Here is a 56,590-nt window from a genome sequence, read left to right as displayed (position 1 = left end):
TGATCTCGCTGTCTAGCAGATCGATCAGCTCACTATTTGTCGTTTTTTCCAGCGTCATATCGTCACAAAATTCGTTGAAGTCAAAAGCAAGATCGCGAAGCCGTTTTGCCCCATACCCGCGCTTGATTCGGGCATATGCAAGGACCAAAAGATACATCATGCCGCAGGTTTCCGCCTGCACTTTCGGCAACTCTTTTCTCTTCCAATCCTCATACGCTTCTTTGCCAAATCGCTCTGCATTTTGATCCAGCTTTTCTATTGCATCCGCGACATCGCCGGACTTCGCTAGCCGTCGCTCCATCGCTCTACGCTGCTGTCTTGACATACTCATGATTTACCCCCATTCTCCAAAATCTTTTTCCTGATCTTTCAACCCATCAGTGCAATCTTTTTTGCTTGTATCACTATTGGAATTAAGTAACCCCACTACGATTTTTGTCGCAACTTTAGCTTTTAAAGCTTCCGCATCTTTACCGTTTTCTTTCGCAAAGTCATCAAGGACCGTACCAATACAAAATCCAATTTCATACGAGTTCAGGCCATGCGCTTCAACTTTTATATGATTTTTATCTGTAGTATCAATATAAAGCTTCATAATCAAATTCCTCATATTCTTTTTCATGGCAATCTTCCACAATGTACGCTTTCCGGCAAGCTTCAAAATACTGGATCGCCGCTCGATACGCTTTATAGTGCGCCGGATTTGGTTCTTTCCCGTCCGGCCCGTATATGCCCTCAATTCGCTTTTTAAAGCTATCAAGATGATTGCCGGCATCATCGTCCCAGCATCCGCATATGATGCAGTCGTTGATGGCGTCATAGTAGGTATTCCGTCTCATACTTCCTATACCACCAGCCACGTAAATACCTGATGGCAGGTCTGCTCCATAAAAATTTGCATGAAAAAAATTTGCTCCTTGAATCTTTGCACTGCTAAGAGTAGCATTACGAAGATTTGCGTAACGAAAGTTTGCTCCGCGAAGGTTAGTGCATTCAAGATACGCATCGCTAAGATTTGCATAATAAAAATCTGCTCTACGAAGGTCTGCTCTGTAAAGGTCAGTGTATTCAAGGTTTGCATCGCTAAGATTTGCGTAACGAAGGTTTGCCCAGCGAAGGTCTGCGCAACGAAGGTTTGCCCCGCGAAGGTTTGCTCTGTGAAGGTCTGCCCCGTAAAGGTTTGCGCACATCCCTTTTTTACCATCAGTTTCTAGCCACTCTTTATGATCGTGAAGAATTTTATTTAATTTTTCCTGTTCCATGATTTGTCCCTTCCCGCTTGTACTTTATCTCCTACTTTCATCGACAACCACCGCCCTACCTGTGAGTAAATCCTCTAAAATAAAACAACTAAAATCCATATACGGAGTGTCATATGCGCCACGCACCCTAAATCCGCACGTAGAGAACTCGCACTCAAATCTATCGTGATCGCGTTCTACAGTAAATCGTTCGCCCAGCTTTTTGCCGAACAACGCAGCGACAACCTCCATTTTATTCGGCTTATCTTCATAATGACGCTGGATAATTCCAAACGCACCTTCCAGAACTTGTTTCTTCCGAAATTCTACAAGTTCACCGTTTTTACCAAATAATTCATCACATTTATTTTCTGCCATCTGAATCACGCTCCCTATGCAACGCCAACGTTGACAGCTATCACATCTTCCCATGGAATCAATTTCGCTTTTTCTGCCAGTTCTTCGTCTGGCCATTTTTCAGCATCATGGCCATAGTAGCTATAGCAATCTTCAAAATCATCGTTTTCTTTGCTAACCCAAATTTCTCTAGCTTCTGAGTAAGCAATTGTCTCTATGCATGGTTTGCTGTGAAAATTACCTGCCCAACTACCATAATCGTCACTTATATTTTCTGAATCAATCCATACTACTACACGCATTTTGGGGTTATTTAAAATTAAATTTGATAATTCGATTGCGTATTCGCGGTTTAATTCGCTTTCTAATTTCATTGCTTTCACGTTCCAATCACTCCCAATTAGTCATTGTCAGCTCTCCACTTTCCATATTTTGCTAATTCAATCACTAAACTCAACGCGCATTTATTAGCTTTTTTGATATAAGCGGGACACTTGTTGCACTCACTACACTTTGCTATTTCCTCGCATAAGTGCTTTCTATACTTCATCAATTCGCCAGATAATATTATTCTGTCCGAATACTCATAACTCATTGCTATTCTCCTCTTCCCACTTATCCATCATGTATCGCTCTCTTTCAGCCTAAGCCCGAACAGGCTTATCTCATCCGAGTTGTCCTCCTTCTTCTTTCGGTTGATCCACCAATCGAATACATCTTCGCCGGTTTCCCATGCGTCGCAGGGCAAGCCGTCGGCTTTCCGCTTATCAATCATCCGCTGGAAAGTCTTTTTATATAGCTCAACGTACTTCGGCCACCGCTTCATATCGGCTACTTTCTGAGCTTTCGATGTATACGGACATAGGATGCACCCAATTCGCTTGTGTCCTTCATCGTACAGCTTGCAGTATGGGACATGATACGTGCGGATATACTCCCAAACGTCCGATTCGCTCCATTCGATGATCGGATGGATGAACCTTTTCCCACTGTGTCCTGTACACGTCTCCGTTAGCTTTCTTTTTGCTCGCTTTGCGCTCTCTTGGTGCCGGACGCCTGTCACGACGAACCGGCCTTCCCCGCCGTGCTCTTTGAAGTATTGGCAGCAATATCTCACTAGCCGAGTTGGTGGCATGCGCTTTTTGGGGATCAGCTCCCACATCGACATTTCCGGACGTAACCGATTCGCCCACGCCTCTGGATAGTTCTCACGGATAAAGTACACAAGTTCCGGCGGGTCCACCGTCGTTACCGAATAATGTACGTCATACTTGACGCCCGCGCGCTTACACAGATCAAGCACGACGCAGCTATCTTTTCCACCGCTGAAAGCTACATAGTAGCCCTCTGGCGGCTCGTGCAGTTTGAGCCGATTGATTGCAACCTTTACTTTGTCAATCTCTCCGTAAAGAGTCATTTCTTTGAGCATGTAAAATCAATCCCGCCTTCCATCTCGTACTTCTTTTTTTTCACCGCCAAGCTTCTCAATCTGCCACCCGGCACAACTCATTGACTCTGCATCGGATATATGCCCCTGTGTCCTCCGACACCGCATTCCATCCCGATCATACTTTAGGCATGTATCACAGCATCGTATCAGATCGGCCATCATCGGCCGGCACAAGCGGCAAAGTCTCAGCTTCATCCTGCCGACGCGGTATCTTTTGGCTCCATCGGCGGAGCACACATCGCAGTATGCCATTCCTTATCCTTCCTTCATTGGAATAATGATATTCCTTCATTAAGCTGAAAATTCAGCATATTTTCTTTTGCAAGCTGGTAAAAATGTCCGCCTGCCTAGAAAAGCGAAATTTCTACACCAGCAATCTGTAAGCGCTGGCCCTCCTGCTCGAAACGCTTGTACCGCACTTTGAAAAACCTCCCGGCCGGAATCATCAAGCCGCTTGAAACCTCTGGCGGGACGTACTCGCCGGACGTATTCTCGCCGAGATCACGCAAGTCGCTCAAAGCGGCAATGATATGGTTCCGGATGAGGTTGAGGTTACAGCCATCCGGCCATGCCGGGTCGCTACATCCATGCTCGAAAATGTCTCGCCAGCGCTCCAGCTCCCGCCGTGCGTATTCGCGTCTTGCCGCCACTGCATCCTTATCGCCGAGTGGCTTGAGCTGGAGGTACTTCTGTACGATCATGTCCAGTTTTTTCTTTTCCATTGCCGCGCATCTTCAGCACTCTTCCAGCAGTACGAGGTGGATGCCGCCCTTGCTCTTGAGCTTCGGATTTGCCAGTGTACCAATACCTATCGGGATCCCGTTGACAAAAGCGGCGTAAAGCCGGAGCTTTTCGCTCATCTGAATCGCTTCCCGCCGTCACGCTTTGCATTGGAATCATTGACCTCCTGATACATCCTTTCCCGGTCATCCGCTTTAAAGCCCAGCTTTTCAAGTGTGGATATGCACGCGGTAATGGTATCGACAAGCTCCCGGCCTAAGTGCAGATAAGAGTCATTATCACGATTCAGATTATACAGACGGAAAGCTTCGACCACTTCTTTGACTTCTTCTTTAATTTTCATGACGTAATCAATGACATCCCAATCTGCATACAGCGGGCCATTACAAGGCCGCGGAAGGATGGATTCTTTTTTATCTTTATGTGTCATTTTTATTCCCCTTTACATATGTCCGGCGTAGTCAGCCCCCAAAAATATCAGCATCGCGAGAATCAGCCATAAGATTTCTTTCAGCTTTTTAATATTCATTACTTATCCTTCCTTCTTTTCCGGCTGATAGCTCGCCGGATCAATGTCTCGCGGCGTGCGCCATCCATTAAATGCGATGCGATTGATGAGCTTTTTTGCTGATTCAAATTGCCACATCCCCACATGCTGGAATCCTCGAGACTCCAAGAATCGAATCTGCTTTGGCGTCGAAAGCCCCTCATACGCGCGCTTGTGGAGACGCCCCAGAATCTGCGATGCTTTGCCCGCGCTCTGAATCTCATCCGGGAATATGCCGTATTTTTCAAGGTCTTTCTTCTGCTTATCCGATGGCGGCTCAAGCTCCCAGCCGAAAGACGGCACATAGCTGCTCAAATCTTCGGCCTGAATGGACATCTCAAATTGTAGCGGGTCTACCAATTTACGCTTTCGCTTCTTCATGAGTGCCAGCTTTTCGGCCAGTGCTTCTTCGCGCTCGCGAATGACATCTTCACTTGCTTTCTTTTCGACTTCTTCCAGGTCGAGCGGCACGACAGCATCTTCGATCCGGCGCGTCATCGCGGCGGCAAGCTCATCGCCCTTTGCCAAGAGATGCGCCGGGCGGCAAAGCTCATGGCGCCCAGTCAGCCACAAAAAGTCGAGCAATAGCAGCTCTTTTTTGCCCGGAAATAGTCGCGTACCGCGCCCCACCATCTGACTATACAAACCGCGTGATTTTGTCGGTCTGAGAATGACAATGCAATCCACTGACGGGCAATCCCATCCCTCTGTCAGCAACATCGAATTGCAAAGCACATCATATTTCCCACTGTCAAAATCAGCGAGTATCTGAGCGCGATCTTTACTCTCGCCATTGACCTCAGCCGCCCGGAATCCATGCGACTGTAAAAGCTCTGTGAATTTCTTCGATGTGGATACGAGCGGCAGAAATATGACGGTCTTTCGCCCTTTACAATATCCCTTCATCTCAGCCGCGATCTGCTCTAGATACGGGTCTAGGGCCGTGTCGATGTCGCTTGCCTTGAAATCGCCCGCTGATATCGTGACCTTGCTGATGTCCAGCTTGAGCGGGATTGTCTGAGCCTTGATCGGCGTCAGATAGCCGTCACGGATGGCAGACGGCAGGCTGTATTCATATGCGATGCTGTCGAAAAACTCTCCCAGGTCTTTCATATCTGAGCGGTCAGGCGTCGCCGTCACGCCCAGCACTTGCGCCTTGTCGAAGTATTGCAGGATATTCTGATAGCTCGTCGAAATCGCGTGATGTGCTTCGTCGATGATTATTGTCTGGAAGTAGTCGCGTGGGAATTTGTCAAGACGATTCTGCCGCATGAGTGTCTGTACACTGCCGACCGTCACCATGTACCAGCTATCAAGACAGCTGCTCCCAGCTTTTTCTAAGCTTGACGCAAGTCCTGTGGCCTTTTGCAGCTTATCAGCGGCCTGCTCTAAAAGCTCGCCGCGATGTGCCAGTATCAGCACATGACGCCCAGCCATGACGGCATCCTTTGTAATCGCTGAAAATACGATAGTCTTTCCCGTGCCGGTAGGAAGAACGAGCAGGGTTTTCGCCCTGCCATCTTTCCATTCTTCTTCTACGCGGCGACGGGCTTTTTCCTGATACGGTCTAAGCTCTATCGCCATTTCTTATCCCTTCTTTATGTAGTGAGAAACGTTATTATAGGTTTTGTCGTTGTATTTGCGATTCGTGATTTTCGCGCGGCCAGCCATGCCGACAAGGTTATCGCTCCACCAAGCCATCTTTACTTTACTGCCCTCTGTGGCCAGACCTACGGACTGGAAAAATCCGCTCATTTTCTTTGTATTTATGGGGTTGGGGTTGATGAAAAATGAATCATTGATGACGACATCGCCTTTGTCAGTCTTGATGCCGATCTGAATTTTTGCGACAGGGCATGGCGGGATAGTGTGGCCATCTTTTGCAGTACCGCCGTCATAATGTGACCGCTGAAAAGATCGGACCACATACCCATATTCTCCCGGCGGTAAGATGACAAATTCGTCCGGATCGTCGAAATCGAATTCTGAATCCCATCCAAAATCATTGGCTGGTGCTGCCGTCTGCTGTGACTCTGCATTGAAATTGAAATCATTGCTCATTGGTATTCTTCCTTTCTTTCTTTAAAATGGTACGACAAGTGAATCCTCAAGATGGATTCCCTTATCGGACATAAAGCTTTTTACCTTTGGCCACTGTCCAAGAATGACCTGATCAATGAATGCTTTGGGCATTTTATTGACCGGTACATATCCGGGCATACAATTGGATTCTTTTGCGAATCTGGAAAGCTCATCCAGCGTATACCCTTCTTGGTCGATAATTTTGAGTACACGCTCATCCACACCATCGCGTGATTGCTTTGTATCGTCTTTCTGATCGTCCTGATTCGTCGCCTGAGCGGATTTTTCTTCGGTATCAGTGGTTTCCTCGCGTTTCTGCTTTTGCGGCTCTTGTGGCGCGTCTGATGGCGTTACAGACGCATTGTCAGGGATGTATTTTTCAATCTGCTGATAGTCAAATGGCATTTCGTCCGGCAGACCGTATCTATTTTTCGCGTCCCATGTCGGTGCATGTGATGCGTACATAACGCGCCGTCCGCCCTGGACTTTATTCTTGCCATTGACCTTAGTGACAATCTCTTTGTAATTCGCAAAAAGCACCATGTCCGCCCATTCTTTGACGAGCGCGACAGTCTGATTACCAGCTTTGCCACCTAATTTAAGCTCGTAGCGGTCAAATGCGCCCGTTTCATTAGGCAGCTCGAATTTGCGGATCAAGCAATGTGCTGTGATGACGATATTCACGCCGCGCTGATTTATTTCAGTCAGCGTGTCGAGTACTTTGCCGAATTCCTCTTTGACGTAGACGTAGCCTTTGCCATAGCTGAAATCCTCTATCCCGTCCTTTGCATACTTCTTACAGACGTAGGACTCGCAAAGCCGCTCCATCCAATCTGCCGTGTCGATGACGAGCGTCTTTATGGTAGGTGGATCATTCGCGGCGTCATGCTTGACGGCTTCGACTTCTGCAAGAAGCATCTCCCATGACGTCGGCTTCTCGAATCGTGCGACGTCCATCAAATCGGTGCTTCCCTCTGTGTCAATAAAAATTGGCGAAGGGAATTGAGCGGCGAATGTGCTCTTGCCAATACCTTCCGGGCCGTAGATGACGACACGGGCAGGCTTACTCTTGAGCGGGCCGCGCGAAATCTTGATACTCATTCCTCATCATCCTCGCTTTCATCGTCATTGCACATGTCGCGGATGGTCTTGATCATTGACGCTTCGATGTCGTGCAAGCACATGATAGCGTCAAAAGGATCCATGCCGGACTCTTTCAGCAGAGTGATAATTTTGATGCTTACGAGCGTATCCGTATTGATTTTCATAGTCATCACCTCATTTGATGCGCAAGGAAATGCCGCTTTCCAGATGGCAGTACGGCACGTCCTCGCCCTTCTTCAATGCGTCCTTGATGGCGGCCTTATCAAGCTCGTAATGTTCAGGAATGACATCAAGATATTCATCCGGGATAGTACCCTTATATGGAATCCCCTCTGGTACGGTCACTTTGAGCGCGGGCGGATTATTCTGGATGCTCATGCGCCCGATCGTCGTATCGATGCGGCTCTTGCCGAATGCCTGCAAGCCGTCGATATAAATCTGCTTGATGCGGCTGATCTTATTGTCGAGCGTGCGGGCATTCGCCGTCAGCCGCTTCGATTCGGCTTTCATTGCGTCGCGGCGTGCTTCGAGCTCACGGATGAGCCCGATGCCATTCTTGCATTTATCAGTCATGTCGCACTCAATGGATTTGAGCCCTTCTTCGAGCGCGTCTAAATCCATCGTGTCATCCAGTGCCAATTCAAGGATTTCCTCGAATGCCTGAGACAGCTCGAATATAGATTTACTCATTTATTTTCCTGCCTTTCTGTGATAAAATTGATTTAGGTCTTGTGGGCTGTACACCTTGTACAGCTCATTTTTTTTGCATTCTTTTCCACCGCCGCTCCTTGTATCGCTCGCGGGCGATGCGGATGCTCCTAATCCAGTGCTCGTAGCAGTAGGATTTGTCGCGATATGTGTCCTTACCACAAATGATGCACCGCTTTTCTTGACGCGCCCGCTGATACCGTGCTTTCTTCTCAGCGCGGATGCTCTCGCGTCGCTCCGGATCAGCGCGGCGATTTGCCGACTGCTGTCTTTTCTTCTCAGCGCATTCATGGCAAAGAGCCTTTCCCGGATCAGCGTCGCGCTGGTGACAGCATGTACAGATACCGTGTGCTCTGTACCACTTATATTGTTCCCGGTAGTAATCCGGGCTCATACCTACAGTCACCCCCTTTCAATGCGTTCTGCCAGCTCGTCGAGCGTGATGCCCGCAAAGTCGGCTAGTAGCTTTGGATTGATGTAGTAAGTGTACCGCTTGCTAGGCGGCGCGATTTTGATCGCCACGCCGATAGGCTCACCATTAGCCTTGAGCAAGCCGCGCTGTAATCCGATTCGCACGAATTGATCAGACTTTCCGATGACGCGGGCGGCGTCAGCCGGCGAAATTTTCATTTATATTCCCCCCAATCGTCCGAGAAAAAGATGCTACACACATCTTCCAGCGCCAATGGGATATATCGCATCATCTTGTGGATTTGCGATATGGTGAAATCCCCATCTTTCATACGGGTGGAAAATGTCGCTTTATCCATTCCAATGGCCTTGCGTACGTCTTCCTCCGTCAAGCTGTTATATGTCATACAGCTCCGGAGCAAATGGATATTGATACTCATTCTTCCACCTTCTTCATTTGGTGTTTATTGGCATAAGCGATGAGATCAGCTTCGGCATCGATTTCCCTATCATGCCAAGGCAAGGCCCGGACGCTATGCCAACTTTTTTTTGGTTTTCGATAAAATACGGAAAATGACGTCCCGCCCAGACCGGGCCGGACAGTGTACTGCCACCTTCGAGCATCTTCATAAATCATCATTTCTCCCCCCCTTTTTGACTAGAATTTAATTCTAGTCAAATACCAAAATAAATATAGTCTATCGGCATTTGATAGACATCAGAAATTATCCGCTGATAGCAGGGAAGAACCCTGCTGGGGTTCTTCTCCCACCGTATCAGCCGATCCTTACCGATACCAAGCTTCTTTGCCGCTTCCAGCAAAGTCAGCCCGGCATTTACACGAGCGGCTTTTAAGCTGATTTGAATCATATATTTCACCTCCTGATGCTTGCTTGTCTTTTATCGACAATGTTATTGTACTAGAATTTAATTCTAGTGTCAAGCATTTATTTCTAGTTTTTTAGAATTTTTGTTGCAAATACTAGAATTATATTCTATAATATGATTGTAGGAAAGAGGTGCGCAAGATGGTAATATCTGAAAAAACACTAAAAGCGAGGAAGCTTTTCAGCCGCCGGCTGCGTGAGCTTTTGGAATCACGGGATATGAATCAAAATGATCTCGCGAAAGTGCTGCATGTATCCGAAAGCACTGTCGGAAAATGGACTTTGGGGAAATCTATGCCGCGCACAATGGGCGGCATCCAGCAAATAGCAGATTTTTTCAATGTGGGCAAAAGCTATTTACTGGAAGAAGGGACCGCACTTGATGATTCGAATCAAGTCAGACCATACTATTTTGATCCGGAAGTCGCGGCCATCGCCAATGAGCTGAAAGAGAATCCAGATATGCGCATCCTTTTCGACGCATCGCGCAAGCTGTCAAAGCAGGACATGAAGACCGTAATCAATATGATCAAGGCCATCACGGATAAAGAGGAATAGCTTATGATAGTCACAAGATTTATGGATTTACCATGCTCCATTAAAGCATTCTCGCGTAGTAATGCGGACGGAAGCTATACCGTCATCATCAATGCATGCTTATGCCGTGAGCAGCAGGAAGAAAGCTATCGGCATGAAGTCGAGCACATTTTGAATCAGGATTTTACTGCGCCGGACAGCGCAGATCATATAGAGTCGTACCGCCATAAAATGGATTGAAGGGGAGTGATAAAATGAAATGGATTTTATCGATACTAGCCAGTATGATTTTTTTCACCGGCACAGGCTATGCCGAATCATTAAAGTATTTGAAGGTACGACGGATGGATATATCTATGATCTGGTCAGCGGTCAAGTGATTCATGCTTTGATCGACAGCTCTGCCGCTTTTAATTGAATAAAAAACCGCCCATGCGGCATTATGGGCGGTTTTTGTGTACATGGAGGTATATTTACTATGCGTCTACCCAATTCATACGGATCAATATATAAGCTGAGTGGGAACCGTCGCCGCCCATTCGCGGCAGTCATCACGCAAGGCTGGAAGGATGACGGCAAGCCCATCCGAAAATATCTGGGATATTACACGACGCGCAAGGATGCACTTGCCGCATTGGCCAACTACAATGCAAAGCCGTACAAAATCGATGGCCACGGCGTCACACTCGCCGCACTATACGCCCGCTGGACGGCGTACAGACAAGAGCGCGATAAATCTGTCCCGCGGAATTACAAAGCCGCTTACAAGCGTATGGAGCCGCTCTACAGCGTACCTTTTGTTGACATCACGACATTGCAATGGCAAGACTTGATAGACAGCTGCCCAAAAGCCCCATCGGCAAAACTCGTAAAAGTATTAGCAAATCTATTGTACAAATACGCCGCCCTGCTCGACATCACATCAGACAATCGCGTGACGCAAGTCGAGACACCCGCCGTTGCTAAAAGTACGAAGCACAAGCCATTTAGCCATGATGAAATCCTTGAGCTATGGGCTCACGCCGATGACTTCGCCGCCCGCTATGCGCTGATCATGTGCTATAGCGGTATGCGCCCGACGGAGGTCATCAAGATCAAGAATCAGAACGTACACCTAGACGATCACTACATGGTGGGCGGTATCAAGACGGCAGCAGGAAAGAATCGTCAGATTCCCATCGCGGATAAGATCATGCCATTCATTCGGCAGATGTACAGCCCTGAACGCGAATATCTGCTTGTCGATGATCTAGGATTCCACCCGCCCACACTGTCATTCTTGCGTAATCACTACTGGGATATATCTGACATCCCTGCGATCAAAAATCATCTGCCGCATGACGGGCGGCATACGTGCGAGACGGCACTTGACAATGCCTGTGTGTCGAAGCGGACCATCCAGCTTATCATTGGACATGCCGGCCGCGATATTGATGAGCGTGTCTACACACACAAGACAACACAGCAGCTAATAGATGCGATAAACCTTATTTAAATGTGTATGCAGTATGTATGTAGTTTGTATGCAGTGAGCAAAAAATAGAACGCTTTTGCAAGGTCTATAAAGACCGAAGACCCTTGTCATTCCTAGAAAGTATAGAAACGACAAGGGTCTTTTATGCCTAAAAACTTAACTGAGATTGAACGCCAGATTAACATCCACAGACAACAGCGACAGGCATGACGCAAATAAGCTGGTGTCCAGCGTATTGATCCCTCCGACCAGCAGAAAGAGAAGATATTCCCTGCTCCAGAACACCCGTCTCATCCTGCCTATCCCATAAGCGTTTCCCTTGCTCACAGCCCGCTTCCTCCAGCCCTAAAACTCCCCAAGCCAATCTCCTTCCCCCGCAAAAATTCAGCAATACGGGAAGACAGACAGCATCGGTATTCTCCCTCAAAATCATGCTCCCATCGATGCGCATAACAGTCAGAGAGTACCGTATTGTCCAGTCCGGGATGGATCATAATCTCCGTCAGTCCATCGGGCAGATTCTCAAGCTGCCGCATCAGAAACGCCTCGTCTACTGCTCCGCCAGCAATCAGGCCGATAAAATGATCGGGAAAATAAAACCCATACTGTACGGCCTTTCGCCTCATTCTGCAGCACAAAAGCCACAGTCCGAAGCGCGCCATCCGGTCGCCAGCAGAGCCGTCGGCCAGACATTCACGGATTCCACCGGCCGCTTGCGGAATCCTCACCGAGCGAATTCTGTACGACTGAGCCAGCTTCAGTACGATGGGAAAGATCCCCGGCAGAATATGAACATGCTGGTGACTGTCCACATGCGTCACCCGAAGCTTTTCCTGCATGATCCGCTGGAACTGTGCCGACAGTTCCAACCGCACCTCCTCCAAGTGAATCCGGCCGGACAAATAAGCACGGACAAACTCCCGATGGGAAGGATAAAACCGGCCGTCCGCCCCAATCAGACTTGGAACGTCCTCCCGAGGCAACAACGGCTTTCCGTCAACCAGTGTAAGATGTATCCCGATCTCCAGATTCGGCAGGGAGCGAGCCAGCTCCACCGCTTCCTCAAACGCCGGTTCACCGGCCATCAGACTGGCGGAGCGCAGGATCCCGCCCCGGACTGCCCGTGCGACTGCTTGATTGATCGCCGGATGCCGGCCAAAATCATCCGCATTGAGAAGGATGCTTTTTTTCTTCATCATGACACCTCTCCCCGTTCCATTCCTCCTGACAGCCATCAATCTGCTGAATCAAATAGATCGGACGACCCTTGACCTGTCGGAACACACGGCCAAGATATTCGCCCAAAATCCCCAGCACCAACAGCTGTGTTCCGCCAAAAAAAGAAAGGCAGACCATGATTGTCGTCCAACCGGGAACCACATCGCCCATCCAAGATTCAAAGAACACATGTCCGAGAAGCAGAAAACTTATAAGCAGACTGATCAGTCCGGCATAGAAGGAAAGACGCAGCGGCAGGATCGAATTGCCCAAAATGCCATCGAAAGCAAACCGGATCATCTTTCGCAGGGAAAATTTCGACTTTCCGGCAAACCGCTCCGGTGCCACAAACGGAACCTGTACCTGACGAAACCCCATAGCGCCGACCAGACCGCGTATAAACCGGTCCTGCTCCCGGTATTGCCGGAATGCCAGCACGGCCTGACGATCCATCAAACGAAAGTCCGAACCACCGGGCTGAACAGGAACCGCCGAAATCAAATTGAGCAGCCTGTAATACCAGCGAGAAGTAAGCCTTTTGAACCACGATACACCTTCCGTAGTCTGACGGATCGTCTGCACAATATCATATCCCTGTTCCCAGAAGGACAAAAGCTTGGGCAGGAGAGAAGGCGGATGCTGCATATCCCCGTCCATCGTAACGACAGCATCCCCATCCGCATGATCCAGCCCGCAGGTCAACGCTGCCTGATGTCCATAATTTCGGGAAAGGAAGCAGGCCCGTACATGTGGATTTCCACGCAGAAGCCCGCACAAAATGCTGCGGCTGCTGTCGGTAGAACCGTCATCGACAAACAGAATGTAATACGACCATCCGGTTCCATTCATCGCTTCTTCGACCGCCTTGGTAAAATGAAGCAGATTCGCTTCTTCATTATATACAGGAACGACAACGGTCACCGTTCCATCATGCTGTCTCAATCGCGTTTCCTCCCCTGTTTCCCTTATTGGCGTTCAAAAATCAGCCAGTCGCCGACCTGACCGATCTGCCGCCATATCCCCGGCACCTGTGACACATCCTCACCATGTTTTGGGAAAGTCAGCAAAAACACCGGGCGGTCGTCCGGTATTTCCTCCATGGCCTGAAACGGCATAACATTCCTACTCGTCCAGGTCATGCCATGCGGTTTCTCTCTGGCAATATCTTCCGCTTTTTCCAAACGTCGGACATCCAATCCCGAATAATAAACCAGTGAAGCAGGATAAGGAACCTGATAAGAAAGGATCTGTGCCTGACGCCCAGCAGGAACAACCTGCTGCAGGTACATGGCCAGCTCCCTGCCCGAATTCTGATTCATGATGGCAGGCGCCACCATCGTATCAAGCAGGAGATATGCCGCAGCCATAGCCGCTGCTGCCGTCCGGAAGAATCGGACATTCTGTCCAAAATACCGGGCCGTCAATATCGCCAAAGGCATCATATACGGCATGGTATACGTAACATATTTCGTGGCAAAGCATTGGAAACAAAGGAATACCGTTACCGCCCAGATCGCCAGAAACCGGTCGGCCGGCGATGATGGGAGCGATATCCGCCGATGAACGATACGCCGGACTGCCGCCGGCAGTCCCAGCAGCGACCACGGAAAAAAACCGGCCAAAAACACAAGCAGATAAAAATACCAGACATCATCCCGCGGATGCTCAGGTACAGTGGCCCGCAAAGCATTATGAACACCCAAAAAAGTATCAACAAAATCCATGCCATGCATCCGATACATCGGATAATACCAGACCGCACACAATGCGGCAAACAGCAGGAACCCCAGCAAAATATGCCAGCTCAGCAAAGATCTCAGACTGCGCTGCACCAGCAAAAACAGCAAAATGATCAGTCCCGGCAGGCACAGCCCGATCGGGCCTTTGGTCAAAACGGCAAGAGCAGCGGCAGCAAACGCCAGATAATAATACACGGGTCTGTTCCTGCTCCATCCGAGGTAAAACGCAATCAGCGTACCGGATACCGCCACAAACAAAGTCATATCCGTAATCACCGCATGACCGATATACCAGTATTCCAGCGAAGTGCCAAGAATCAACGCGGCAGCCAGCCCCTGCCGTCGACCGGCCAGACAGGCTCCAAATCCATACGTCAAAAAAAGTCCGATGGTGCTGAACACAGCAGGGAAAAAACGAGCCGCAAAATCCGTAAACCCAAACCACTGAAATGCCGCGATCAATTCGAGGTAAAACAAGATGGGTTTATCATACCAGTAATTGCCGTAAATAACCGGGGAAAAATAATTACCGGTCAGGGTCATCTCTTTCGCCGTCTCCACATAATTGGATTCTACCGGGTCGGTGATGGGAAGAAGTTGATTGCCGATAAAGAACACGACCAGACTATAGATCAGCAGGATCCCTATATTGTTGCGATTCTGATTCATAAATTCTCCTCTGTCTCTCGTTATTAGGATTGGATTTCGTATACTGCTTTCGATTCTCCTCCACTTTCATGCCAAGTACCTTGCACAGTTATGTTTTATTATAGCATCATCATGCTCCAGATCAAAACAGGATTTTACGGACAGAGGTTGCGTATGATAAAAACAGCAGCCTGTGTTTCTACAGACTGCTGTTTCCCGGCAGATCCGGTATCGAAAAAGAGGAGGTTCTCCGATACCGGCGATACTACCTTTATTCTCGCGATTATTCGATTTTTACTCGTCCCAGTGCAGCTTTTCCTTCTTCTCCGGTTCGAATCCGTATCATATTATCGACTGAGGAAATGAAAATTTTCCCATCGCCAATATGGCCAGTATACAATTCCACCTTGATCCATTCAATCAGCGCATCCAGCTCGCCGCGTTCACAAATCAGCATCACCAAGCTCTGCGGCAGCAGTTGAATCTCCTGATTTTCCTCCGCCGCGTATTCAAAGCTTCCTTTCTGAATGCCGCATCCCAGCGCTTGAAAGACAGTCACTCCGCTGATGCCTTTTTCGTTTAGTTTTTTCAACAAACGCGTCAGTTTTTTCATATCCATAATAATTTCAACGCGTACCAATTCGGTCTCACTCATGATTTATTCCCCCCTATATGTTTTCCTTCAGCCGCGGGTTCCGCCTTCAGGAAGGCTTTCGCTGCGGCACAAAGCAGATGTTCCTCGTGATGCAGGGAAAAAAATGTGATGCCGAAAGGATCCTTCCGATCCACAGAATCCTGCGGTACAGCAACCGCCGCTAAATCCAACAGATTGCAATGATTGGTATAAAGGCCCATCTTGCTGTTTGTCCTCACAGGATCCTTCCTGACCTGCTCCCGCGTATAAGTTCCTCCGGCCGTAGGCAGAACCAGAACCGCATGTTCCATCATGACCGCGCTCTGATGGCGATAGGTCTGCAATTCATGCCAATCGGCAAACAACCGGGCAGCCGTATACTCTGCCCTGCCGCCCGATTCCAGAATCTTCCGTGTCACAGGAAAAACTTCGTTCGGATGGTTCTGCACAAAATCGCCTAGATCAGCCCAGCGCTCCGCGACAAAAGCACCTTCATACAGCAGTCTGGCCGCACGCTGAAACAACGTGATATCCACATAGAGAACCGCTGCGCCAAGATGGTTCAGCCGTGACACTGCCTCATTCCATTTTTTCCGGAACTCTTCCGCAAAATCCCCGAAAAACTCCGGCTCGTCCTGCGGGAGCAAAATAACCCGCGGCATAGCGTCTGGAAGATGCGAAATATTCCGTGACCAGCAACAATCTTTATCGAATCCGCGTGCGATGCGGTCGATCAGACGTGCTTCGTCGAGAGAATGAGTAAACACAGTCACACAGTCCAAACCGGCACAGGCCGGCACGACGCCTTTGGTCGACCATGCCCCCAGCGGAGGCTTATAGCCAATCAAGTTATTAAGCATGGCCGGCACTCGTCCGGATCCTGCCGTATCCGTTCCAAGGGCAAAAGCAGCCAGTCCGGAAGCGACACTAACTGCGGAACCGGAACTGGAGCCGCCGCTGATCCGTTCCGGCACATAGGCATTTTCTACCTCGCCATAAGGGCTGCGGGTGCCGACCAGCCCCGTTGCGAATTGATCGAGATTGGTCTTTCCGACAGGAATGGCGCCTGCCGCAATCAGCTTCTTTACAACCGTTGCGCTGTCATCCGGCATATAGGCATAAGCCGGACAGGCTGCTGTCGTCGGAATGCCGGCCAAATCGATATTGTCCTTAATGGCGAACGGGATGCCCCACAAAGGATATCTCCCTGCATCCCGAACCGGCAGATGATCCAAATAAGCCTGAATCCATGTCATAGACGGCGGTGTAATCCATATATGTTTTTTCTCCAAGCGCCCGGCCCGCCGGCAGATTTCGCGAAGGACTTCCTCCGGCGTAACAATGCCGGAGGCATACGCCTGCTGCAGCCAGGAAATCGTCAGCTGCTCTGGTATCCTGTTTTCCGTCATACTGCTTCCTCCGTCCGGATACCAGCCAAAACCTGCCCGGCATCCACTTGTTCTCCGGTATGGATAAAGACATCCTCAATCACGCCGTCCTGCTCTGCAGTCACCGGAATTTCCATTTTCATGCTTTCCAGAACAGCCAAAGTGTCTCCCGATGAAATATGCTGGCCTTTTTTTGCCAGAATCTTCCAGACACTGCCGGGAACCGTTGCATAAATTCCTTCGCAGTCTTCCGGCAGATCAATATCCCTGACAGGATGTTCCGGCTCTTCTGACACAAAGGTATCCAGACCCAGCTCGTGCCAGCGATTTTTTTCCGCTTCAAACGCCGCTTCCTGCTTTGCCTTGAACGCAGCGCTGCTCTCCCGGATTGAAGCCAGATATTTTTTATACTCCCCAAGATGGAACGTCGTTTCTTCCACCTGAAGCGGGAATTTCCCCCGCAAAAAATCATTGCGGTAGCGAAGAATCTCCTCCGCAGAGCACGGATAAAATTTCAGCTGGTCAAAGAAATTGAGCAGCCAAGGCTTTCCCTCCGGAAAATATTCCGTCGTCTGCAGCGGGTTCCACATCTGTATCGTCCGTCCGACGAATTGATAACCGCCAGGCCCCTCCATTCCATACACACAGAGGTATGCGCCGCCGATTCCCACCGCATTCTCCGGCGTCCACGGACGGGCCGGATTATATTTCGTCGTGACCAGTCTGTGACGCGGATCCAGCGGAGCTGCCACCGGCGCGCCAAGATATACATCTCCAAGTCCCAATACAAGATAATCAGCATGGAACAAGATGTCCTGAACCTCCTTAAGACTGTCCAGTCCATTGATCCGGCGGATAAACTCAGGGTTGCTCGGGCACCATGGTGCATCGGGACGCGTCGTTTCCTGATACCGCTTCGCAGCCAGCTGAGTCTGCGGATCATCCCAGGAAAGCGGAAGATGAATGACACGCGAAGGCACCGTGATATCATCAATATCGCCTAACTCTTCATTTACCTTGAGGACAATACTGGCCATTTTTCTGGCATCTGTACGCGACAGATCAAAATGAATCTGCAGCGACCGGATGCCCGGCGTCATATCAATAATCGGCAGATCCATCTTTTCGAGCTTCTGCATGAGAATATGAGCGCGGAACCGATATTCAATATTCAGTTCCATCGCGCCAAATTCCATCAACAGATTTTCTTCTCCGTCGAGCCGCAGGCAATAATCCATATCATCGGCACGCCCCCGGGACAAGATCGCATAATCCGCTGCGATCGGCAGACTTTCCGGCAGCATAGCTTTGGTATAATCAAAGGACAGATTTTTCTCCATCGCCATGCGTATCTCCTTTGCCTGTTCCAAGGTCAGCAGGCGAAACCGCACTGTATCTCCCGGATGAAGCTGTCCCATCTTCCATAATTCGCCCTTAGCCAGCGTAACCGGGCAGATGAAGCCGCCCAGACTCGGACCATCCGGGCCGAGCAGAATGGACTGATCTCCCGTAAGATCCAGCGTTCCTATGGCATAGGCGTTATCGTGAATATTCGAAGGATGCAGCCCGGCTTCGCCGCCGTCCTCACGCGTCCATTGCGGTACAGGGCCGTTAAGGCGCACCCCGGTACGGGCGCTGTTGAAATTCACCGTATATTCTGCTTCCGTCAGTGTTTTCAAATACTCCGGCGCAAGATATTCCTTCGTCGGCTGCGGTCCCGGCAATACCCCAAAAGTCCATTCATGCGTGATGGACGGCGCATACTCCAGCGGAAAAGAGACACACGAATCGGTGAAGCAATCGGCTCTCAGCTCAAGAGTATCCCCGGTCCGAAGCGCACGTCCGTTATGACCGCCAAACTTCCCGTCTGTAAAAGTGGAACGACTGCCCATGATTTTCGGCACCTGTATTCCACCGGCAACCAGCAGATACGTCCTCATGCCACAGACCGCATTGCCTAGCCTGAGCACCTGACCGGGTAATGCGTTGACGACACGATACAGCGCCACCGGCTCGCCGTCCAGAGAAGCCTTCATATCTGCACCAGTCAGGCAAAAACTTGTTCTGGTGCGGAAGCGATAACTCCCGCCGCGCATAGTCATTTCAATACCGGCAGCCCCTTCTTCATTGCCAAGCAAACGATTCCCCAAACGGAAACTGTACGAATCCATTGCGCCGCAGGGAGGAACCCCAATGGTCCAGTAGCCGACCATTCCCGGATAATCCTGTATCGTGGACTGGACGCCGCCATCCAGCACCTCCAGCGTATGCTCTTCCGGCTGGAACCCATCCAGCATTTTGGTAAACAACCGCCCTTCCTGATAATCGGGACGGTGCAGAATGGCGCTCAGATACTGAAGATTCGTCGTAACACCATAAATTTTTGTCTCATCAAGGGTCTTATCCATCTTTTGAATCGCATCGGCACGATCCATTCCATGAACAATCAATTTGGCCAGCATCGGATCATAAAGCGAAGTCACGACAACATTCCTGCGAATCCAAGTCTCAATCCGCGCCGACGAAGAAAAACAGCAGTCGTCCACGCGTCCGGTTCCCGGACGGAATTGATTTCGGGCATCCTCTGCATAGACGCGAACTTCGATGGCATGGCCTTTCGGGGAGCCGATCAGCGAACGAATATCACGCAGCTCTCCGGCGGCTTCCCTGACCATCCACTCCACCAGATCTATCCCCATGACCTCTTCCGTGATACCATGCTCCACCTGCAGGCGCGTATTCACTTCCAAAAAATAAAAGCGTTCCTCTGCCTCATCATACAAGAACTCTACCGTACCGGCATTGCGATACCCGGCCGCATGAGCCAAACGTTCGGCTGCTTCATACATAGACTTGCGGACAGCCTGCGGCAGATTAGGCGCAGGAGACTCCTCCACCACTTTTTGGTTGCGCCGCTGCACCGAACAGTCCCGCTCTCCGACCGCTATAGCTTCTCCATAAGCATTGCCGAAAATCTGAACCTCAACATGGCGGGCGCGCTCCACATATTTTTCGAGAAATACGCCATCATCTTTAAAATTGCTTTTTGCCAAATAACAGACCTTATCATACGAGTTTTGCAGATCGGTTTCGTTCTGGCAAATGCTTATGCCAATTCCGCCGCCGCCCGCCGTGCTTTTAAGCATAACCGGATATCCGATCTCTGCGGCAGCCCGTACCGCTTCCTCCCGGCCGCTCAGAAGATCCGTCCCCGGAAGTAGCGGCACTCCGGCTTTCCGTGCCAGCGAGCGGGCGGAATGTTTCAGACCGAACAGACGGATCTGTTCCGGCGTCGGTCCGATAAAGACAATCCCATTCTTCTCACAGGCAGCGGAAAAATCTGTATTTTCGCTGAGGAATCCATAACCAGGATGAACAGCCTGTGCTTCCGTTTCCTTCGCCGCACGAATGATCTTATCGATATCCAGATACGTCTCCCGAACCGTCCCATCGCCGAGACAAACCGCTTCATCAGCACGAATGACATGCAGACTGTCCTGATCTGCCTGTGCATAAACAGCCACACTGGCAATCCCCATTTTTTTCAGGGTCCGCTCAATACGAACTGCAATTGCTCCGCGGTTCGCAATCAGCACCTTGGTAAACATAAGCCATTCCTCCTTTCCTTCCGGATCAGTTCCAGATCAAGAGCCGTATCGGCGTTGGATTATAAGCATTGCAGGGATTATTAAGCTGCGGACAGTTGCTGATCAGCACCATGACATCGCGCAGCGCTTTCATTTCCACATATTTGCCGGGAGCCGATACACCGTCATCGAACTTCAGACCGCCCTCCGGCGTGACCGGAACGTTCATGAAGAAATTGATATTCGGCGCCAGATCGCGCTTGCGGATATCCATCCCGCCGTCCGCCAGCTGCAGCATAAAACTGTCGCGGCAATTATGCATATAGCGTTTCTCGCGGGCATAACGAACAGTATTGCTCTGCGAAGAACATGCGCCGCCCAGCGTATCATGACGTCCGGTCTTATCTGCGGTAATCTCCAGCAGCGGCCGTCCCGACTCTGCGCGCAAAACAGACCCGGTCGTCAGATAAATGTTCTTCTGTGCGACAATGGTTGCAATTGCACCGTAATGATCTGAAGGATCCTCCGCATCATAAAAGGTCGTATCAACGGCCTGATTTCCCTCAAGATCCACAATCCGGAAGGTCTGACCGGCCTTCACTTTATGCAGCCAGCCCAGCCCGGCCTCAAGCACTTCATTATAAACGGCATCGGCCTCTTTCAAACTGCTTTCTTTTTCAATAAATCCATACATGATGAATGCCTCCTTATTCTGCTTATCCTGTGCATCGTTTTGTAATCACCGGCCGAGCAGGTTATAATAATCCCATGTGTTTTCAAACGCACGATAATTTTCTTGTCGGAAATTCACACAATAATCTTCCAGATCCGTTGGCGGAGCGTCATAAACATCCATCTGCACAGCAACCTCCGGATATGTCGTATCCGGATTCAGCGGATTCGGCGTATTCGATGCGATAAAGATCAAATCCATCTCGGTCCGCAGCGTAACCGTCGCACCCTCCTGACAATGTCCATCCACATAATGCATGCTGCCGTCTTCATCGACATAAACCTTGGAAAACAAATTCACGCAGGGAACCAGATCACCCCGGTCCATATTGTTCCGTACCAGCTCCACCTTGAAATTTTCTTCTCCGCAGCGATAAAACGCATTGCGGGATTTCTGATACGTATTGATGCCATATTTCTCATCCGTCATCGCCCGCGTCGTATGACCGGAAATCGTATCATGCCAGCCCAGACTGTCTTCCACAATACTGGCCAGGACGCGCCCGTTATCACTCATGAGTACGTTCCCTTTGGTAAGATGCGCCGTATACTGGGCTTTCAGCGTATCCGGCATATTGTAACGCTCGGACGTATCCAGCAAATTATAAAGGAGCACCGACAGATTGGCATTTTTGCCCAAAGCCTTAAAATGAAGGTATTTATGACGGCCAATCCCGCCGGACCATTTCTCACCGGGGCGGAACAGCTTGGTAAAAATCTTTTTCATAATAAACTCCTCCAATCAAGATACACGACCAGAAAACCCTCCGGAATCCGGCCGAGCCGTTTTTTCCTTTCGTCTCTTTTACTATACGAAAAACGAAAGCCGCCAACAATTGCCCATAGGCTTGATTCTTCTAATACCATCCGCCGCAAATCTTCTACTTTCGTTCTATCCAGCCAATTTCCGCCTTAACTCAAACAATTACAACAAAACCTCCCTGAAAGTAATATTGTGGTTAACAGACCGCCGATATTACTTTCAGGGAGGTTTTTCCCTACTCTTTTATTTGTTTTATTTTGTCTTATGAACCTTGCCTCATCCCCCAGTGCAGCGAAGTGTTCTTTGCCGCACTGGATTTTCTTGTTGTCTTTTGATGTTGCTTTCCATGCAATCACACTTTTACTTCTCTTAGGTACATTTGGAACTCATCATGTACGAGTACTGTGAAACAAGAGTTCGCGAGATATTTTATGCTGACAAGATCATTTTCCTTATGAGCTTCAGCCTGAACTTCTACCAGCTCGAGGCCGTAGGCACCGGCTTCATCCCCGCGAACTTCGACGTCTACTTCACCGATGCCTACGGCAATGTCGTCAGCGACATCCAGAAGATCATCGCCGATAAAGTCAGCCAGGAGAACACTGAGCGCACCTTCCGCTGCACCTTCAACCTCAAGGCAGGCAACTACAGCCGCAATGCCGAGTACTTCCTCATCATCCACAACACCGACAACGGCGAAGTCGTGCAGAAGGTCCCCTTCCAGATCGACACTGTCTTCCAGAAGGACGAATTCAGCTTCATGGACTAACTTTGCACAAAAGCAGATAATTTTCCCGTATACGAATTTGATTTGCAGCTGCTTGCCCAGCCCGTGCGCGATCACAGTGCCCGCCGTGTATGCCATAGCCTCCCGGAGGATCCCTTCTTCGAAGCCGAAGTTCTCATAATCCCGTACCGAGGAGCCGTACCCCGGACAGCACACCTTCATCAGCAGCTTTATACGGGGCACGCCCCTACAAACAAGAAAGGACTGTGAAATTCTGGAAAAAGGCTACGGAGAAGGTCCGATATAAACTTTACGAATACTGTTTCATGAGTGAAGGGGCTTTGTCCCCATTTTTCAACGGTCATTCCCTAAAAAGTAAAAATAGGCATGAAAAAGAAGGTGGACAAATACTTTCGCATTTTGTCACACCCTCTTAGAGCTAACTTTATGGGGTCACTGCAGGGAAATGCCTTTATATTTTTTTCTGGCCGTAGTAGGCATTCGGACCGTGTTTTCTGAGGAAGTGCTTGTCGAGCAGGGCCTGCGACATGGGGTCGCGGTCACCCGTGAGCAGTTGCGTATGGAAGGCCATCATGGCTACTTCTTCGAGCACGACGGCATTGTGGACGGCGTTCATGCAGTCCGTGCCCCAGCAGAAGGGGCCGTGGTTCTTGACGAGGACGGCGGGCACATAGTCGGGGTTGATGCCATATTTCTTGAAGCGCTCCACCGCTACGACACCCGTATTGTATTCGTGCTCGCCCTGGATCTCTTCCTCGGTCATATCGCGGGTACACGGAATCTCGCCGTAGAAGTAGTCCCCCTGCGTCGTGCCATAGGCGCGCACGCCCTGCCCTGCCTGGGCAAAAATCGTCGCCCAGCGGGAATGGGTATGCACGACACCGCCGATATTGGGAAATTCCTTATAGAAAATGCGGTGGGTCTCCGTATCCGACGAGGGATTGAGTTCCCCTTCTACCTTGTTGCCCTCAAGGTCAACAACCACCATGTCCTCAGGTTTTAGCACATCGTACTCCACGCCTGACGGCTTGATGACGAACAGGCCTTTCTCACGGTCGATGCCTGAGACATTGCCCCAGGTAAAGGTAATCAGATGATGCTTTGGCAGCAGCATATTGGCTTCATAGACTTTTTGTTTGAGTTCTTCGAGCATTATATTTCCTCCCCGTTCATTCCGTCAGCTCGTAGCGCGCGATTTCATTGGTCTCGCGGTTCGCGCCGATGACGATATCCTTGCCTTCATGAACATAGTGTAGCACATTCGCTGCGCCGCGGCCACGGTCAAGCTCCTGAGCCTCATAGCCATCTTTCCCATAGATAAAGGCCAGCAGCAGCCGGTCGCCCTTGCGGTTGCCGATGATCCAGGCCGGCTTGCCGCAAATATCGCCGCCGAAAATCGCATGGAGGAACTCGAGTTTTTCAGGATGCGTATAGGCCAGCTCGAATCTGTCATTCTTTTTCTCATAGATGTTCACGGTATCGCCATGGAACGGCGCAATCGCACATAGCTCCTCCTCACCGTCGCCATTGAGATCCATAAGTACCGCATCGCTGGCCGCATCGGTGATAAGTTCCTCGATGCGCCACTCACCCCCTGCCGTCTGCGGCGGGAATACCTGCAATACGCCACCATCGAAGGATACGATGCCGCTCGTCGAGCCATCCTTTTCCACATGGCGATAGTAGCCATGGTTCTTGAGCATATTGTCCTTGATTGGCGTAAGCTGGAGTTGGTTGTCATCATTATAGACTGACAAGTCCTCGGGCAGCTCCGCCACAAAGAGCTTGCCCGGGAAACGCCAGTCGTCCTTATACTCATGGTCAGATTTCAACGCACAGGCAAGGATGTAGTTCTTGCCACCCGCCTGCAGGATGTCAAAGCGATGGACGAACGGCAAATCACAGAGCGTGCGCACTTCCCAGTCATCCTTGCCTTTCGGCGTGACCACGACAATCGACGCCTCCTTGGAGTCGTTCGGCGAATAGAACTTGCGCGTGGCCAGGAACTGGCCATCGGTGTCCGGCACCTGTACCATCGTCATGACGCCGCCCGGGCCTTCCCAGACCGTTTCCTCAATCTTGCCATCCAGACTGATCAAATAGCAGTTGTTGACCTTTTCGGCTGCGCAGAGAAAATGGTCCTTGCCTTGATAGTGTAGCATGGCCAGCGAATAGCATTTCTCAAGTTCCCCGATTACTTTTTTATCTACCTTAAACATGGTTATCCTTCTTTCTTACTGTCCTATTTTACTCTGCTTTATCGAGATATGACCGCAGGAAGTCATTGGCTTTCTGCAATTCTTCGCGCCAGTCCGTCTGCGGGTCGTACCAGAACTCGCCGACAAATCTCCTGACGCCAAGCTGCCACGATTTATCGACGATTTTCTGGAAGTCCACATGACCGGTACCAAACGGAATCTCACGGTATTTGCCCGGTACGGTTTCCTTTAGATGTACGGCTACGATATGGCCGCGGCCAGTCTCCAGGTCGTCCGCCACATCGCCAGCGTAGAGCAGCGCGGCATTGGTGATGTTGCCCGAATCAGGATAAACACCGAGGTACGGCGAATCCACCTGCCGCACGTAGTCCATGGCCTTTTCCACCGTATCCATAAATGGCGTCTCCATAGTCTCAAAGCCCATCTGGATGCCTTCGGCAGCCGCCATGTCAGCAGCCTTGCGCAGATTCTGCAGGAAATCCGCCCGCGTCTTGTCCGTACCTTCCTCATAGTAGACATCATAGCCCGCCAGCTGGATCGTGCGGACGCCCAGCTTGGCCGCAAGGGCTATAGCCTTCTGCATGATTTCGAGGCTGCGGTCCTGTTTCTGCTTATCAGGGCATCCCAGCGGGAATTTGCGATGGCCGCTCAGGCAAATGGAGCGGAACGGCACCCCTGTCGCCCGCATAGCAGCGCGCACTGCGTCAATCTCGCCATCGTTCATATCGAGCCGCGCCAGTTTCGCATCGGTCTCATCAATGCTCATCTCCACATAGTCAAAACCGGCGTTCCTAGCCGCCTGTAATTTTTCCGCCCAGGTCAGGTCGCCAGGCATGGATTTTTCATAAAGACCTAACTGATAGTTGCTCATTTTTCCTTCCCCCCGTCGCAAAAAGGCATAAGAAGGGCTGCTGCACCTTGCAGCAGCCCTTCTGATTCCCAGCTATTAGCCATTGACGATATTAGCCTGGATTTTCTCTTCCATTTCTTTTTCGGCCAGCAGATTCTTGAGGCCGATGACCGTAGCCTTCGTACCCGTGAAGGTACCGACAAGCGATTCCGAGCAGAACACGACATCGTAGTTATTGGCCTGCGATTTCGCATCGCCGACATTTGTATGATAGATTTCCGCCTCAAGGCCGAGTTTCTTGAAGACTTTCTCAAGTTTCATCTTGATGATCTGCGAAGAACCCATCCCCGAACCACATGCAGCGATAACTTTCAATTTAGCCATTTTGAAGCACTCCTTTATCATTATAAAAAGATTGTCTACGGTTAATCAATGACAACTTGATCGACAGGCACGCCTTGTTTCTTGGCGAGGATTTCCTTATATTTGTCAAAATCCTCGGCAATGACGAAGTAAGTATCCTTGTTGCGCTGGTAGAGGATCTGTGGGATAGCCAGCAGCAGGATGACTACAGCTGCTACACCGACGTACTGCAGATTCTCCATGATGACGCCGATGAATGGCCAGACTGCATCCCAGTCGAAGTTGCCGTGCCAGCCACCGAAGTTACCCGTCGTGAAGTGGTAAGCGGCAAAACCACCGCCCAGTACTTGGATGATTCCACTGCAGAACGGAATGATTGCTGCGGCGCGGATACCACCTAAACGATTGGCAAAAACAGCAAACGTTGCGTTATCGAAGAACAGCGGTACGAATCCCGAGATGATGAGAATCGGGCTGTTGAAAACGATAAGGCCCATGATGGCCAGGAACTGACCAAAAGCACCAAACAGGAAGCCAAACGTTACGGCGTTCGGATGACCAAAACCATAGGTTGCAGCGCAGTCGACAGCTGGAACGGAACCCGGCAGGAGCTTTTCCGAGATACCCTGGAAGGAATTCGTGAGCTCCGATACGAAAGTGCGGACACCAAGCTGCAGGATGGTCAGGTAAACAGCGAAGTTCAAGGATTTTTCAAGGATATAGAACAGGAAGTTCTGATTCTTGCCAAAGCCCTTATCGATCTGATGCATGAGATCCGGACCAAGAATCGTGATAATCGTACCAAAGAAAATGGTCATGAGTACACCCGTAGCTACCATATTCTCATTGAAGATGGACAGGAAGCCCGGCAGTTTGAGTGTTTCGAGCGATTTTTTCGGATCGCCGATTTTCTTGGCAATCTTAGATACCAGGAAGATACCAAACATCTGCTGATGACCCGTAGCAAAGCCGCCGCCCTCGGTGAGTTTTGCCACCGGCTCAACAGTGAGGTTCGAGGCCACTGCCCAGTAGGTACCCAAAAGAATACCAAGCATCACGACAACCTGCGGGTCCTGCAGCCCTGGGAAGCAGAAGAGGACGAGCCAGAGGGCCGTAGACGACTGCTGGACCATGACGTGGCCCGTGATGAACAACGTACGGATTTTCGTGTACTTGCGGAACAAGACCAAGAGGATGTTCATGGTAAATGCAATCAGCAATACCATCATCATCATCGAAAACGAACGGCCGATATTCTCGACCGAAGCCTGTGCCGCCGCCTGACCGAAGTACGGGTCGATAACAGCAGCCGACAGCTCGAAGCGGTCCTTGAGACCTGCCAGCACCGGACGGAAGTTGCCAACGAGACCGCCCGATGCGACGTTCAAGATCATATAGCCGACAGTACCTTTGATAAAGCCAGCCAGACATTCATACCATTTCTTACCTAAAAGTGCATAACCAGCCAGGACGATAAAACCGATGAAAAAGGCCGGTTTCGTCAGGATATTGTTCTGGAAGAACTCCCAAACGGACAATAACATTTCCATAACTTGATTTTCCCCACTTTCGTTTTTCCCCTACAGGAGCCTCCCCAGACTCCCTCACTAAAGCTCTCTTATGCTTCGATCTGCAGCAAGTCTTCCGGCGTCTTGGCCGCCAGGACCTTCGCTACGATATCCTCATCCGAAAGCGTCTCTGACAGAGCCATCAGATTGCTTAAATGGACTTCATCATCAGTAGCTGCCAATACCACAAAGATGCGGGCATCTTTGTCCGGGTCATCCGGATCGAAGCTTACGGGCTTTTCCGTCTTCATGAAACACATAGCCGTGCCATTTACGCCGCGCCCGCGCTCTGCATGCGGGATGCAGATATTCGGAGCGATAACGATGTAGGGCCCAAGCTCTTCGACTTTCTCGATAATGATTTCCGGATATTCCTTTTCGATGGTACCATCAGCCAAAAGTGGCGCACAAGCTGCCCGAATGGCGTCCCGCCAGTCAGCAAAACCTTCATGGAACGAATAGTGCTTAGTCTCGACAAATTCTTTAAACATGATAGCTCTCCCTCTTCCTTACAGGCAAGAACGGAACGGAATGTTCTGCGGATGCTCGAAGCAGTCCTCAAAACCGCGGCGATGATGGTAGTAAATCTTATCCTTATCCATCGGATAGACATAACGACCACCAACCTGCCAGAAGAACGGATGGAACTTGTACTCGTTGCGATCCTTCTTGAAGTTGTAGAGAAGCTCGATTTCGTTGCAGTCCGCCTGGAAGTTGGTCCAAACATCCCAGTGAATCGGGACAACCACCTTGCACTGAAGGTTTTCAGCCATGCGCAGGATATCGATGGACGTCATCTTGTCCTGCATACCAATTGGGTTCTCGCCAAACGAGCCAAAAGCAACATCGATGTCGTAATCCTTGCCATGTTTGGCAAAATAAATCGAGAAATGCGAATCACCAGAGTGGTAGATGTTGCCACCCGGCGTCTTGAGCAGGTAGTTGACCGCTTTCTCGTCCATATCTGTCGGGCATTTACCGGTGAGTTCCTCGCGGTCGGGGCCCGTGGAATCCGTCGTCGTGATGCAGGTGCGGTCGAAACTGTCGAGGCAGACGATTTCGATATCCTTGATCTTGATGACATCGCCTGGTTTTACGACTTGGCAACGTTCAACCGGAACGCCCCATTTAACCCAGGTGTCTACCGATTTCTGCGGCCCAATGAATGGAACCGGTATCACATTGCCGTCTGCATCTGTTGTCGTCATGCCGCTGTGCAGTACATGGGCTGCCCACTCAGCCGACATATGGTCCTGATGGTAATGCGTCGCCAATACCGCATCGACCTGCTTGAACGCAAAGGGGTCAATGACGAATGGTACGTTACGCAGATTCGGCTGCATCGAGCGGCAGCCACACATGTTAGCCATCTGATGACCAACCTTCATCTTGCCATCCCCGTGGGTACGCTTGCCGTTTCCACACCACAAGTCCACAGTTACATTGGCACCGCCCGGCGTCTTGAACCAGGTTCCCGTACAGCCGAGCCACCACATGGCGACCTGGCCTTCCGGCACTTCGTAGCCTTCGATATCCTCTACCAACCAGGTTCCCCATTCCGGGAAGGTGCTCATGATCCAGCTTTCGCGGGTCATTTCGGAAATCTTACTCATCTTAATCCCCCTAAAATAATCATTTAATCGTAACTTTATGATTGTTTTGCCGTATTTCCTATCGACACGTCTATCTCAGCACAGTGTTACGCTCATTTCAAGTACTTTTTCATAAAATAAGCAAAATATGACATTTATAATATATTTTATGTTCATTATACGACTATTTAACGCTTGATTTTTTCATATTCCTTCGCTATAATATCCATATAATCATAAATTATACGGATATGAATGTGTTACATTTTGCCTATTTTACACGCTTTCATAGGAAAGGATTTCATCATATGAAGAACAGTAAAAGCGTAGTTTTCCGCCGGCAGCAGGCGTTGCTCCGGCTATTGAAGGAAAACAGGACCATCGATGTCGATACCGCTGCCGCCCAGCTTGACGTATCCGCTACGACCATCCGCCGCGACCTCGTGATGTTCGAGCAGCAGCACCTTGTCAAGCGCTTCCATGGCGGCGCAGAACTTATTGAGGGAACCTTAAAGGAAGAAGATACCCCAACGGCCGATCCGAAGAGCCGTGTCGATGCCGAACAGAAACAGGTGATTGCCCAATATGCCGCCTCTTTGGTCGAAGATGGTGATACCATCTTCATGAATTCGAGTTCGACCACCCTCATGATGCTCGACTACATCAAGGATAAACGCGTCATCGTTGTCACGAACAACAGCAATGCCATCTATTATCCGCATGATCCACAGGTCACGATCATCCTGACCGGCGGCGAGATATACCAGCGCCGCAAGTCGCTGGTAGGCGAATTCGCCCTGCAGACGCTCACAAAAATCAACGCCGACAAGGCTTTCATTGGCGTCGGCGGCATCAGCGTTGCCAGCGGCATAACGACTTCGGTCCTACCCGAGACTGCCATCAACGAGATGATGATGCGCCGCTGCCAAGGCAGCTGCTATGTACTGGCAGCCCGCCAGAAAATCGGCCGTGAGCACAACTTCCTCTCGGGAACCATCGACAAAGTCGATACGCTAATTACCTGCCCCGGCGCTAATGCGGACGAAATAAAAAACCTCCGCGCCAATGGCGTGGAGGTCATAGAGGTAAACGAAACGCGTCAAGACTGAGGAGCTGTGAAATAACATGCTCCTAGTAACGAAGGCGGTCTGCTGACTCGAAAGAGTCGGCAGACCGCCTTTTGTGGTAAAATACATACCACATAAAAAATTCAACCACGAGTCATTATTTACCGCCCTTATCACCTCTGTCTATAACATTACCGATATTGTAATAACGTGCGCCAGGATATTTGCTTTCCGAAAATTCCGGGCATACCACCAGAAAATTATGTTCTTCCGCGCAGCTCCGCCATCCTTCACAATATTCACGGGCATTGCGTTTCAAACCGTGGAATACAACAACAATCGGGCGTCCATCATGCCAGGCAGCAGGCCGGTAATAATAAGCCTGCAACGGAGCATGATCCGCGCCGGTTTTTTCCGCCAATGAGAAGCTGCCTGCTCCTACCGTCATTTCCTGAGCCATGCCATGAGCCGGTATCAATAGAATTGCTGCCAGCAACAAGATGCCCCAGTTCCACAGCATGAATATCTTTTTCATATCCAATACTCTATTGAAAATCTACTTCATCATACGACCTCAAAAGCCATTTTTTAGATCTGCGCCGACACCTGGAAACGGTAATAGTCACTCTGTTTGTCCCCGGTACTCTTTTGTTTCTTATTGAATTCGGCCAGTAAATCAGCGCGGATATTCTTGTATAGCGTATAGCTCAGACCTCCCCCTCATCCGCGATTGTCATTACAGGGTATATTGATACGTTTAGTCAGCGTACTGGCTACATTGAATTTATCGACATGAATATAGTAAAAAGAGACACTTCCGTTTATTCTCCCCCTCATGATCAATCACAAAATATTTGCCGTCACAAAGGATACCAGCAACGCCACCAGCATGGGGATAGCTGTGCGCTTGGCAATATCTACCGATGATACTCCGGCTACTCCGGCTACGGCAATAACAGCAGCCGTGATAGGTGAAGCACTGCGGGCAATACTTGCAGCCATCTGCATGGGAGTAATCATGGATGCCGGCAGCATTCCCAGCTTGGCTGCTATATCAGGAACCAAGGCACCAAACGAATAGAACGGGGCATTGCCCGACCCCATGATAACAGCAGCCGCAGCCACAATCAGTGTCATAATCAAGGATATCCCCATAGCACCGAAGCCTGAGCCTTGTGCTCCATGAATAATCTGATCGATAGCGCCAATCTTGGTTAAACCGTAAGCAAAGGTTTCACCGGCAACAATCAAGGTAACAACGGTAGCAAAGGTCTTTCCCATACCATCAAAAACAACCTGCAGACTGTCAAAAACCTCTTTTACCCGACGCGTCCTGATCCATTCAAAAAGCATAGCAATAACAATACTGATAACCATCGCCGTAACCACCGGCATTTTAATCGTCGCTATTGCCAGCTTGCTGAAAACCATTACCAACACAATGGGAACCAGCGGAAGCAGCGCATAAACTGCCGGCGGAAGAGATTCCTTTTCCTCTTCGCCCAGATCCATCTGTAATGCTTCCGTACCTTCACGCCTGTCAAACCAGCGTTGCACAACAAAATGTGAAGCCGCTATCGCCAAAATAGTTACCACAGCTATAGGTATCTGTTCCCCGACAAAATAATCCACCACATCCATCCCTGCAGTCTTGGCGGCAAAAACCGCAGTTCCAGAAGCGGGGCCTAAATCAAGACAAGGTGTTGTAGCAATCACCGCAGCTGCTGACAATCGGCTGACGCCCAGACTGACCAACACAGGATACATGGTGGCCATAAGCAATACGCATAAACCAGCGGCGCTGGGAATAACAATGTTCAACAGCTGTCCCACTACATAACTAATTGCCAGCAGCAAATAAGGTGATTTCACCAGACTCAGCGGGCGCGCCGTCAGATGAACCAGTACCCGGCTGGCGCCAATATGCTCCATATATTTAGCAAACCCAGCCACAGACATAATCAGAAGCCCTATGCCGGCAGCTCTGGTACTGAAAGTATCCTCAATAAATTTAAATATATCAAACCAGACAAAACCAGTAGATTTTTTTGCTTCCAACAATGGATACCCCATAAGCACAGCTACAGCCATAAGTATAGTGCCGCCGGCAAACAAAACGGCTTGTGCCTTCATCTTGTTCAAAATCATATACGCTACAACAATGGTAACGCACAAAGCGATCATTAACGCCAGCATTTTCTTCTCCTCCCCTGACAAATACACAAAACATCCTGCAGAATGGTTTCTCGTACTGCACCTTTCAGTTCATGTACGCTAAGGTTTCAGTGCAAACTCGAATGCATAACAACATGCTGTATAATCCGGGACAAAAGCTCATACCGAGGTAAGATAGACGGTATATCCAAATACTCAGCGGCGCTATGTGCCTTACCGCCCACCGGGCCCAGTCCATCAATGGTCGGGATGCCCGCAGCTGCAGAAAAACTGCCGTCCGAACCACCGCCGCTCGCCATCCAGGAAAAATTCACACCGATTTTCTGGCCAATCCTGTCAACACTTCGACAAAGCTGATAAGTCGCTTCCGTTGGTACCATCGGCGGCCGTGTGATTCCTCCCTCGATTTTGGCGCTCGTTCCCTTTACATGCGGCGAAGCAGCATATCGTTCCATAAGTTTTTCGATACGCTCAACTTCGTCTGGTTCATAATAACGTACATCAATCTCGGCTTCAGCATTACCAGGCACAGCGCTTATGGACGTACCGCCAGAAATCTTGCCCACATTAACCGTGGTTTCCCTGTCCAGATTCGTTGCCCTCTGCAGAGCCAGTATCCAATGCGCCAATTCCTCTACAGCACTGCAGCCACTGGTATAATCAATCCCGGCATGAGCGCTGACTCCCGCTATATGCAGCTTATAACGGGCTATCCCCTTACGTTTATTGACCAGATTGCCATTAGCCCTGCCAGCTTCCAATACCAGAACACAACGGCTCTTTCCAGCTAGCTTCACAGAATAATTTTTGGAATAACGGGAGCTTATTCCCTCATGATCGCTATTTAAGAACACGCATACATTAGCGTTCTTGAGGCTGTCATCCCCCTGCAAGCGCCGCAGCGCATACCAGCCACTCAACAGACCGGCCTTGCAGTCGATAACCCCTGGGCCGAAAGCTCTATCCCCTTCAATATGAAAGGGATGCTGCGCCGCTGTTCCCAAAGGAAAAACCGTATCCATATGTGCCAAAATCAGCACATCATACCGCTTGGCAGGCCGATTGACTATTTCCAAACAAGGTGCTATGTCCTTATGGAAACGATGCATCGTAACCTTCCAGCCCATGCTCTCATATTTCTCCTGAAAGAAAGCCGCTATCCGGCTTGCTCCTTCCGGGTCATAAGATACGCTGTCGATATTTACCAAATACTCTAATTCTTTTAAATATTCGTCTAATTGAAGATTATCCATGACACACCTGCTTTCTTCTCGTTTGCATACCTAATACTGCCGGCACAAACATGTTTGTTGTAACCAGCATAACATCTCTTCGAGAAAAAGTATAATTCGTAGTTCTTCTAATCTTATCAGCAAAACGAATTGCCCATATATTATATAAATGATATGATAAAATAGTCTGATATAGAAAGCGAGGAGTTGTCATGTTGCTAAAACAACTGCAATATTTCATGGCTGTAGCAGAATGCCGGCATTTCACTAAAGCCGCTGAGAGACTTTTTGTCTCGCAATCAGCCCTGTCCCAACAGATCACCAAACTGGAAAACGACATAGGTGTAAAGCTGATTAACCGGGTATCCCATCCCATCGAACTGACACCAGCAGGAAAAGATTTTGCAAAATATTCTTCTACCGTCCTTGCTGACCTTGACATGCTGGAACAAAAAATGCAAGCATGGCGTCCCAAGGAAAGTTCCACCTTACGCATTGGCATGATCACCGGACTAGGTCGCATACCACTTGCCGAGATACTCGCTAAATTCAACGGTATGCACAATGAAACCAGGTTATCACTGACCACTCATCTAAGCAAGGAACTTTGTCGCCTGCTCAATGAAGATGCAATAGACCTCGCTATTTTTGCAACTCTCAATGATATGGCACGCTACGATTTTGACGTTCTCTCCCTGCAGCAGGAGCCATTTGTGGCCATTCTTCCCATCTGCCACCCATGCGCAGAAAAAGAAGTCTTTGATTTATCAAAAGCCACCAATGAAAATTTTATCTTTCCCACTCCGGAAAATGTTTCCCATGACATTTTTCTTGCAGAGTGCCGGCGTCACGGCTTCCAGCCAAAGATTGCCAGTTACTGCAACAGCCCGGGACGACGCATCGAGCTTGTGCAGGCAGGAATCGGCATCTCCCTGATTTCCGAAAGCGGACTGTCCTATTATCCACAGCGGGACGGTATTATGATACGCCCTCTCCGAGAACCAATCTATAAGCACATTGTCATTGCGCGGCAAAAAAACAGGAGAGCCTTTCCGGCTCTCCAAGCATTTTGGAACTATATTCAAAAATATGCAGTCTCTTAAGATACAGTCAGTTACTGCTGATACAGCAGATTAATCAGCTGTGTTCTGCTCTTCACCTGCGTTTTATTGAATAGATTATAGATATGCTTTTTCACCGTAGAAAGGCTCACTGTCAGCTGATCGCAAATCTCATGGTTGGACATTCCTCTGCTCAGCAGGCGCATGACCTCGCTTTCACGCTCTGTAAGCGAATACCGTTCCGCCGTTTCCTGAAAACACTGTTCTACGAGATGATCCCGCTGATTCAGGCAAGTCACCTGCACGATCATGTTCTTGATGTGATTTTTCAAAATATTTAGAATTTCAAGGTCTTTATCCGAAAAATCGCCCAGCTGGCTGCTGCGAAACAGATTGAATACAGCCATGAGTTTCCCCTGATGGTGAATTAAAATTCCACATCCATAAGGTATATCCGCCGGCTGAAGAAATTTCCGGAAGAATTCTGTCCGGCAGCGCCGCTCTTCATCAATAATATCCGTGTCTTTATAGACGCGCGTTTCTTCACTCAGATCGTAAAGATATTGCAGATAATCCTTATGATAATATTCCTGTATGTATTCCCGCTTCTCCTTCTCCGTCAGGCCGATGAAGCAGCTTTCCGGCTCTTGTATTTTCCCCTGATTGTTCAGCAGGATCAAGTATCCTTTTGTGTAAGGAATCAGCATCCTGAGCACGCGCATCAGTTTCAGGGACAATTGATCCAGATTATTCTGCGCGTATAGCTCCAATAAAATATTGTTGATCGTCATCCATTCCATTTCTTTTAGCATAATACCATCCTCCTGCGGAAAACGAAAAGGTCAGCAGTCCGTAATCTCTTACGGTCTGCTGACCTCTTTGTCGTGTACTGCTGTTGAATCCGATCCGAACATCGAATCAGATTACCCTGATCTCGTTCAAACATATCAGGATTTGTAACTTATTGTAGCACTAAAGTATTATGTTGTCCACCACCAACAATAAGGATCGCGCTAAGTTCAATCTTTTTCCCGCCTTGTCTCATACGAAAGTATGAGACAGCTTCCTCTCTGCCGGAAAAAGTATAGTCATTTGGTCCATTGCCGCAGCGTGCTGTCCTGTGCGATAGTGTATGTATCGATTTTCTCTCTGTTTCATCACGGAAAGGATGATGGTCCCATGACAAAAAAAATTGGTCTGTTCGGCGCCGTTTCCACCGGCGTCGGCATGATTATCGCGACCAGCTGCTTCATCCCGCTGGCCAGCGGTGCCAGCGCCATCGGGATAACCTTCGCGGCGGTCGTCGCCTTTGTCTGCTTCATCAATATGATGGCAGCCTGCTCCAACGCCGAGCTGAACGCTCTGATGCCGAATCTTACCGGCGGACTGGCGCAATATACGCTGGTAGGGCTCGGTCCTTTTGCGACGATCATCACCATGGTCGGCGGATTCTTCGTCAGCAACATCTTCGCCGCTCCCGCAGAGGGCGCCATGTTTGCTAACGTCATGGCAGACTTTCTTGGCGACGGACTTCCTACTGCTTTTTACAGCGTAACGCTGACCATCGTACTCATTCTCATCAATCTGCGCGGCGTAACCCTGTCTACCATGGTACAATGCGTCATCGCCGCATTTATGGTCACTTCACTATTCCTGCTCGGCTTTATCGGGGCTCTTGGCCTTGGCACCGGGCAGGAAGTATCCCAGCCGCTCGTACTCTCTACCGACCTCGATACGGTTCTTCCGCTCATGACCACAGCGTTCTGGCTGTTCATCGGTTCAGAGTTTATCATCCCCCTGGGCAAGGACATGAAAAATCCAAAACGTGATATTCCGCGTGCCATGCTGCTGAGTCTCGGCATCATGTGTCTGATACAAATGCTTATGGTCATCGGCTTTGGTCACTATACGCCCTGGGAGGAAGTCGGCGCAGCAGACTCGCCGCATATTCTCTATGCCGTCAATATGCTGGGAGACGCCGGGCGCTGGTGGATCATCGTTGTTGCTATCATGGCCGCAGTCAGTACACAGAACTCCATCATCTGCAGCGTCTCAGAAATCTGCTGCGGCATGGCAAAAATAGGACTGCTTCCTGCTGTCTTTCAGCGGAAAAACCGTCATAACGCTCCTTATATCATGATCCTGCTGCTCGGCGGAATTACGATCCTCATTGAAGGTACCGGTCTTTCAAGCGGAGATGCTATCCAGTTCCTGATTCTGACTTCCTCGCTGTTCATCATGATCGCATATATTACCGCACATCTCAACGTCATGGTTCTGCGGCATACCATTGCCTCCGTTCCCCGGTCTTTCCGGGTTCCCCTGTATCCGCTACCCCAGCTGCTGGGCATCGGTTTTACGATATTCATGATTTACAATATCTCGACCGATCCGACGGAACGCCTGCAGATCTTTCTGATCTCACTGGCTTTCATTGCCCTGCTGACCATTTACGCCTGGTTCTGGGTACACGTTCATCTGCACCTTCCTGTCTTCCACCGTGTCCGTCTGAACAAAGTCATGGCCATGGAAGACCCGATTTACTATTTATCCCGTCACATGAAAGAAAGGATATGATTCTTATGAAAACCCTGTTAATCCGCGTTCTCCGTTCCCTTCTGACTTTTCTCGGCGGCTCTGTTCCGGCTTCCGCGCCGGCTCCTTCCGTCCCGATCACGCCGCCGTCTATCCCCGCCTCGGGTTTTCCCTCACAGCGTCCCCGCATGTATCATGTGCGCATCATTACTTCCGAGTCCCGTTTTGAGGGACTGATGGAAGCGCTGGAGCATGCCGGCATTACGGGGATGACAGTAACCCGCGTCCTCGGCTACGGACTGCAAAAAGGACATCGCGGTATGTATACCGGTACTACCATCGAATCGAAACTTCTGCCAAAAATCCAGTGCGATCTCGTCATCTCGAAGATTCCGCCGGAAACAATTGTCGACATTGCAAAAAAGACACTGTATACCGGAAAATACGGCGATGGGAAAATCTTCATTTCTTCCATGGAAAATGTCGTCAAGATTCGTACTGGCGAAGAGGGATTCGACGCCCTGCAGGATAAACCGCTCTAATCTTCCTTCAAAGCTTAATAAAAATGCGTCGGCGATACAAAAGTTCCATCAGCGGCCACCAGCAGACACACCAGAGCAGCGCAAAACAAACGATGCTGTCTGCTTCCGAAAACATGCTGCCGACAGACACGGACCACAGCCATGAGAAAAACGGCTGTCCTTCTGCCGATGAAGGAAGCAACCACAGCAAAGAAAGAGCCACCCCCGTTGCCATGTAAATGAAAAGAGCGTTCATGCCAAAGACCCGCATCGGATGAAATACAAAGGAAGCGGCGCGCGGGACACACAGGAAGAGCAGCTGCACCAGTGCAGCCAGCAGCATCAAGACGCCGCTGGTATAGAGGGCATACGGTGCAGTCCACAGCGGCTTGCTTACCATATCCAGCTGGCTCCATGACCAGCCGGCCGCCAGCAGAAGTGCCGAGCTGGCGGCCAGCGAAAGAACACCGCCCATCGATTTTTCCTGAAGAAGGCGTCCTGCCAGCATGCCGAACAGTACTGATGCCGTGCAGGCAATCGTGCCGTAAAGTCCCTCCGGATCAAAGGTTTTTCCCAGATAGCAGTGCGCTGTACCGGGGAAAACCTGATCCACAGCAGAACTGATATTGTGGTCCATAGCGAACGGATGATTTGGCGCATACCAATGAAACCCTGCCGAGGACGCCGCCAGCAGCAGAAAAGCAGCCAGCAGAATCCGAAAATCAGACCGCAGCCTGCCGCCCAGCATCATCCCGGCTGCATAAACCAAGGCCAGCCGCTGAAGGACTCCCAGCCAGCGTCCATGCTGGCTGAACTCCTCCCATAAGGACAGGGACGCTGTCTCCGGGAACAGCAGGTACTGGAAAAAAAGTGGCAGGCTGTTATAAAGCAGGCCCAGGAGAATCAGGGCCATCGTCCGGCACCATATTTTGCCTGTCGCAGCCCCCTGCCGCCGTCCGCTGCGGCGATCCAGCCAGACCGCCATCGCAGCGCCCATGGCGAAAACGAAGCCCGGAAAGGCAAGGTCCGCAAAGGATATGCCCTGCCATGGGGTATGCAGCATCCAGGATGGGGCCCGGTCAGGATCCGGTACCGCATCGACAAAAATCATGCAGAAGATGGCTAAGCCGCGCAATACATCCAAGGATTCCAGTCTGTTTTGTTGTGCTGCCCACACTCTCATAAAACGTTCCGCCTTTCTCTGTCACAGAGGTATGTTTCATGCGGCCAAAGATGGCGCGGCTCATTTCGTAAGAGCATGATAACATTCCGGCCGCCGGTCGCGAAATACACCCCAGCTCATTCTTTCCTGACGGCACAAGTCCAGATCAAAGGATGCCTGAATGATCGTCTCCTCATCCCGCCCGGCTTCCGCGACAATAGCCCCGGTTCCATCCGCAAGGAATGACGAACCATAAAAACGCAGGGAAGACTCCTGTCCGCCGTTTTCGGCGCTGGGATGAACGGTTTCCAGCCCGACGCGGTTGGCCGCAGCCACCGGCACAAGATTACAGCCCGCATGCCCCTGCATACAGCGGCGCCAGTGCGGCATACTGTCGGTAGAAAGAATCGGTTCCGAGCCGATGGCCGTCGGATAAAGCAGCAGTTCAGCTCCGGCTAACGCCATGCAGCGCGCTGCCTCGGGAAACCACTGATCCCAGCAGATTCCCACGCCGATCCGTCCATAACGCGTGTCCCACACTTTAAATCCGGTATTGCCCGGCGTAAAATAAAACTTTTCCTGATAGTAATGATCATCGGGGATATGCGTCTTGCGATAAACGCCCAAAACAGTACCGTCCGCATCCAGCATGGCAACACTGTTAAACAAACGCGTTTCATCCCGTTCATAAAAACTAACCGGCAGCACCACTTCCAGTTCCCGGGCCGTGTCCTGCAGCCGGTGAACCGCCGGATTCTCCTGCAGCGGCAGCGCATAGTGATAATAGTCATACTGGCGTTCCTGACAGAAATACGGCCGTTCAAACAACTCCGGCAGCAGAATAATCTGTGCGCCCTGTGCGGCGGCCTCGCGGACCATTTGGTCCGCTTTTTTGATGTTTGCTTCCGGTTCCGCAGCCATCTTCATCTGGATGGCTGCCACAGTAACTGTTCTCATGAATCCTCCTGCTCTCTTTCTGGAATCTGCTGCGTCAGACAATGAAAGTTCCCGCCGCCGACAATAATGGAGCGTGCATAAATCGGAACCACCTTCCGGTCCGAAAAACAATCCGACAGAATCCGGACTGCTCGTTCGTCCATCGGATCGCCGAACTGCGGCAGTAAAACCTTCCCGTTGCAAAGATAAAAATTCACATAACTGGCGGCCAGACGCTCGCCTTCTTCACGCCGATCCTCTCCCGGTTCAAAGGCCAGCCCTGCCAGCTCTGTGCCAGTCATACGGACCGGTACAGAAGGAACCGGAAGCTTATGGATGCGGATCATCCGTCCCTTGGCATCCGTCTCCCGCTCCAGCACAGCCAGATCTGCCCGGCTCAGCGCATATTGCGGATCGGATTCATCGTCCGACCAGGCCAGCAAGGCTTCCCCCGGACGCACAAAGGCAAAGACGTTATCGACATGCTCATTCGTTTCATCCTGATAGATACCACGGGGCAGCCAGATGACTTTTTGCACACCAAGATATTGTTTCAGACGATGTTCGATTTCCTCCCGGGTAAGCTGAGGATTCCTGCCGCGGCTCAAAAGACATGCCTCGGTCACCACAGCCGTCCCTTCGCCATCGGTATGAAACGAACCGCCCTCCAAAACGAAATCCCCGGCATCATAACATCTATCCTGCAGCGCAGCGCACATTTTTTCCGCGGCCGCATCATCCAGCGCATAGTCCGCATAGAGGCCGTCTACTTCACCGCCCCAGGCATTGAACCGCCAGCTGATTCCCCGCCTGCGGCCTTTGCCATCGACTACATAGGTAGGCCCCATATCACGGGCCCAGGCATCATTCGTCGGGATCTCGAGCAGATGAATCCGTCCATTCCGACCGGCGCCGGTCATCCTGCCTGCCTCTTCCCGATGCGCCGCGTCCGTGAGCAGATACACTTCCTCTTCTGCCGCAATCTCACTGGCCAACCGGGCAATAACCGGCTTCGCCTCCCGTCCGCCGTTCGTCCATGAACCCGGACGAATCGGCCAGATGAGAAAGGTTCCATGATGCGGTTCATATTCTCCCGGCATATAAAAACCATCCTCGCATGGATAGGTATGCAACGCTCCCATGAACGCCTCCCTTCTCCTTCTCAGGATAACCTTTGCTTGAAATCTTCATAACCGAAACGCCTTACGAGCCGGCACTCGCCGCTGCCGTCCATCCGCCAGATCGACGGCAGCGCCATACCGTTAAAGGTGTTGTTTTTGACCATCGAGTAAATCGCCATATCTTCAAAATAAAGACGATCCCCCGCTCCGATCGGCCGGTCAAACGAATAATCGCCAATGATATCACCGGCCAGACAGGTGCAGGAAGACAACCGGTAGGTATAAGGCCGTTCCTGCGGCTGTCCCGCATCGCGAAGAGGCGGCCGATACGGCATCTCTAAAACATCCGGCATATGACAGGCCGCAGACGCGTCGAGCAGCAAAGTATGAACGCCTCCGTTTTCTACCGTATCGAGCACTTCCGTCACCAGATATCCGGCATGGTAAGCCACGGCTTCGCCCGGCTCCAGATAGACCTCTGTGCCATAGGTGCGGCGCACATGCTGTACCAGCCGGATCAGTCGTTCCCGGTCATAATCCGGACGCGTGATATGATGCCCGCCGCCCATGTTAAGCCACCGAATCTGCGCATCAGCCAGCCATGAGCCGAAGCCTTCCTCCACAGCCTGCAGCGTCTGCTCCAGCGCATCGCTGTTCTGCTCGCAAAGCGTATGAAAATGCAGCCCGTCAATCCGATCCAAAAAATCCGGCTCTTCCTCCAATGCCTGACGGAAAGCCTCAACCGTCACGCCAAGCCGCGAGCCCGGCGCACAGGGGTCATAAATCGCATGATCCTGTGTCGAACATGCGGGATTGATGCGCAGACCAATCCCGCCGCGGATGCCTCGCTCCTGCTGAACCGCACGGACCGTCCCGCCGAACCGGCGAAGCTGCGCCACCGAATTGAAGATGACGTGATCGCAAAGCGCAGCGATCGATCGAATCTCCTCCGGGCGGTAGGCTGGAGAAAAAACATGATTTTCTCCGCCCATTTCCTCTGCACCAAGCCGGGCTTCAAACAACCCGCTGGCTGTGGCCCCGTCCAGATAGCGCCGGATCAGCGGATACTCCGCAAACATGGAAAAGGCTTTCTGCGCGAGCAGAATACGGCATCCCGCCTTTTTTTTAACCTCCCCGAGAATCCGGAGGTTCTTTTCCAGAGCCTGTTCATCGACCACATAAGCGGGAGTCGGTATTTCATTGATCTTCATAGGCACTCTCCGTCAATCCACCAATACCGGGTTCTCTTCCACCACCCACGGAAGTCCCCACTGATTCAGCGCCTCCATATAAGGATCCGGATCGAATTCATCCGTCGTAAACACGCCCGGCTTTTTCCACTGACCGGTCACAACCATCATCGCACCAATCATAGCCGGCACCCCCGTCGTATAGGAAATCGCCTGCGAACCGACTTCGCGATAGCAGGACTGATGATCGCAGACATTATAAATATAAATCGAACGCTTCTTTCCATCCTTCATACCGGTAAAAATACAGCCAATATTGGTCTTGCCCTTTGTGCGCGGGCCAAGAGATGCCGGGTCCGGCAGCAATGCCTTGAGGAACTGAATCGGCACGATTTCCTGCCCTTGATAAGAAACCGGCGTCGTGGAAAGCATACCTACATCTTCAAGACAGCGCATATGATCCAGGTAACTCTGTCCAAACGTCATAAAGAAACGAATGCGGCGCACTTCCGGCATATTGCGCCCCAGCGCCTCGATCTCCTCATGATGAAGCAGATACATATCCTTTTTCCCGACGCCATCGAAGTTGTATTCGCGCTTGATGCTCATCGCCGGCACTTCAACCCATTTGCCGTTTTCCAGATAAGAACCCGGCGCAGAAACCTCCCGCAGATTGATTTCCGGATTGAAATTCGTCGCAAAGGCATAGCCATGATCGCCGCCATTGCAGTCCAAAATATCAATCGTATCGATCGTATCGAAATAATGCTTTTTGGCGTAAGCGGCAAAAACAGAGGTCACGCCCGGATCAAAGCCCGTTCCCAACAACGCCGTAAGACCGGCTTCCTTGTATTTGTCCGCATAAGCCCATTGCCAGGAATAATCAAAATAGGCAGAAAAGCCAAGTTCCTTGCAGCGTTTCTCATAAGCCTCGCGCCAGACTGGATCTTCGGTGTCTTCCGGTTCATAATTGGCCGTGTCAATATAGTCGACACCGGCTGCCAGACAGGCATCCATAATGGTCAGATCCTGATACGGCAGGGCCACGTTGAGCACCGCATCCGGCTGATAATCCCGGATAAGCTGTGTGAGTGCTTCTGTATCATCTGCATCGATCTGCGCCGTCGTAATCTTCGTCCGCGTCTTCTCCTGCAGCTTTTCCTTCAGCGCGTCGCATTTGGACACCGTGCGGCTCGCAATCATCAATTCATCAAAGACCTGATCGTTCTGGCATACTTTGTGAATCGCCACAGAAGCCACGCCGCCGCAGCCAATAATCATCAATTTGCTCATTTTTTATTTTCCTCCTCTGAAAGAATATCTTCGACATATTTCGGCAGCATAAATGCGCCTTTATGCAAATGCGTCGTATAATACCACGTTTTAAGCCCGCGTTTATCCCAGCGGGCCGCATCGAAATCATCCAGCGGATGATATTTTTTCGACGCAAACCCGAACATCCAGATTCCCGCCGGACACGTCGGAATACTGGCCTGATACACACGGCTCACAGGAAAACTCTGATATGCCTTGCGGTGCATGGCACGGAAAGCCGCCTCGTCCTCCTCATAAAAGGGACTCCCATGCTGATAAACCATAATTCCGTCCGCATGCAGGGCCCGGAAACAGTTGCCATAAAACTCCCGGGTAAAAAGCCCCTCCGTATGCCCGAACGGGTCCGTGGAATCATTGATAATCAGATCATAGCGGTCTGTACAGCGCCGCAGAAACCGAAGCCCATCCATATTGGTGATCTGAACCCGCTGATCATCAAATCCCTTAGCGGTCTCCGGAAAGAATCTTTGCGAAACCTCGATAAACATCTCATCCGGCTCTACTACGTCAATCGACTCGATTTCCGGATATTGCGTGAGCACCTTTGCCACACCGCCGTCACCGCCGCCGATAATCAGCACATTGCGGACATGCGGATGCACCGCCATCGGCACATGCACCACCATTTCGTTATAAATAAATTCATCGGCTTCGGAAAAAATGATTTCTCCATCGAGTACAATCATCCGGCCAAATTCCTGCGATTGGAATACATCAATGCGCTGATACTCACTCTGGCTGGAAAAAAGCTGCTTATCCACGCGGACCGAAGTTTTGACGTTTTCGGTATCCTTTTGTGAAAACCAGATCTCCATATCATTCCTACCTTTCTGCCAAACCATTCCGCAGCACGCGAATCATCCGGCACTCCGGATCTTTTGTGCCCTGCAGGGAACAACCCTTCTCTCGGGAATACTCGATATACTCTAAAATCTCCTTCGTAATGCGTTCGCCCGGTGTCAGAATCGGAATCCCCGGCGGATAACACATGAGAATCTCTCCGGATATCCGTCCGGCCGCTTCGGCCAGCGGCAACTGCTCGCCATCTGCATAAAACGCCTCCTTTGGCGTACAGACCCGTTCCGGTGCGATAAACTCTCCGACATAAAGCTGCCGCTTTTCCTTAGCAAAACGGCGGGCAATATCTTCCAGCGCACCGACCAGCCGCTCGATATCCTGAATGCGATCGCCGATCGAAATATAAGCAAGAACATTGCCGATATCACCGAATTCAATCTGAATATCGTATTCATCCCGCAGCAGATCATAAACCTCAATGCCGGTAAGACCGATTCCCTGCGTATAAACAGACAGCTTCGTCACATCAAAATCAAAGACGCTTTCACCGTCTACCAGCTCACGTCCATACGCATAATAGCCGCCCAAATCATTGATTTCCGAACGGGCGTATTCCGCCATAGAGCTCACCCTGCGAAACGCGGTCTCACCATGCAGGGCGAGATTCCGCCGCGACAGATCCAGACTGGAAATCAGCAGATAAGAAGCACTTGTCGTCTGCGTCAGATTGATAATCTGACGCACATACTCCGCATCCACCCCGGGGCCGCAGAGCATGATCGAACTCTGCGTCAGGCTCCCGCCAGACTTGTGCATCGATACGGCGGCCAGATCTGCCCCGGCTGCCATACCGGACACGGGGAGATTTTCGCCAAAATAAAGATGCGTGCCATGCGCTTCATCCGCCAGCACCTTCATGCCGGCGCGATGCGCCAGCTTCACGATACCAGCCAAATCCGAAGCGATTCCATAATACGTCGGGTTATTGACAAAAATGGCCTTAGCCTTCGGATGCTCACGAATCGCCTGTTCGATATCACTAAGCGCCATGCCTGTCGCAATGCCGATATCATGATTCACGCGGACTGGAACATAAACCGGAATGCCGCCGCAAAGGACCAACGCATTGATGACGCTTTTATGGACATTACGCGGCAGCAAAATCTCGTCCCCGTCCCGTATCGTTGCAAGGACCATGGCCTGAACCGCAGAAGTCGTACCATTCACCATAAAAAAAGCATGATCCGCACCAAACGCATCTGCCGTCAATTCCTCCGCCTCGCGGATAACAGAAACCGGATGTCCGAGATTATCCAGCATCTTCATCGAATTCACATCGACACCGACACATTTCTCCCCCAAAAATTCCAACAGCTCCGGATTTCCCCTTCCTCGTTTATGTCCCGGTACATCAAAGGGAACCACCCGCCGCTTGCGAAATTCCATCAGCGCCTCATAAACCGGCGCCGTATGCTGATTGATACGATCCATTTTTCCCTCCAGATAAATGAAAAAGCAGACCGAATCTTCATCCGGTCTGCTCTATCGTCGCTATCGTTAATAACGTCCGGAGCCTCTTTGCCCCGAAAACCGCTTTTCCGTTTTGACTCTCATGCGCTCTGCTGCCCGCTCTTATTGACCGTTTCACAAGATGTATGTATTTCTTCATCGCAAAATTTGAGTCCTCCTGTCTCTGCCAGACGGCAAGATACAGGACCGGCCATTTACCTCAGGCACTGCCGGCTACTCAATCAATAATGTCAGGCACTGAAAACGCACGTCTTCTCACCCTCATGAATTGTATCATTTTATCCGGATTCCGTCAATCTTTATCATCATACAAGACAACCTGTACTTCATAGGGCTGTAAAACGCCAGGTTTATGCTCCGCATAATTTGTGATGAGCATTTCGCCTTTTGTCGCTTCGACCAGCTGGCAGGCAGCTTCGTGGTCCGTCCAATTCGCCGCCACCGTCAGGATCTGACCGTCCATCACACGTTCGTACGCATAGATTTCTTCACTGTCTTCAAGGAGTGGCCGGAAACGGCCATAGACAATAATCGGGTGCGTATGGCGCAGCTGAATCAGCCGCTGATAATAGTAGAAAATAGAGTGGGGATCCGCCAAGGCCGCCTTGACATTGATCGTTTTATAATTCGGATTGACAGCCAGCCAGGCGCTTCCTGTCGTAAATCCCGCATTTTCCGTATCATCCCATTGCATCGGCGTCCGGGCATTATCACGCGCGACATGATTAAAACAGTCCAGCATGGTTTTCTCATCCACAACGCCTTGCTCGACCACATACTGCTGCCAAGCATTCTTCTCCTCCAGATCCGCACAATCATGCACGGAATGAAACCGCATGTTCGTCATGCCAATTTCCTCACCCTGATAAATATACGGCGTCCCCTTCTGCATGTGCAGAACCGTTGCCAGCATTTCCGCTGATTTTTCACGCCACTTAGGAGAATCATTGCCGAACCGGGAAACCGCGCGCGGCTGGTCATGATTATCCCAGTACAGACTCCCCCATGCCTTGCCCTCTAATTCGGTCTGCCATTTGTTCAAAATCCGCCGCACATAGGAAAGACGCGGCGGCGTCACCGTCCATTTGCCAATGACAGCATCCGAATTGGCCGCTCCATCCGTATGCTCGAAATGAAAGACCATCCCCAGCTCAGTACCTTCCGCATTTGCATATTTTTTCGCCTCTTCCACCGTCACGCCGGCCGCCTCGCCGACCGTAAGCAAATCATACCGCGAAAGAACCCGACGATTCATCTCCTGCAGATATTCATGGACGCGCGGACCGTTGCAGACGTATGGCGCCATATCACCGAATCCGTCGCCCTTGTCCGGACCATCCGGAAACGCCTGATCCTTGCTGATCATGGAAATCACATCCATGCGGAAGCCATCGATGCCCTTCCGGCACCACCAATCCATCAGATCAAAAACCTCTTCCCGAACGGTGGGATTTTCCCAATTCAAGTCCGGCTGCTTCCGGCTGAAGCAGTGAAGGTAATACTGACCGGTTCGCTCATCAAATTGCCAGGCCGATCCGCTGAACCAAGATTCCCAATTATTCGGTTCCCGGCCATCCTTGGGATCCTTCCAAATATAATAATCGCGATAGGGATTTTCTTTTGACTGGCGGCTTTCCATGAACCAGGGATGCTCATCGGAGGTATGATTGACCACCAGATCCATAACCACACGAATATGGCGCTCATGCGCGGCGGCCAGCAGCCGGTCAAAATCCTCCATCGTGCCGAATTCTTCCATGATATTCCGATAATCTGAAATATCATACCCGTTATCGTCATTCGGCGACCGGTAAACCGGCGACAGCCAGATCACATCGATCCCCAGCCGGGCCAGATAATCCAAATGCTCCGTCACACCATTGAGATCCCCGATACCATCACCATTGCTGTCTGCAAAGGAACGCGGATAAATCTGATAAATCACCGCTTCTTTCCACCATGCCCGTTTTTCCTGCTCAGCCATCCATACCACCCTTTCCGCGGAACATCCTTCCTCATCCATGTGCAATCGTCTCTAATCCTACACCATGGTTCTTGTCTCTATCATATCGTTCCCCACAGGATTTTTCAACCTTCCATCAGCGTTCAACGAGATCAGGACAAATACTTTAGATAGGAGAACTTTTCCTTCCAGCTCAAAACGATGAGGATATGACTCGTCAGAACAGATAGTCCAAGAGCTATCAGATATACCCCCAGCGACCCCAAATGGACGAAAGCATGTTTTGATTCACCAAAAGCAACCCCCGCCAGAACAAGCCACCACGCATGAATATAGAAGATAAACATACTCTGCTTTCTCAGATATCCCCAGACCGGCGAATCCGGAAGCCGGACTGCCTTCGTATAAAGGAAAACACAATAGGTAAGCGGCAGCAGCATGATATAGACATCGTGCGAATAATTAAGCTGTGTCCAGCCACAGAAACTGCCGCCCATCACCTCGATCATAAATAGCATAAAAAAAACAACAATATAGCGTTTCAGCCGCGGCAAATTAGGATGCCCAAAGTATAGCATAAATGTTCCCCCCCATAAGACAAAAGAGGATTTTTTCTTAACAGCAAGAGCACCCCGCTGGCGAATCGGCCAACGGGGTGCTCTTCAAAATCAGGTACATGGTCAGGTGCTTATTGGTGCTTATTGCGCCAAATAATAAGCAAGCGAGGCCTATGCGAAAGCCCCCGTAAAAGGCGACAACGCTTGTCGTTGCTGGCTTTTACGGGGGCTTTCGCATACTTTATTTTTCCATAAAATACTTCATGGAAGTCTTTTTCCATTCTTTTTTAGAATACAGCATAACATGCTCATCGATGCCGCACATCTTTCCCAGTCGGGCAACGATAGCTTCACATTCCTGACGACTGTGTCCATGCACCATGGTATAAAGATTGTAAGGCCAGTCCGGCGCGGTATTCCGGTCGTAGCAGTGTGAGACCGAAGGGCTCTGCGCCATCTTTGCAGCCACTTCGTCCAGACGCGCAGAAGGACATACCCAGGCCACCAGAACATTGGCCGAAAAGCCGACTTCCCGATGGCAAAGCACCGCTCCCATTTTCCGGATTACCTTGCGCTGTTCCAAGTCTTTGACCCGCTCCAACAAGAGCTCCTTGGAAATGCCAACCTGATCCGCCAAAACCTGATAAGGCTCGGCCACCAACGGAAAATCCTCCTGCAGGGCACGGACAATCTTTTTATCCAGTTCAGTCATTGTATCATCCTGCGCCATAACATCCATCCTTAACTTCTGTCTCAATGCAGGTTGAATTGCACATTGATTTTATATTTCTTATTCGCCTTCAGGTTCAATATATCCTCAACACCCGGCAATGCTTCCACCTCGGCAAGGATTCGCTTTTCCATCTCGGCGCAGGGGGTCAGCAAAGTAAACCAAAGATTATAACGCCCCTCCCGCTCGTAATTATGCGTCGCGCCCGGATAGCCGTTCACAGCCTCTGCTACATCCTGAAGCCGCTCAGGATCCACCCGCAGGGCAACCAATGTTCCTTTATACCCCAAGCGCCCGGAGTTGAAAAACGTACCGATACGGCGCAGATATCCGTTCCGTTTCAGCTCACGCAGGCGGGACAGCACGGTGTCTTCATCCGACCCGAGTTCTTCTGCCAGCCGGGCAAACGGATGGCTGCATACGGGCAAATTCCCCTGCAGTAGATTCAACAGCGATTTGTCGAACGATGTCAGCTCTGTCATGATTCCCTCTCCTCTATTTCTTCGGTCGTCCGGTCAGATATGAATCGGATTCATCTTTCTCTTTTATTCTATCAAAGAATCCCCGATCACGTCAAGTAAATCTGAACGCCCTTCATTTTTTAATGAAGAGTAGGGCAACACCGAAAGATCCGGTACACCAAAGCGGCGGCGGATTTGCGCGATATTTTTCTGCCGCGCATTTTTCCCGATTTTATCCGCCTTCGTCGCAACGACCAGCACGGGAATATGATGCTCGACCAGCCATTGAAACATATCGCAGTCCGAAGCCATCGGTTCATGACGAATGTCGATCAGCTGACAGACAAAGAGAAGGCGCGGTGAGGTCAGCAGATATTCCTCGATAAATTTCGCCCAGATCTTGCGCTGCTCTTTTCCGGTACGTGCATAACCATAGCCGGGCAAGTCAACCAGATAAAAGATCTTTCGCCTCTCTTCTTCACGCCATTTTAATCCCACTTCATAAAAGTTGATCGTCTGCGTCTTTCCGGGCTGTGCGGATACCCGGGCGAGGTTCCGGACCCTTGTCAAAGAATTGATCAGAGAAGATTTGCCAACATTGGACCGGCCGATGAATACGATTTCCGGACGCTCTGTTTCCGGATATTGTTCTTTTTTTACTGCCGAAGCCACATAGCGCCCCTGCGTAATGAGCACGCTTTCTTTTTCTTCCATACGGTCCTCTCTTTCATAAAGAGAGCCTTCCCGTACAAAAGGAAGGCTCCTTATCTTACATCAATGCAGTTTTAAGCACCTGATCCATGGATTCAACCGGGACAAATTCCAGTTTATCGCGAACGGATGCGGGAATATCTTCAATATCCTTTTCATTGTCTTTGGGCAGGATAATGGTCTTCATGCCCTCACGATAAGCGGCGAGTACCTTTTCCTTCAATCCGCCGATCGGAAGAACCGTTCCGCGCAGTGTAATTTCCCCCGTCATGGCCACATCACTGCGAACCTTGCGCTGTGTCAAAGCAGACACCATGGCCGTTGCCATCGTGATACCGGCGGATGGGCCATCTTTCGGGACAGCCCCCTCCGGAAGGTGAATATGAATGTCGTCTTTTTCATAGAAATCCTGCGGCAGGTTGAGCCGATCGGACTGACTGCGAATGTATGTCAAACCTGCCTGAGCGGATTCCTGCATGACATCGCCAAGCTGTCCCGTAAGGATCAGTTTCCCCTTCCCCTTCAGCACAGCGACCTCCGTCGGCAGAATCGTTCCGCCGACCTCCGTCCAGGCCATGCCGGTGACTACGCCGATCTGCGGCTTGCGGGATGCTTTCGTATCCAAAAATTTCGGTTTTCCCACAAAGTCTGTCAGATTCTTTTTGCTGATGCGGATTGGTTTCTCCGCCCCCTCTACGATCCGACGCGCCGCCTTGCGGCATGCGCGGCCGATGATGCGCTCCAGTTCACGGACACCGGATTCCCGCGTATACGACGCAATCATCTCAGCCAGAACACCGGCGCCAAAGCGGATATCCTTTGCGGACAAGCCATTTTGCCCACGTTGGCGGGCTACAAGATACCGTTTGGCAATTTCCAGCTTTTCGATCTCGGTATAGCTGGACAAGGTAATGATCTCCATGCGGTCGCGCAGCGGGCGAGGAATATTGCCAAGATTGTTTGCTGTCACAATCCACAGGACATGCGAAAGATCGAAAGGAAGCTCCACATAATGATCGCTGAATGTCCTATTCTGTGCAGGATCCAGCACTTCCAGCAGCGCGGCAGAAGGATCGCCGCGATAGTCCATATCCAGTTTGTCTACTTCATCCAGCAAGAATACCGGATTGCAGGTTCCTGCATTGCGTATGCCTTCGATAATCCGTCCCGGCATGGCTCCGACATAGGTACGGCGATGCCCGCGAATTTCTGCTTCATCACGAACGCCGCCCAACGAAGCACGTACAAATTTTCTCCCTGTCGCCCTTGCCACGGAAGCTGCCAGCGATGTTTTTCCCACGCCGGGAGGTCCGACCAGGCAAAGAATCGGTGCGGTTTTATCCTGTGCCAGCTTGTGTACGGCAAGATAATCCAAAATTCGATCCTTGACCTTTTCCAGTCCATAATGATCCCGATTAAGTATCTTTTCTGCTTCAGCCAAATCTACATTATCTTCCGAGGCATTGGTCCATGGCAGATCCAGCAGGCAATCCACATAATTGCGGATCACACTGGTTTCCGCATTCATGTTGTTCATGCCTTCCAGCCGCCGCAGTTCCTTTTCCACGACCCTACGCACAAGGTCCGGATAATCTCCTGCTTTTAAAAGGCTGCGCGCCGTTTCAATTTCTTCCGTTCTGCCGTCCTTATCTCCCAACTCTTCGCGGATGGCTTTGATTTGTTCACGCAAGTAGTAGTCCTTTTGTATCTTATCCATCTGTCTGCGGACTTTATTGCCGATTTTCTGTTCCAGCTTCAGGATCTCCAACTCACGAGTCAGAATTTGATACAGCGTTTCCAATCGATCGTGTACAGGAATTGCTGCCAGCAGTTCCTGTCTCGTCTCCAGCTTTAAATTCAAATGACTGGCAATGAGATCCGCCAGCCGTCCGGCATCATCCATAATGGCCACCGATACCAGTGTCTCAGGCGGAATTTTTTTTGATAGTCTGACCCATTCTTCAAACTGATGAATGACCGCCCGCGTCAACGCCTCCATCTCCATGGAGGTGTCCACCGGATCCGGGAACTCTTCTACCTCTACTTCGGCATAAGTTTCCAGCTCCCGATAATCGCGGATTATGGCACGGCATTGGCCTTCTACCAAAACACGGATCGTCCCGCCCGGCATCTTAACCAGCTGCCGGATCTCCGCGACCGTACCAACCATATACAAGTCCTTACGCGTCGGTTCATCCACCTCTGCATCCAGCTGGGCCGTCAGCATGATCTCGCGGTCTTCGACCATCGCCTGTTCCAATGCCGCCATGGATCGTTCACGTCCGGCATCCAGATGAATCATCATATAGGGGAAGATCATCATGCCACGCAGCGGCAGCAAGGGCAAAGTCTTGTTCTCAGCCATCTTCTTTCCCTCCTCATTTCTTTGAATATCTAAAAGCAACAAGGCGCTGCCTCTGCAGCGCCCTGTCCCTATGCTGCCATCAGGCAGTCTCTGCTTTGCTGTTTTTGAGCGTTTTGTCAATGGTCAGTACAGGATCCTTCCTGCTGCTGACTGTATCTTTCGTCACCCGGCAGGCTGTTACACCTTCCACAGACGGTACTTCATACATGACATTTCGCATAATCGCTTCAATGATGGAACGGAGGCCACGCGCGCCAGTCTTTCGCTTCAAAGCTTCCTTGGCAATCTGACGCAGGGCGTCGTCATCAAAGGTCAGTTTCACTCCATCCATTTCCAGCAGCTTCTGATACTGTTTGACCAGCGCATTTTTCGGCTCGGTCAGGATACTGACCAACGCATCTTCATCCAATGACTCCAAAGTCACTACGACAGGAAGACGGCCGATGAATTCCGGAATCAACCCATGCTTGAGCAGGTCTTCAGGAAGAAGTTTACGCAGAATGTCGCCGACATTACGCTGTTTTCTCGAACGAATATTGGCGCCGAATCCCATCTGTTTCTGCCCGATGCGGGCCTCGATCACCTTTTCAATGCCATCGAACGCACCGCCGCAGATAAACAGAATGTTCGTCGTATCGATCTGAATCAGATCCTGATGCGGATGCTTGCGTCCCCCCTGCGGCGGAACAGACGCTACGGTTCCCTCAAGAATCTTCAGCAGTGCCTGCTGCACACCTTCCCCGGAAACATCCCGGGTAATGGATGGATTTTCTGACTTGCGGGCAATCTTATCGATTTCATCAATATAGATAATGCCGCGCTCTGCCTTTTCGATGTCATAATCTGCGGCCTGAATCAACTTGAGAAGAATGTTTTCTACATCCTCTCCCACATAACCGGCCTCTGTCAGTGCTGTTGCATCAGCGATAGCAAACGGAACATTCAGGATTCTGGCCAGAGTTTGTGCCAGAAGTGTCTTTCCGCTTCCGGTCGGGCCGAGCATAAGAATGTTGGACTTTTGCAGTTCTACATCATCAGCCTTTACCAGCCCCCGGTTAATCCGCTTATAATGGTTGTATACAGCAACCGACAAGCTTTTCTTGGCCTCGTCCTGACCAATCACATACTGATCCAGCGTAGCCCGGATGTCCTTCGGTTTTGGGACGTCCTTCAGCTCCACCTCTACATCTTCACTGAACTCCTCTGCAATAATCTCATTGCAAAGTTCAATACATTCATCGCAGATATAGACACCGGGGCCGGCGACCAGCTTGCGCACCTGTTCCTGCGTTTTGCCGCAGAATGAACACTTCAGCTGTCCTTTTTCATCCCCAAACTTCAATATGACACCCCCTTAGTCCTTCGTTTCCGATTTCCTGCCTTTTTTCGGGCGGGTAATCACTTCGTCAACGATGCCATATTTTTTGGCTTCCTGTGCCGTCATAAAATTGTCGCGCTCGGTATCCGCAATAATCTGCTCCATGTCTTTTCCAGTTGTCTGGACAAAGATGGTATTAATATTATCGCGAATACGCTGAATCTCCCGCGCCTGAATCTGAATATCCGTAGATTGTCCCTGCGCACCGCCCAGCGGCTGATGGATCATGATTCGCGCATTGGGAAGAGCAAAACGTTTGCCCTTTGCCCCGGCGGTCAGAAGGACTGCGCCCATGCTGGCAGCCTGTCCGATGCAGATCGTCGAAACATCCGGTTTGATATACTGCATGGTGTCGTAGATAGCCAATCCGGCAGTAACCACACCGCCCGGGCTGTTAATATAGAGGTGAATATCCTTATCCGGGTCTTCAGACTCCAGAAAAAGAAGCTGTGCCACAACTACATTCGCTACATTATCGTCGATCGGCCCGCCCAGAAAAATGATGCGATCCTTCAGCAGGCGGGAATATATGTCATACGCCCGCTCACCGCGATTCGACTGCTCTACTACCATTGGTACATAACTCATTGGAATTCCCCCACTACAAGGGCACGATCACTCGGCGATATGGTCGATGATAAACTGTGCCGTCTTCTTGCGAAGCACCGAAGCAGCCAGATCGCCAACACGGCCCTGTTCCTTGATAATCTTCTGAACCTGCTGCGGCGTAGCACCATAAGCGGCAGCCATGGCGGCAACCTCAGCATCCAGATCCTTCCCTTCGACCTTGATATCCTCAGCCTTAGCTACTTCCTCCAACATAAGGTCGGTCTTTACATTCTTCTCCGCAGTCTCACGATAATCCTCGCGAATCTTCGCGATATCCGTACCAGCATACTGCAGATACTGATCCAGCTTCATTCCCTGCTGTTCAAGGCGCATGGCCATCTCCTGAATCATGGCCGTTACACGGTTGTCAATCATGACGGCAGGAATATCCACTGTGATATTTTCCGTAGCCTGCTCAATGGCAGCGCTGTTCCGGTCATTTTCAGCCTTGCGCTCCGCATTCTCCTGCAAATTCTTGCGAATATCCGCCTTGAGTTCATCCAGCGTCTGGAAAGTGCTGACTTTCTTAGCCAGTTCATCATCGATCGCCGGAAGTTCTTTATGCTTGATGCTGCGGATGGTGCATTTAAAAGTCGCATCCTTGCCGGCCAGTTCCTTCGCATGGTATTCTTCCGGGAACTTGACCTGAACTTCTTTTTCCTCACCGACCTTAACGCCGATCAGCTGTTCCTCAAAGCCCGGAATAAAGCTGCCGGAACCAATCTGGAGCGGATAATCCTTGCCTTTTCCGCCCTCGAAAGCCTCGCCATCGACGAAGCCTTCAAAATCCAGCGTCGTGAAGTCACCATCGGCGACGGCAGCGCCTTCCGGTGCATCCACCATCTTGCCCTGACGATCCTGGAAATTCTTGAGCTGCTTCTCGACATCTTCGTCGGTGATCTCCACCGCAGCCTTCTCCACTTTCAGTCCCTTGTATTCGCCGAGCTTCACTTCGGGGCGCGGCGTGACGGTCGCCTTAAAGACCAGATCCTTGCCATCTTCCAATGTCACAATATCGATATTCGGACGGGTTACCGGCTCAATCTTCTGCTCCTCCAGAGCATCGTTGAATGCTTTTGGAGCGAGGAGATCAAAAGCTTCCTGCATGAGCGCTTCCGTCCCGACATGACGCTCTACGATCTTGCGCGGCGCTTTGCCCTTCCGGAAACCGGGAATGCTGACACGGCTGGCAAGCTGCTTGCTTGCACGCTCTGCCGCTTTGGAAACCTCCGCTGCCTCAACCTCAATGGTAAGAGTAACCTGCTGGTTTTCTCCTTGTTCTGCCGTAACTTTCATTGTCTAAAATGACCTCCTGTAATATCTATTCATCATGCAGGCACCCGGGATCTATTTCAGTCGCCACTATGCCATACTCTTGACATAATATCACAAAACGCGCAGAAACACAAGCTGCGTTATGTACAGCATACCGCCCTCCTGTAGGTTTACAATAGATGTGAGACTGGAGGGATATACAAAAGCGACCGAATCCCGTAGAATATTGGTTGCAACAAACTTCTACAAAAGGAGACCCGATCGCCATGTCTATCATACCACATCAGAAG

The 56,590-nt window shown here is 50.5% G+C and carries 63 protein-coding genes (1 of these 63 cut by a window edge); 8 read left to right on the top strand and 55 right to left on the bottom strand.

The window, feature by feature from the left end; genetic code table 11:
- The 18 genes from FYJ78_RS03245 to FYJ78_RS03165 all read right to left on the bottom strand — a co-directional run.
- A protein-coding gene (locus tag FYJ78_RS03245; RefSeq protein WP_154619987.1) for a hypothetical protein crosses the window boundary here: on the bottom strand, positions 1 to 331 show its 5' portion. The gene continues 89 nt to the left of window position 1, outside the view; 331 of the gene's 420 nt are visible here — the first part of the coding sequence; it begins with the start codon at positions 329 to 331; its stop codon lies off the left edge, out of view.
- 3 nt (positions 332 to 334) lie between these two features.
- The gene (locus tag FYJ78_RS03240; RefSeq protein WP_154619986.1) at positions 335 to 595 is read right to left on the bottom strand and encodes a hypothetical protein; all 261 of its coding nucleotides are present in this window, start codon (positions 593 to 595) and stop codon (positions 335 to 337) included.
- Positions 579 to 1,262 (bottom strand): pentapeptide repeat-containing protein, encoded by a 684-nt coding sequence (locus tag FYJ78_RS03235; protein WP_154619985.1) that lies wholly within the window; start codon positions 1,260 to 1,262, stop codon positions 579 to 581. Before FYJ78_RS03235 ends, FYJ78_RS03240 begins: the two co-directional genes overlap by 17 nt.
- A 24-nt stretch (positions 1,263 to 1,286) precedes the next feature.
- Entirely contained in the window at positions 1,287 to 1,619 is a 333-nt protein-coding gene (locus tag FYJ78_RS03230; RefSeq protein ID WP_154619984.1) for a hypothetical protein, read from the bottom strand.
- 14 nt (positions 1,620 to 1,633) lie between these two features.
- A complete protein-coding gene (locus FYJ78_RS03225; protein ID WP_154619983.1) occupies positions 1,634 to 1,981 on the bottom strand; it encodes a hypothetical protein in 348 nt (115 codons plus the stop codon).
- A gap of 239 nt (positions 1,982 to 2,220) precedes the next feature.
- A complete protein-coding gene (locus tag FYJ78_RS03220; RefSeq protein ID WP_154619982.1) occupies positions 2,221 to 3,027 on the bottom strand; it encodes a phosphoadenosine phosphosulfate reductase family protein in 807 nt (268 codons plus the stop codon).
- Between the two features lie 368 nt (positions 3,028 to 3,395).
- Positions 3,396 to 3,770 carry a hypothetical protein gene (locus tag FYJ78_RS03215; protein WP_154619981.1) on the bottom strand — a complete coding sequence of 125 codons (375 nt, stop codon included), beginning with the start codon at positions 3,768 to 3,770 and terminating at the stop codon, positions 3,396 to 3,398.
- A 12-nt stretch (positions 3,771 to 3,782) separates the two neighbouring features.
- Positions 3,783 to 3,908, bottom strand: a complete 126-nt coding sequence (locus FYJ78_RS13065) for a hypothetical protein (protein ID WP_268878416.1) — start codon at positions 3,906 to 3,908, stop codon at positions 3,783 to 3,785.
- Entirely contained in the window at positions 3,905 to 4,219 is a 315-nt protein-coding gene (locus FYJ78_RS03210; RefSeq protein ID WP_154619980.1) for a nucleoside triphosphate pyrophosphohydrolase family protein, read from the bottom strand. The genes FYJ78_RS13065 and FYJ78_RS03210 overlap by 4 nt, the downstream gene beginning before the upstream one ends.
- A gap of 102 nt (positions 4,220 to 4,321) precedes the next feature.
- Positions 4,322 to 5,920, bottom strand: a complete 1,599-nt coding sequence (locus FYJ78_RS03205; RefSeq protein ID WP_154619979.1) for a DEAD/DEAH box helicase — start codon at positions 5,918 to 5,920, stop codon at positions 4,322 to 4,324.
- A 3-nt stretch (positions 5,921 to 5,923) separates the two neighbouring features.
- Complete coding sequence (locus FYJ78_RS03200) at positions 5,924 to 6,397, bottom strand: hypothetical protein (RefSeq protein WP_154619978.1); 474 nt, start codon at positions 6,395 to 6,397, stop codon at positions 5,924 to 5,926.
- Positions 6,398 to 6,418: 21 nt separating this feature from the next.
- Complete coding sequence (locus tag FYJ78_RS03195; protein ID WP_154619977.1) at positions 6,419 to 7,519, bottom strand: ATP-binding protein; 1,101 nt, start codon at positions 7,517 to 7,519, stop codon at positions 6,419 to 6,421.
- Positions 7,516 to 7,686, bottom strand: coding sequence for a hypothetical protein (locus FYJ78_RS03190; RefSeq protein ID WP_154619976.1), 171 nt, complete (start codon positions 7,684 to 7,686; stop codon positions 7,516 to 7,518). The genes FYJ78_RS03195 and FYJ78_RS03190 overlap by 4 nt, the downstream gene beginning before the upstream one ends.
- Before the next feature lie 10 nt (positions 7,687 to 7,696).
- Complete coding sequence (locus tag FYJ78_RS03185; RefSeq protein WP_154619975.1) at positions 7,697 to 8,212, bottom strand: siphovirus Gp157 family protein; 516 nt, start codon at positions 8,210 to 8,212, stop codon at positions 7,697 to 7,699.
- Between the two features lie 420 nt (positions 8,213 to 8,632).
- Positions 8,633 to 8,860 carry a hypothetical protein gene (locus FYJ78_RS03180; protein WP_154619974.1) on the bottom strand — a complete coding sequence of 76 codons (228 nt, stop codon included), beginning with the start codon at positions 8,858 to 8,860 and terminating at the stop codon, positions 8,633 to 8,635.
- Positions 8,857 to 9,081: a hypothetical protein gene (locus FYJ78_RS03175; protein WP_154619973.1), complete on the bottom strand. Its 225-nt coding sequence runs from the start codon at positions 9,079 to 9,081 to the stop codon at positions 8,857 to 8,859. The genes FYJ78_RS03180 and FYJ78_RS03175 overlap by 4 nt, the downstream gene beginning before the upstream one ends.
- Positions 9,078 to 9,281 (bottom strand): hypothetical protein, encoded by a 204-nt coding sequence (locus FYJ78_RS03170; RefSeq protein WP_154619972.1) that lies wholly within the window; start codon positions 9,279 to 9,281, stop codon positions 9,078 to 9,080. The genes FYJ78_RS03175 and FYJ78_RS03170 overlap by 4 nt, the downstream gene beginning before the upstream one ends.
- Positions 9,282 to 9,316: 35 nt before the next feature.
- Positions 9,317 to 9,511 carry a helix-turn-helix domain-containing protein gene (locus FYJ78_RS03165; protein ID WP_154619971.1) on the bottom strand — a complete coding sequence of 65 codons (195 nt, stop codon included), beginning with the start codon at positions 9,509 to 9,511 and terminating at the stop codon, positions 9,317 to 9,319.
- Between the two features lie 158 nt (positions 9,512 to 9,669).
- Here FYJ78_RS03165 and FYJ78_RS03160 point away from each other — a divergent pair, with 158 nt between their 5' ends.
- The 4 genes from FYJ78_RS03160 to FYJ78_RS03145 are packed head-to-tail and all read left to right on the top strand — an operon-like array spanning position 9,670 to position 11,560.
- On the top strand, positions 9,670 to 10,086 hold the full coding sequence (locus FYJ78_RS03160; RefSeq protein ID WP_154619970.1) for a helix-turn-helix domain-containing protein: 417 nt from the start codon (positions 9,670 to 9,672) through the stop codon (positions 10,084 to 10,086).
- A 3-nt stretch (positions 10,087 to 10,089) separates the two neighbouring features.
- A complete protein-coding gene (locus FYJ78_RS03155) occupies positions 10,090 to 10,305 on the top strand; it encodes a hypothetical protein (protein ID WP_154619969.1) in 216 nt (71 codons plus the stop codon).
- A 19-nt stretch (positions 10,306 to 10,324) separates the two neighbouring features.
- Positions 10,325 to 10,483, top strand: coding sequence for a hypothetical protein (locus FYJ78_RS03150; RefSeq protein ID WP_154619968.1), 159 nt, complete (start codon positions 10,325 to 10,327; stop codon positions 10,481 to 10,483).
- Positions 10,484 to 10,543: 60 nt separating this feature from the next.
- Positions 10,544 to 11,560 (top strand): tyrosine-type recombinase/integrase, encoded by a 1,017-nt coding sequence (locus tag FYJ78_RS03145; protein ID WP_195847841.1) that lies wholly within the window; start codon positions 10,544 to 10,546, stop codon positions 11,558 to 11,560.
- A 135-nt stretch (positions 11,561 to 11,695) separates the two neighbouring features.
- Here the strand turns inward: FYJ78_RS03145 and FYJ78_RS03140 are convergent, their stop codons facing one another.
- The 17 genes from FYJ78_RS03140 to ulaG all read right to left on the bottom strand — a co-directional run bounded on the left by FYJ78_RS03140 (position 11,696) and on the right by ulaG (position 29,609).
- Complete coding sequence (locus FYJ78_RS03140) at positions 11,696 to 11,866, bottom strand: hypothetical protein (RefSeq protein ID WP_154619966.1); 171 nt, start codon at positions 11,864 to 11,866, stop codon at positions 11,696 to 11,698.
- A complete protein-coding gene (locus FYJ78_RS03135; RefSeq protein WP_195847840.1) occupies positions 11,863 to 12,738 on the bottom strand; it encodes a ChbG/HpnK family deacetylase in 876 nt (291 codons plus the stop codon). Before FYJ78_RS03135 ends, FYJ78_RS03140 begins: the two co-directional genes overlap by 4 nt.
- Positions 12,701 to 13,699: a glycosyltransferase family 2 protein gene (locus FYJ78_RS03130; protein ID WP_154619964.1), complete on the bottom strand. Its 999-nt coding sequence runs from the start codon at positions 13,697 to 13,699 to the stop codon at positions 12,701 to 12,703. The genes FYJ78_RS03135 and FYJ78_RS03130 overlap by 38 nt, the downstream gene beginning before the upstream one ends.
- Before the next feature lie 23 nt (positions 13,700 to 13,722).
- Positions 13,723 to 15,165, bottom strand: a complete 1,443-nt coding sequence (locus FYJ78_RS03125; protein WP_235899803.1) for an ArnT family glycosyltransferase — start codon at positions 15,163 to 15,165, stop codon at positions 13,723 to 13,725.
- 262 nt (positions 15,166 to 15,427) lie between these two features.
- Positions 15,428 to 15,799: a P-II family nitrogen regulator gene (locus FYJ78_RS03120; RefSeq protein ID WP_154619963.1), complete on the bottom strand. Its 372-nt coding sequence runs from the start codon at positions 15,797 to 15,799 to the stop codon at positions 15,428 to 15,430.
- A complete protein-coding gene (locus FYJ78_RS03115) occupies positions 15,796 to 17,187 on the bottom strand; it encodes an allophanate hydrolase (protein WP_154619962.1) in 1,392 nt (463 codons plus the stop codon). Before FYJ78_RS03115 ends, FYJ78_RS03120 begins: the two co-directional genes overlap by 4 nt.
- The gene (uca, locus tag FYJ78_RS03110; RefSeq protein ID WP_154619961.1) at positions 17,184 to 20,774 is read right to left on the bottom strand and encodes an urea carboxylase; all 3,591 of its coding nucleotides are present in this window, start codon (positions 20,772 to 20,774) and stop codon (positions 17,184 to 17,186) included. Before uca ends, FYJ78_RS03115 begins: the two co-directional genes overlap by 4 nt.
- Before the next feature lie 25 nt (positions 20,775 to 20,799).
- A complete protein-coding gene (locus FYJ78_RS03105; protein ID WP_154619960.1) occupies positions 20,800 to 21,447 on the bottom strand; it encodes an urea amidolyase associated protein UAAP2 in 648 nt (215 codons plus the stop codon).
- A 45-nt stretch (positions 21,448 to 21,492) separates the two neighbouring features.
- A complete protein-coding gene (locus FYJ78_RS03100) occupies positions 21,493 to 22,212 on the bottom strand; it encodes an urea amidolyase associated protein UAAP1 (protein ID WP_154619959.1) in 720 nt (239 codons plus the stop codon).
- Positions 22,213 to 22,600: 388 nt separating this feature from the next.
- Complete coding sequence (locus FYJ78_RS03095; RefSeq protein ID WP_195847839.1) at positions 22,601 to 23,197, bottom strand: hypothetical protein; 597 nt, start codon at positions 23,195 to 23,197, stop codon at positions 22,601 to 22,603.
- A gap of 250 nt (positions 23,198 to 23,447) precedes the next feature.
- Positions 23,448 to 24,149, bottom strand: coding sequence for an L-ribulose-5-phosphate 4-epimerase (locus FYJ78_RS03090; protein ID WP_154619957.1), 702 nt, complete (start codon positions 24,147 to 24,149; stop codon positions 23,448 to 23,450).
- 16 nt (positions 24,150 to 24,165) lie between these two features.
- On the bottom strand, positions 24,166 to 25,215 hold the full coding sequence (locus FYJ78_RS03085; protein WP_154619956.1) for a hypothetical protein: 1,050 nt from the start codon (positions 25,213 to 25,215) through the stop codon (positions 24,166 to 24,168).
- Positions 25,216 to 25,243: 28 nt separating this feature from the next.
- Positions 25,244 to 26,086, bottom strand: coding sequence for an L-ribulose-5-phosphate 3-epimerase (locus FYJ78_RS03080; protein WP_154619955.1), 843 nt, complete (start codon positions 26,084 to 26,086; stop codon positions 25,244 to 25,246).
- Between the two features lie 75 nt (positions 26,087 to 26,161).
- Positions 26,162 to 26,449, bottom strand: coding sequence for a PTS sugar transporter subunit IIB (locus tag FYJ78_RS03075; RefSeq protein ID WP_154619954.1), 288 nt, complete (start codon positions 26,447 to 26,449; stop codon positions 26,162 to 26,164).
- 41 nt (positions 26,450 to 26,490) lie between these two features.
- Entirely contained in the window at positions 26,491 to 27,978 is a 1,488-nt protein-coding gene (gene ulaA, locus FYJ78_RS03070) for a PTS ascorbate transporter subunit IIC (RefSeq protein ID WP_154619953.1), read from the bottom strand.
- 68 nt (positions 27,979 to 28,046) lie between these two features.
- Positions 28,047 to 28,487, bottom strand: coding sequence for a PTS sugar transporter subunit IIA (locus FYJ78_RS03065; RefSeq protein ID WP_154619952.1), 441 nt, complete (start codon positions 28,485 to 28,487; stop codon positions 28,047 to 28,049).
- A gap of 18 nt (positions 28,488 to 28,505) precedes the next feature.
- A complete protein-coding gene (gene ulaG / locus FYJ78_RS03060; protein WP_154619951.1) occupies positions 28,506 to 29,609 on the bottom strand; it encodes an L-ascorbate 6-phosphate lactonase in 1,104 nt (367 codons plus the stop codon).
- Between the two features lie 287 nt (positions 29,610 to 29,896).
- Between ulaG and FYJ78_RS03055 the strand changes: the two genes are divergently transcribed.
- Positions 29,897 to 30,697 carry a DeoR/GlpR family DNA-binding transcription regulator gene (locus FYJ78_RS03055; protein WP_154619950.1) on the top strand — a complete coding sequence of 267 codons (801 nt, stop codon included), beginning with the start codon at positions 29,897 to 29,899 and terminating at the stop codon, positions 30,695 to 30,697.
- 115 nt (positions 30,698 to 30,812) lie between these two features.
- On the opposite strand, the gene FYJ78_RS03050 is transcribed toward FYJ78_RS03055, so the two are convergent.
- The 3 genes from FYJ78_RS03050 to FYJ78_RS03040 form a co-directional block, all read right to left on the bottom strand.
- On the bottom strand, positions 30,813 to 31,190 hold the full coding sequence (locus tag FYJ78_RS03050; protein WP_154619949.1) for a hypothetical protein: 378 nt from the start codon (positions 31,188 to 31,190) through the stop codon (positions 30,813 to 30,815).
- Positions 31,191 to 31,498: 308 nt separating this feature from the next.
- Complete coding sequence (gene dcuC / locus FYJ78_RS03045; RefSeq protein ID WP_154619948.1) at positions 31,499 to 32,851, bottom strand: C4-dicarboxylate transporter DcuC; 1,353 nt, start codon at positions 32,849 to 32,851, stop codon at positions 31,499 to 31,501.
- Between the two features lie 86 nt (positions 32,852 to 32,937).
- On the bottom strand, positions 32,938 to 34,083 hold the full coding sequence (locus tag FYJ78_RS03040) for a M20 family metallopeptidase (RefSeq protein ID WP_154619947.1): 1,146 nt from the start codon (positions 34,081 to 34,083) through the stop codon (positions 32,938 to 32,940).
- A 191-nt stretch (positions 34,084 to 34,274) separates the two neighbouring features.
- Between FYJ78_RS03040 and FYJ78_RS03035 the strand changes: the two genes are divergently transcribed.
- Entirely contained in the window at positions 34,275 to 35,165 is an 891-nt protein-coding gene (locus tag FYJ78_RS03035) for a LysR family transcriptional regulator (RefSeq protein ID WP_154619946.1), read from the top strand.
- A gap of 11 nt (positions 35,166 to 35,176) precedes the next feature.
- On the opposite strand, the gene FYJ78_RS03030 is transcribed toward FYJ78_RS03035, so the two are convergent.
- Positions 35,177 to 35,935, bottom strand: coding sequence for a LuxR C-terminal-related transcriptional regulator (locus FYJ78_RS03030; RefSeq protein WP_154619945.1), 759 nt, complete (start codon positions 35,933 to 35,935; stop codon positions 35,177 to 35,179).
- Positions 35,936 to 36,302: 367 nt separating this feature from the next.
- Between FYJ78_RS03030 and FYJ78_RS03025 the strand changes: the two genes are divergently transcribed.
- Positions 36,303 to 37,700, top strand: a complete 1,398-nt coding sequence (locus FYJ78_RS03025) for an APC family permease (protein ID WP_154619944.1) — start codon at positions 36,303 to 36,305, stop codon at positions 37,698 to 37,700.
- Positions 37,697 to 38,200, top strand: a complete 504-nt coding sequence (locus FYJ78_RS03020; RefSeq protein ID WP_154619943.1) for a P-II family nitrogen regulator — start codon at positions 37,697 to 37,699, stop codon at positions 38,198 to 38,200. The genes FYJ78_RS03025 and FYJ78_RS03020 overlap by 4 nt, the downstream gene beginning before the upstream one ends.
- A 7-nt stretch (positions 38,201 to 38,207) precedes the next feature.
- On the opposite strand, the gene FYJ78_RS03015 is transcribed toward FYJ78_RS03020, so the two are convergent.
- The 16 genes from FYJ78_RS03015 to tig all read right to left on the bottom strand — a co-directional run bounded on the left by FYJ78_RS03015 (position 38,208) and on the right by tig (position 56,321).
- Entirely contained in the window at positions 38,208 to 39,362 is a 1,155-nt protein-coding gene (locus tag FYJ78_RS03015; protein WP_154619942.1) for an acyltransferase family protein, read from the bottom strand.
- A 60-nt stretch (positions 39,363 to 39,422) separates the two neighbouring features.
- Entirely contained in the window at positions 39,423 to 40,298 is an 876-nt protein-coding gene (aguB, locus tag FYJ78_RS03010; RefSeq protein ID WP_154619941.1) for an N-carbamoylputrescine amidase, read from the bottom strand.
- Complete coding sequence (gene aguA, locus FYJ78_RS03005) at positions 40,295 to 41,419, bottom strand: agmatine deiminase (RefSeq protein WP_154619940.1); 1,125 nt, start codon at positions 41,417 to 41,419, stop codon at positions 40,295 to 40,297. Before aguA ends, aguB begins: the two co-directional genes overlap by 4 nt.
- 20 nt (positions 41,420 to 41,439) lie before the next feature.
- Positions 41,440 to 42,609: a carboxynorspermidine decarboxylase gene (nspC, locus tag FYJ78_RS03000; protein WP_154619939.1), complete on the bottom strand. Its 1,170-nt coding sequence runs from the start codon at positions 42,607 to 42,609 to the stop codon at positions 41,440 to 41,442.
- Between the two features lie 12 nt (positions 42,610 to 42,621).
- Positions 42,622 to 43,881, bottom strand: a complete 1,260-nt coding sequence (locus tag FYJ78_RS02995; protein WP_154619938.1) for a saccharopine dehydrogenase family protein — start codon at positions 43,879 to 43,881, stop codon at positions 42,622 to 42,624.
- Positions 43,878 to 44,738 carry a polyamine aminopropyltransferase gene (gene speE, locus FYJ78_RS02990; RefSeq protein ID WP_154619937.1) on the bottom strand — a complete coding sequence of 287 codons (861 nt, stop codon included), beginning with the start codon at positions 44,736 to 44,738 and terminating at the stop codon, positions 43,878 to 43,880. Before speE ends, FYJ78_RS02995 begins: the two co-directional genes overlap by 4 nt.
- 7 nt (positions 44,739 to 44,745) lie before the next feature.
- A complete protein-coding gene (locus FYJ78_RS02985; RefSeq protein WP_154619936.1) occupies positions 44,746 to 46,212 on the bottom strand; it encodes an aminotransferase class I/II-fold pyridoxal phosphate-dependent enzyme in 1,467 nt (488 codons plus the stop codon).
- A 331-nt stretch (positions 46,213 to 46,543) separates the two neighbouring features.
- Positions 46,544 to 48,235: a glycoside hydrolase family 13 protein gene (locus FYJ78_RS02980; RefSeq protein ID WP_154619935.1), complete on the bottom strand. Its 1,692-nt coding sequence runs from the start codon at positions 48,233 to 48,235 to the stop codon at positions 46,544 to 46,546.
- Positions 48,236 to 48,366: 131 nt separating this feature from the next.
- On the bottom strand, positions 48,367 to 48,723 hold the full coding sequence (locus FYJ78_RS02975; RefSeq protein ID WP_195847838.1) for a hypothetical protein: 357 nt from the start codon (positions 48,721 to 48,723) through the stop codon (positions 48,367 to 48,369).
- A gap of 289 nt (positions 48,724 to 49,012) precedes the next feature.
- Positions 49,013 to 49,501, bottom strand: a complete 489-nt coding sequence (gene ahbB, locus FYJ78_RS02970) for a siroheme decarboxylase subunit beta (RefSeq protein ID WP_154619933.1) — start codon at positions 49,499 to 49,501, stop codon at positions 49,013 to 49,015.
- A gap of 23 nt (positions 49,502 to 49,524) precedes the next feature.
- Entirely contained in the window at positions 49,525 to 49,983 is a 459-nt protein-coding gene (gene ahbA, locus FYJ78_RS02965; RefSeq protein WP_154619932.1) for a siroheme decarboxylase subunit alpha, read from the bottom strand.
- 63 nt (positions 49,984 to 50,046) lie between these two features.
- Entirely contained in the window at positions 50,047 to 50,676 is a 630-nt protein-coding gene (gene yihA / locus FYJ78_RS02960) for a ribosome biogenesis GTP-binding protein YihA/YsxC (protein WP_154619931.1), read from the bottom strand.
- Positions 50,677 to 50,731: 55 nt separating this feature from the next.
- Entirely contained in the window at positions 50,732 to 53,038 is a 2,307-nt protein-coding gene (lon, locus tag FYJ78_RS02955; protein ID WP_154619930.1) for an endopeptidase La, read from the bottom strand.
- 79 nt (positions 53,039 to 53,117) lie between these two features.
- Positions 53,118 to 54,380, bottom strand: a complete 1,263-nt coding sequence (clpX, locus tag FYJ78_RS02950; RefSeq protein ID WP_154619929.1) for an ATP-dependent Clp protease ATP-binding subunit ClpX — start codon at positions 54,378 to 54,380, stop codon at positions 53,118 to 53,120.
- Between the two features lie 12 nt (positions 54,381 to 54,392).
- Positions 54,393 to 55,004, bottom strand: a complete 612-nt coding sequence (clpP, locus tag FYJ78_RS02945; protein WP_154619928.1) for an ATP-dependent Clp endopeptidase proteolytic subunit ClpP — start codon at positions 55,002 to 55,004, stop codon at positions 54,393 to 54,395.
- 27 nt (positions 55,005 to 55,031) lie between these two features.
- Complete coding sequence (gene tig / locus FYJ78_RS02940) at positions 55,032 to 56,321, bottom strand: trigger factor (RefSeq protein WP_154619927.1); 1,290 nt, start codon at positions 56,319 to 56,321, stop codon at positions 55,032 to 55,034.
- Positions 56,322 to 56,590 lie beyond the last annotated feature (269 nt).

This window comes from Wylensekiella montiformis (assembly GCF_009697385.1).
In the GTDB taxonomy this organism is placed as follows: domain Bacteria; phylum Bacillota; class Negativicutes; order Selenomonadales; family Selenomonadaceae; genus Selenomonas_A; species Selenomonas_A montiformis.
Note: the sequence above shows the minus strand (reverse complement) of the source record. Positions and strands in the feature narration are given on the sequence as shown.

Bases quoted from the DNA above. Each gene is read 5' to 3' on its own strand.
- FYJ78_RS03240 (WP_154619986.1), bottom strand. From the start codon at position 595: ATGAAGCTTTATATTGATACTACAGATAAAAATCATATAAAAGTTGAA.
- FYJ78_RS03235 (WP_154619985.1), bottom strand. From the start codon at position 1,262: ATGGAACAGGAAAAATTAAATAAAATTCTTCACGATCATAAAGAGTGG.
- FYJ78_RS03230 (WP_154619984.1), bottom strand. From the start codon at position 1,619: ATGGCAGAAAATAAATGTGATGAATTATTTGGTAAAAACGGTGAACTT.
- FYJ78_RS03220 (WP_154619982.1), bottom strand. From the start codon at position 3,027: ATGCTCAAAGAAATGACTCTTTACGGAGAGATTGACAAAGTAAAGGTT.
- FYJ78_RS03215 (WP_154619981.1), bottom strand. From the start codon at position 3,770: ATGGAAAAGAAAAAACTGGACATGATCGTACAGAAGTACCTCCAGCTC.
- FYJ78_RS13065 (WP_268878416.1), bottom strand. From the start codon at position 3,908: ATGAGCGAAAAGCTCCGGCTTTACGCCGCTTTTGTCAACGGGATCCCG.
- FYJ78_RS03210 (WP_154619980.1), bottom strand. From the start codon at position 4,219: ATGACACATAAAGATAAAAAAGAATCCATCCTTCCGCGGCCTTGTAAT.
- FYJ78_RS03205 (WP_154619979.1), bottom strand. From the start codon at position 5,920: ATGGCGATAGAGCTTAGACCGTATCAGGAAAAAGCCCGTCGCCGCGTA.
- FYJ78_RS03200 (WP_154619978.1), bottom strand. From the start codon at position 6,397: ATGAGCAATGATTTCAATTTCAATGCAGAGTCACAGCAGACGGCAGCA.
- FYJ78_RS03195 (WP_154619977.1), bottom strand. From the start codon at position 7,519: ATGAGTATCAAGATTTCGCGCGGCCCGCTCAAGAGTAAGCCTGCCCGT.
- FYJ78_RS03190 (WP_154619976.1), bottom strand. From the start codon at position 7,686: ATGAAAATCAATACGGATACGCTCGTAAGCATCAAAATTATCACTCTG.
- FYJ78_RS03185 (WP_154619975.1), bottom strand. From the start codon at position 8,212: ATGAGTAAATCTATATTCGAGCTGTCTCAGGCATTCGAGGAAATCCTT.
- FYJ78_RS03180 (WP_154619974.1), bottom strand. From the start codon at position 8,860: ATGAAAATTTCGCCGGCTGACGCCGCCCGCGTCATCGGAAAGTCTGAT.
- FYJ78_RS03175 (WP_154619973.1), bottom strand. From the start codon at position 9,081: ATGAGTATCAATATCCATTTGCTCCGGAGCTGTATGACATATAACAGC.
- FYJ78_RS03170 (WP_154619972.1), bottom strand. From the start codon at position 9,281: ATGATGATTTATGAAGATGCTCGAAGGTGGCAGTACACTGTCCGGCCC.
- FYJ78_RS03165 (WP_154619971.1), bottom strand. From the start codon at position 9,511: ATGATTCAAATCAGCTTAAAAGCCGCTCGTGTAAATGCCGGGCTGACT.
- FYJ78_RS03160 (WP_154619970.1), top strand. From the start codon at position 9,670: ATGGTAATATCTGAAAAAACACTAAAAGCGAGGAAGCTTTTCAGCCGC.
- FYJ78_RS03155 (WP_154619969.1), top strand. From the start codon at position 10,090: ATGATAGTCACAAGATTTATGGATTTACCATGCTCCATTAAAGCATTC.
- FYJ78_RS03150 (WP_154619968.1), top strand. From the start codon at position 10,325: ATGGATTTTATCGATACTAGCCAGTATGATTTTTTTCACCGGCACAGG.
- FYJ78_RS03145 (WP_195847841.1), top strand. From the start codon at position 10,544: ATGCGTCTACCCAATTCATACGGATCAATATATAAGCTGAGTGGGAAC.
- FYJ78_RS03135 (WP_195847840.1), bottom strand. From the start codon at position 12,738: ATGATGAAGAAAAAAAGCATCCTTCTCAATGCGGATGATTTTGGCCGG.
- FYJ78_RS03125 (WP_235899803.1), bottom strand. From the start codon at position 15,165: ATGAATCAGAATCGCAACAATATAGGGATCCTGCTGATCTATAGTCTG.
- FYJ78_RS03120 (WP_154619963.1), bottom strand. From the start codon at position 15,799: ATGAGTGAGACCGAATTGGTACGCGTTGAAATTATTATGGATATGAAA.
- FYJ78_RS03115 (WP_154619962.1), bottom strand. From the start codon at position 17,187: ATGACGGAAAACAGGATACCAGAGCAGCTGACGATTTCCTGGCTGCAG.
- uca (WP_154619961.1), bottom strand. From the start codon at position 20,774: ATGTTTACCAAGGTGCTGATTGCGAACCGCGGAGCAATTGCAGTTCGT.
- FYJ78_RS03105 (WP_154619960.1), bottom strand. From the start codon at position 21,447: ATGTATGGATTTATTGAAAAAGAAAGCAGTTTGAAAGAGGCCGATGCC.
- FYJ78_RS03100 (WP_154619959.1), bottom strand. From the start codon at position 22,212: ATGAAAAAGATTTTTACCAAGCTGTTCCGCCCCGGTGAGAAATGGTCC.
- FYJ78_RS03095 (WP_195847839.1), bottom strand. From the start codon at position 23,197: ATGAAGGTGTGCTGTCCGGGGTACGGCTCCTCGGTACGGGATTATGAG.
- FYJ78_RS03090 (WP_154619957.1), bottom strand. From the start codon at position 24,149: ATGCTCGAAGAACTCAAACAAAAAGTCTATGAAGCCAATATGCTGCTG.
- FYJ78_RS03085 (WP_154619956.1), bottom strand. From the start codon at position 25,215: ATGTTTAAGGTAGATAAAAAAGTAATCGGGGAACTTGAGAAATGCTAT.
- FYJ78_RS03080 (WP_154619955.1), bottom strand. From the start codon at position 26,086: ATGAGCAACTATCAGTTAGGTCTTTATGAAAAATCCATGCCTGGCGAC.
- FYJ78_RS03075 (WP_154619954.1), bottom strand. From the start codon at position 26,449: ATGGCTAAATTGAAAGTTATCGCTGCATGTGGTTCGGGGATGGGTTCT.
- ulaA (WP_154619953.1), bottom strand. From the start codon at position 27,978: ATGGAAATGTTATTGTCCGTTTGGGAGTTCTTCCAGAACAATATCCTG.
- FYJ78_RS03065 (WP_154619952.1), bottom strand. From the start codon at position 28,487: ATGTTTAAAGAATTTGTCGAGACTAAGCACTATTCGTTCCATGAAGGT.
- ulaG (WP_154619951.1), bottom strand. From the start codon at position 29,609: ATGAGTAAGATTTCCGAAATGACCCGCGAAAGCTGGATCATGAGCACC.
- FYJ78_RS03055 (WP_154619950.1), top strand. From the start codon at position 29,897: ATGAAGAACAGTAAAAGCGTAGTTTTCCGCCGGCAGCAGGCGTTGCTC.
- FYJ78_RS03050 (WP_154619949.1), bottom strand. From the start codon at position 31,190: ATGAAAAAGATATTCATGCTGTGGAACTGGGGCATCTTGTTGCTGGCA.
- dcuC (WP_154619948.1), bottom strand. From the start codon at position 32,851: ATGCTGGCGTTAATGATCGCTTTGTGCGTTACCATTGTTGTAGCGTAT.
- FYJ78_RS03040 (WP_154619947.1), bottom strand. From the start codon at position 34,083: ATGGATAATCTTCAATTAGACGAATATTTAAAAGAATTAGAGTATTTG.
- FYJ78_RS03035 (WP_154619946.1), top strand. From the start codon at position 34,275: ATGTTGCTAAAACAACTGCAATATTTCATGGCTGTAGCAGAATGCCGG.
- FYJ78_RS03030 (WP_154619945.1), bottom strand. From the start codon at position 35,935: ATGCTAAAAGAAATGGAATGGATGACGATCAACAATATTTTATTGGAG.
- FYJ78_RS03025 (WP_154619944.1), top strand. From the start codon at position 36,303: ATGACAAAAAAAATTGGTCTGTTCGGCGCCGTTTCCACCGGCGTCGGC.
- FYJ78_RS03020 (WP_154619943.1), top strand. From the start codon at position 37,697: ATGATTCTTATGAAAACCCTGTTAATCCGCGTTCTCCGTTCCCTTCTG.
- FYJ78_RS03015 (WP_154619942.1), bottom strand. From the start codon at position 39,362: ATGAGAGTGTGGGCAGCACAACAAAACAGACTGGAATCCTTGGATGTA.
- aguB (WP_154619941.1), bottom strand. From the start codon at position 40,298: ATGAGAACAGTTACTGTGGCAGCCATCCAGATGAAGATGGCTGCGGAA.
- aguA (WP_154619940.1), bottom strand. From the start codon at position 41,419: ATGGGAGCGTTGCATACCTATCCATGCGAGGATGGTTTTTATATGCCG.
- nspC (WP_154619939.1), bottom strand. From the start codon at position 42,609: ATGAAGATCAATGAAATACCGACTCCCGCTTATGTGGTCGATGAACAG.
- FYJ78_RS02995 (WP_154619938.1), bottom strand. From the start codon at position 43,881: ATGAGCAAATTGATGATTATTGGCTGCGGCGGCGTGGCTTCTGTGGCG.
- speE (WP_154619937.1), bottom strand. From the start codon at position 44,738: ATGGAGATCTGGTTTTCACAAAAGGATACCGAAAACGTCAAAACTTCG.
- FYJ78_RS02985 (WP_154619936.1), bottom strand. From the start codon at position 46,212: ATGGATCGTATCAATCAGCATACGGCGCCGGTTTATGAGGCGCTGATG.
- FYJ78_RS02980 (WP_154619935.1), bottom strand. From the start codon at position 48,235: ATGGCTGAGCAGGAAAAACGGGCATGGTGGAAAGAAGCGGTGATTTAT.
- FYJ78_RS02975 (WP_195847838.1), bottom strand. From the start codon at position 48,723: ATGATCGAGGTGATGGGCGGCAGTTTCTGTGGCTGGACACAGCTTAAT.
- ahbB (WP_154619933.1), bottom strand. From the start codon at position 49,501: ATGGCGCAGGATGATACAATGACTGAACTGGATAAAAAGATTGTCCGT.
- ahbA (WP_154619932.1), bottom strand. From the start codon at position 49,983: ATGACAGAGCTGACATCGTTCGACAAATCGCTGTTGAATCTACTGCAG.
- yihA (WP_154619931.1), bottom strand. From the start codon at position 50,676: ATGGAAGAAAAAGAAAGCGTGCTCATTACGCAGGGGCGCTATGTGGCT.
- lon (WP_154619930.1), bottom strand. From the start codon at position 53,038: ATGGCTGAGAACAAGACTTTGCCCTTGCTGCCGCTGCGTGGCATGATG.
- clpP (WP_154619928.1), bottom strand. From the start codon at position 55,004: ATGAGTTATGTACCAATGGTAGTAGAGCAGTCGAATCGCGGTGAGCGG.
- tig (WP_154619927.1), bottom strand. From the start codon at position 56,321: ATGAAAGTTACGGCAGAACAAGGAGAAAACCAGCAGGTTACTCTTACC.